The 54,646-nt window shown below is 36.8% G+C and carries 47 protein-coding genes, 1 rRNA gene, 2 riboswitches and 1 other annotated feature; of the genes, 20 read left to right on the plus strand and 28 right to left on the minus strand.

What is annotated here, in order from left to right; all coding sequences use genetic code 11:
- A 16S ribosomal RNA gene (locus tag HLX49_RS06710) occupies positions 1–102 on the minus strand; the annotation flags it as partial.
- A 378-nt stretch (positions 103–480) separates the two neighbouring features.
- Positions 481–783 carry a rhodanese-like domain-containing protein gene (locus HLX49_RS06715; protein ID WP_296361063.1) on the minus strand — a complete coding sequence of 101 codons (303 nt, stop codon included), beginning with the start codon at positions 781–783 and terminating at the stop codon, positions 481–483.
- Between the two features lie 157 nt (positions 784–940).
- Here HLX49_RS06715 and HLX49_RS06720 point away from each other — a divergent pair, with 157 nt between their 5' ends.
- Complete coding sequence (locus HLX49_RS06720; RefSeq protein ID WP_077703230.1) at positions 941–1,693, plus strand: hypothetical protein; 753 nt, start codon at positions 941–943, stop codon at positions 1,691–1,693.
- Positions 1,694–1,905: 212 nt separating this feature from the next.
- Here HLX49_RS06720 and leuS read toward each other — a convergent pair whose 3' ends face one another.
- Positions 1,906–4,320, minus strand: coding sequence for a leucine--tRNA ligase (leuS, locus tag HLX49_RS06725; RefSeq protein ID WP_077703229.1), 2,415 nt, complete (start codon positions 4,318–4,320; stop codon positions 1,906–1,908).
- A gap of 127 nt (positions 4,321–4,447) precedes the next feature.
- Positions 4,448–4,667, minus strand: a binding site (T-box leader).
- Between the two features lie 102 nt (positions 4,668–4,769).
- On the opposite strand from leuS, the gene mnmM reads away from it, so the two are divergent.
- Together mnmM and adhE are read left to right on the plus strand one after the other, a co-directional pair.
- A complete protein-coding gene (gene mnmM, locus HLX49_RS06730) occupies positions 4,770–5,366 on the plus strand; it encodes a tRNA 5-(aminomethyl)-2-thiouridylate-methyltransferase MnmM (protein ID WP_296361064.1) in 597 nt (198 codons plus the stop codon).
- Between the two features lie 566 nt (positions 5,367–5,932).
- Positions 5,933–8,530 (plus strand): bifunctional acetaldehyde-CoA/alcohol dehydrogenase, encoded by a 2,598-nt coding sequence (adhE, locus tag HLX49_RS06735; protein ID WP_296361065.1) that lies wholly within the window; start codon positions 5,933–5,935, stop codon positions 8,528–8,530.
- An 81-nt stretch (positions 8,531–8,611) separates the two neighbouring features.
- On the opposite strand, the gene HLX49_RS06740 is transcribed toward adhE, so the two are convergent.
- Positions 8,612–9,703 carry a tetraprenyl-beta-curcumene synthase family protein gene (locus HLX49_RS06740; RefSeq protein ID WP_335726847.1) on the minus strand — a complete coding sequence of 364 codons (1,092 nt, stop codon included), beginning with the start codon at positions 9,701–9,703 and terminating at the stop codon, positions 8,612–8,614.
- A gap of 84 nt (positions 9,704–9,787) precedes the next feature.
- Here HLX49_RS06740 and HLX49_RS06745 point away from each other — a divergent pair, with 84 nt between their 5' ends.
- Positions 9,788–10,300 carry a gamma carbonic anhydrase gene (locus tag HLX49_RS06745; RefSeq protein WP_077703227.1) on the plus strand — a complete coding sequence of 171 codons (513 nt, stop codon included), beginning with the start codon at positions 9,788–9,790 and terminating at the stop codon, positions 10,298–10,300.
- Between the two features lie 454 nt (positions 10,301–10,754).
- Complete coding sequence (locus HLX49_RS06750; RefSeq protein ID WP_237342721.1) at positions 10,755–11,612, plus strand: C39 family peptidase; 858 nt, start codon at positions 10,755–10,757, stop codon at positions 11,610–11,612.
- Positions 11,613–11,845: 233 nt separating this feature from the next.
- Here the strand turns inward: HLX49_RS06750 and asnB are convergent, their stop codons facing one another.
- Together asnB and metK are read right to left on the minus strand one after the other, a co-directional pair.
- Positions 11,846–13,744: an asparagine synthase (glutamine-hydrolyzing) gene (gene asnB, locus HLX49_RS06755; RefSeq protein ID WP_296361066.1), complete on the minus strand. Its 1,899-nt coding sequence runs from the start codon at positions 13,742–13,744 to the stop codon at positions 11,846–11,848.
- A gap of 573 nt (positions 13,745–14,317) precedes the next feature.
- A complete protein-coding gene (gene metK / locus HLX49_RS06760; RefSeq protein WP_296361067.1) occupies positions 14,318–15,523 on the minus strand; it encodes a methionine adenosyltransferase in 1,206 nt (401 codons plus the stop codon).
- A gap of 335 nt (positions 15,524–15,858) precedes the next feature.
- A riboswitch (SAM riboswitch) is annotated at positions 15,859–15,971 on the minus strand.
- A 326-nt stretch (positions 15,972–16,297) separates the two neighbouring features.
- Here metK and pckA point away from each other — a divergent pair.
- The 4 genes from pckA (at position 16,298) to HLX49_RS06780 (ending at position 20,904) form a co-directional block, all read left to right on the plus strand.
- Entirely contained in the window at positions 16,298–17,884 is a 1,587-nt protein-coding gene (gene pckA / locus HLX49_RS06765; RefSeq protein ID WP_296361068.1) for a phosphoenolpyruvate carboxykinase (ATP), read from the plus strand.
- A gap of 422 nt (positions 17,885–18,306) precedes the next feature.
- Positions 18,307–19,296: an ABC transporter substrate-binding protein gene (locus tag HLX49_RS06770; RefSeq protein WP_077703222.1), complete on the plus strand. Its 990-nt coding sequence runs from the start codon at positions 18,307–18,309 to the stop codon at positions 19,294–19,296.
- Positions 19,297–19,308: 12 nt separating this feature from the next.
- Positions 19,309–20,100 carry an ABC transporter ATP-binding protein gene (locus HLX49_RS06775; RefSeq protein WP_296361069.1) on the plus strand — a complete coding sequence of 264 codons (792 nt, stop codon included), beginning with the start codon at positions 19,309–19,311 and terminating at the stop codon, positions 20,098–20,100.
- A gap of 3 nt (positions 20,101–20,103) precedes the next feature.
- The gene (locus tag HLX49_RS06780; RefSeq protein WP_077703220.1) at positions 20,104–20,904 is read left to right on the plus strand and encodes an ABC transporter permease; all 801 of its coding nucleotides are present in this window, start codon (positions 20,104–20,106) and stop codon (positions 20,902–20,904) included.
- Positions 20,905–21,122: 218 nt separating this feature from the next.
- Here the strand turns inward: HLX49_RS06780 and ytkD are convergent, their stop codons facing one another.
- From ytkD to HLX49_RS06840, 12 genes are all read right to left on the minus strand, one after another.
- Positions 21,123–21,590, minus strand: a complete 468-nt coding sequence (gene ytkD / locus HLX49_RS06785) for an RNA deprotection pyrophosphohydrolase (protein ID WP_077703219.1) — start codon at positions 21,588–21,590, stop codon at positions 21,123–21,125.
- Positions 21,591–21,833: 243 nt separating this feature from the next.
- Positions 21,834–22,364, minus strand: coding sequence for a hypothetical protein (locus tag HLX49_RS06790; RefSeq protein WP_101933743.1), 531 nt, complete (start codon positions 22,362–22,364; stop codon positions 21,834–21,836).
- A gap of 135 nt (positions 22,365–22,499) precedes the next feature.
- The gene (locus tag HLX49_RS06795) at positions 22,500–22,811 is read right to left on the minus strand and encodes a hydrolase (RefSeq protein ID WP_077703217.1); all 312 of its coding nucleotides are present in this window, start codon (positions 22,809–22,811) and stop codon (positions 22,500–22,502) included.
- Between the two features lie 257 nt (positions 22,812–23,068).
- Entirely contained in the window at positions 23,069–24,418 is a 1,350-nt protein-coding gene (locus HLX49_RS06800; protein ID WP_077703216.1) for an MATE family efflux transporter, read from the minus strand.
- 418 nt (positions 24,419–24,836) lie between these two features.
- On the minus strand, positions 24,837–25,304 hold the full coding sequence (locus HLX49_RS06805; protein WP_101933742.1) for a hypothetical protein: 468 nt from the start codon (positions 25,302–25,304) through the stop codon (positions 24,837–24,839).
- Complete coding sequence (locus HLX49_RS06810) at positions 25,305–25,499, minus strand: helix-turn-helix transcriptional regulator (protein ID WP_077703214.1); 195 nt, start codon at positions 25,497–25,499, stop codon at positions 25,305–25,307.
- Between the two features lie 285 nt (positions 25,500–25,784).
- Complete coding sequence (locus HLX49_RS06815) at positions 25,785–26,225, minus strand: OsmC family protein (protein WP_101933740.1); 441 nt, start codon at positions 26,223–26,225, stop codon at positions 25,785–25,787.
- A gap of 314 nt (positions 26,226–26,539) precedes the next feature.
- Positions 26,540–27,988 (minus strand): o-succinylbenzoate--CoA ligase, encoded by a 1,449-nt coding sequence (locus tag HLX49_RS06820; RefSeq protein ID WP_296361070.1) that lies wholly within the window; start codon positions 27,986–27,988, stop codon positions 26,540–26,542.
- A gap of 400 nt (positions 27,989–28,388) precedes the next feature.
- Positions 28,389–29,243, minus strand: coding sequence for a 1,4-dihydroxy-2-naphthoyl-CoA synthase (gene menB / locus HLX49_RS06825; protein ID WP_296361071.1), 855 nt, complete (start codon positions 29,241–29,243; stop codon positions 28,389–28,391).
- A gap of 1 nt (position 29,244) precedes the next feature.
- Positions 29,245–30,045 (minus strand): 2-succinyl-6-hydroxy-2,4-cyclohexadiene-1-carboxylate synthase, encoded by an 801-nt coding sequence (menH, locus tag HLX49_RS06830; RefSeq protein WP_077703210.1) that lies wholly within the window; start codon positions 30,043–30,045, stop codon positions 29,245–29,247.
- Entirely contained in the window at positions 30,045–31,793 is a 1,749-nt protein-coding gene (menD, locus tag HLX49_RS06835; protein WP_101933739.1) for a 2-succinyl-5-enolpyruvyl-6-hydroxy-3-cyclohexene-1-carboxylic-acid synthase, read from the minus strand. Before menD ends, menH begins: the two co-directional genes overlap by 1 nt.
- Positions 31,790–33,184, minus strand: coding sequence for an isochorismate synthase (locus HLX49_RS06840; protein ID WP_077703208.1), 1,395 nt, complete (start codon positions 33,182–33,184; stop codon positions 31,790–31,792). Before HLX49_RS06840 ends, menD begins: the two co-directional genes overlap by 4 nt.
- 217 nt (positions 33,185–33,401) lie before the next feature.
- Between HLX49_RS06840 and HLX49_RS06845 the strand changes: the two genes are divergently transcribed.
- Genes HLX49_RS06845 through HLX49_RS06855 form a run of 3 tightly spaced genes read left to right on the plus strand, consistent with a single transcriptional unit; the run spans position 33,402 to position 35,121 of the window.
- Positions 33,402–34,340 carry a 1,4-dihydroxy-2-naphthoate polyprenyltransferase gene (locus tag HLX49_RS06845; RefSeq protein WP_077703207.1) on the plus strand — a complete coding sequence of 313 codons (939 nt, stop codon included), beginning with the start codon at positions 33,402–33,404 and terminating at the stop codon, positions 34,338–34,340.
- A 15-nt stretch (positions 34,341–34,355) separates the two neighbouring features.
- A complete protein-coding gene (locus HLX49_RS06850; RefSeq protein WP_101933738.1) occupies positions 34,356–34,742 on the plus strand; it encodes a hotdog fold thioesterase in 387 nt (128 codons plus the stop codon).
- A 25-nt stretch (positions 34,743–34,767) separates the two neighbouring features.
- Positions 34,768–35,121, plus strand: coding sequence for a TraR/DksA C4-type zinc finger protein (locus tag HLX49_RS06855; protein WP_077703205.1), 354 nt, complete (start codon positions 34,768–34,770; stop codon positions 35,119–35,121).
- A gap of 182 nt (positions 35,122–35,303) precedes the next feature.
- On the opposite strand, the gene HLX49_RS06860 is transcribed toward HLX49_RS06855, so the two are convergent.
- The 5 genes from HLX49_RS06860 to HLX49_RS06875 all read right to left on the minus strand — a co-directional run bounded on the left by HLX49_RS06860 (position 35,304) and on the right by HLX49_RS06875 (position 43,780).
- The gene (locus tag HLX49_RS06860) at positions 35,304–36,275 is read right to left on the minus strand and encodes a P1 family peptidase (protein WP_077703204.1); all 972 of its coding nucleotides are present in this window, start codon (positions 36,273–36,275) and stop codon (positions 35,304–35,306) included.
- Between the two features lie 317 nt (positions 36,276–36,592).
- A complete protein-coding gene (locus tag HLX49_RS06865; RefSeq protein WP_483372446.1) occupies positions 36,593–37,189 on the minus strand; it encodes an ECF transporter S component in 597 nt (198 codons plus the stop codon).
- A gap of 166 nt (positions 37,190–37,355) precedes the next feature.
- A riboswitch (FMN riboswitch) is annotated at positions 37,356–37,496 on the minus strand.
- 113 nt (positions 37,497–37,609) lie between these two features.
- Complete coding sequence (locus HLX49_RS17075) at positions 37,610–38,161, minus strand: hypothetical protein (RefSeq protein WP_367112726.1); 552 nt, start codon at positions 38,159–38,161, stop codon at positions 37,610–37,612.
- A gap of 105 nt (positions 38,162–38,266) precedes the next feature.
- Positions 38,267–41,941 carry a S8 family serine peptidase gene (locus tag HLX49_RS06870; protein ID WP_367112725.1) on the minus strand — a complete coding sequence of 1,225 codons (3,675 nt, stop codon included), beginning with the start codon at positions 41,939–41,941 and terminating at the stop codon, positions 38,267–38,269.
- 780 nt (positions 41,942–42,721) lie between these two features.
- The gene (locus tag HLX49_RS06875; RefSeq protein WP_077703202.1) at positions 42,722–43,780 is read right to left on the minus strand and encodes a M20/M25/M40 family metallo-hydrolase; all 1,059 of its coding nucleotides are present in this window, start codon (positions 43,778–43,780) and stop codon (positions 42,722–42,724) included.
- 282 nt (positions 43,781–44,062) lie between these two features.
- Here HLX49_RS06875 and HLX49_RS06880 point away from each other — a divergent pair, with 282 nt between their 5' ends.
- From HLX49_RS06880 to HLX49_RS06890, 3 genes are all read left to right on the plus strand, one after another.
- Positions 44,063–44,194 (plus strand): hypothetical protein, encoded by a 132-nt coding sequence (locus HLX49_RS06880; RefSeq protein ID WP_296361073.1) that lies wholly within the window; start codon positions 44,063–44,065, stop codon positions 44,192–44,194.
- Positions 44,195–44,348: 154 nt separating this feature from the next.
- Positions 44,349–44,906: a thioredoxin family protein gene (locus tag HLX49_RS06885; protein WP_296361074.1), complete on the plus strand. Its 558-nt coding sequence runs from the start codon at positions 44,349–44,351 to the stop codon at positions 44,904–44,906.
- Between the two features lie 339 nt (positions 44,907–45,245).
- Positions 45,246–46,259 (plus strand): potassium channel family protein, encoded by a 1,014-nt coding sequence (locus HLX49_RS06890; protein ID WP_296361075.1) that lies wholly within the window; start codon positions 45,246–45,248, stop codon positions 46,257–46,259.
- Here HLX49_RS06890 and HLX49_RS06895 read toward each other — a convergent pair.
- Positions 46,230–46,649 carry a YugN family protein gene (locus tag HLX49_RS06895; protein WP_077703198.1) on the minus strand — a complete coding sequence of 140 codons (420 nt, stop codon included), beginning with the start codon at positions 46,647–46,649 and terminating at the stop codon, positions 46,230–46,232. The genes HLX49_RS06890 and HLX49_RS06895 overlap by 30 nt on opposite strands.
- Positions 46,650–46,832: 183 nt before the next feature.
- Between HLX49_RS06895 and yugI the strand changes: the two genes are divergently transcribed.
- The gene (gene yugI / locus HLX49_RS06900) at positions 46,833–47,198 is read left to right on the plus strand and encodes a S1 domain-containing post-transcriptional regulator GSP13 (protein WP_077703197.1); all 366 of its coding nucleotides are present in this window, start codon (positions 46,833–46,835) and stop codon (positions 47,196–47,198) included.
- A 38-nt stretch (positions 47,199–47,236) separates the two neighbouring features.
- Here the strand turns inward: yugI and HLX49_RS06905 are convergent, their stop codons facing one another.
- On the minus strand, positions 47,237–47,476 hold the full coding sequence (locus tag HLX49_RS06905) for a DUF378 domain-containing protein (RefSeq protein ID WP_077703196.1): 240 nt from the start codon (positions 47,474–47,476) through the stop codon (positions 47,237–47,239).
- Between the two features lie 145 nt (positions 47,477–47,621).
- Between HLX49_RS06905 and HLX49_RS06910 the strand changes: the two genes are divergently transcribed.
- On the plus strand, positions 47,622–48,968 hold the full coding sequence (locus tag HLX49_RS06910) for a glucose-6-phosphate isomerase (RefSeq protein ID WP_296361076.1): 1,347 nt from the start codon (positions 47,622–47,624) through the stop codon (positions 48,966–48,968).
- A gap of 549 nt (positions 48,969–49,517) precedes the next feature.
- Positions 49,518–50,687, plus strand: coding sequence for a MalY/PatB family protein (locus HLX49_RS06915; RefSeq protein WP_296361077.1), 1,170 nt, complete (start codon positions 49,518–49,520; stop codon positions 50,685–50,687).
- 109 nt (positions 50,688–50,796) lie between these two features.
- Here HLX49_RS06915 and HLX49_RS06920 read toward each other — a convergent pair whose 3' ends face one another.
- Positions 50,797–51,366 carry a superoxide dismutase family protein gene (locus tag HLX49_RS06920; protein ID WP_077703193.1) on the minus strand — a complete coding sequence of 190 codons (570 nt, stop codon included), beginning with the start codon at positions 51,364–51,366 and terminating at the stop codon, positions 50,797–50,799.
- Positions 51,367–51,624: 258 nt separating this feature from the next.
- Positions 51,625–51,804, minus strand: a complete 180-nt coding sequence (locus tag HLX49_RS06925) for a hypothetical protein (protein ID WP_073011010.1) — start codon at positions 51,802–51,804, stop codon at positions 51,625–51,627.
- Positions 51,805–52,028: 224 nt separating this feature from the next.
- Here HLX49_RS06925 and kapB point away from each other — a divergent pair, with 224 nt between their 5' ends.
- Positions 52,029–52,406: a kinase-associated lipoprotein KapB gene (kapB, locus tag HLX49_RS06930; protein WP_077703192.1), complete on the plus strand. Its 378-nt coding sequence runs from the start codon at positions 52,029–52,031 to the stop codon at positions 52,404–52,406.
- A 117-nt stretch (positions 52,407–52,523) separates the two neighbouring features.
- Here kapB and HLX49_RS06935 read toward each other — a convergent pair whose 3' ends face one another.
- Complete coding sequence (locus HLX49_RS06935) at positions 52,524–52,787, minus strand: phosphocarrier protein HPr (RefSeq protein WP_077703191.1); 264 nt, start codon at positions 52,785–52,787, stop codon at positions 52,524–52,526.
- Positions 52,788–53,302: 515 nt separating this feature from the next.
- On the opposite strand from HLX49_RS06935, the gene deoD reads away from it, so the two are divergent.
- Entirely contained in the window at positions 53,303–54,010 is a 708-nt protein-coding gene (gene deoD / locus HLX49_RS06940; protein ID WP_077703190.1) for a purine-nucleoside phosphorylase, read from the plus strand.
- Positions 54,011–54,646 lie beyond the last annotated feature (636 nt).

Below are 54,646 nucleotides of genomic sequence, written 5' to 3' on the forward strand. Positions count from 1 at the left end.
GCGTCACTCCCGAAGGAGATCTGCTTGCTTCCCGCGCTCGACTTGCATGTATTAGGCACGCCGCCAGCGTTCGTCCTGAGCCAAGATCAAACTCTCCATAAAAGTTTGTGATGATGAACACCGTTCTCCATCATTCTTAGCTTCTTCTGAGATTTCTCTCAGTTTATTTCTTAAGAAAAACAGGGTTTGTTTTTCCTTGACATACTGGTTGTTTTGTTCAGTTTTCAAAGAGCAAATAATGTAATGTTTTTTCAGCAACTTAACAAGTATAACCTGTCTCATTATATTTGTCAACTACATAACCAAAATGATCGTCACACCAAACCAAAATGTGTTTAGTGCGGATTATAAGTATATCATGTAAAGCAATCATAGTCAACACATTGCTGTCTAATAATGAAATAGAACTGCTTGTTTTTGACAGCAAAAATAATGATAAAGGATTATAGGAGAAAAGTCAAGCCCTTCTCCTATATATTTTTAGTTCATGATTTCTCCACGCCATTCTAGCATGCCACCAACCATATTTGCTACATCAAATCCTTGTTTCTGTAAATAGGCAGCTGCTCTTTCACTCCTTCTCCCCGACCTACAAACCATAATATATTGCTTAGACTTATCTAGTTTTTCTGCTTTCTCAGGTATCTGCTCTAAAGGAATATGCGTTATGTAAGGGATTTTACCTTGCGCTACCTCTTCTTCTTCACGTACATCAATAAGTTCTAACATATCATCGTTATTTTCTAACTTCTTCTCCACTTGTTTTGGGGTTAACTCTTTCACTTTATCACCTCAAGCCTTTCCAATTTAAAATGTTATTTAACAACCATAATATCAAAATCACTTCAACTGTGGATAATTACATAATAATTTTTCAATGGATAACTTTCAAGTTTGCAACACAATCTAAAGCTAACAACGTAGAAGGGTGAGTGTAATCATGAAAGGCAAGCATACTTTTTTTATTCTATGTAGTGTGTTGCTTCTTGTTTTTGTTTCTAGTTCAATTATTGCAGAAGAGGCAAAGCCATCTTTAATTAAGACATATCGCGCTGATGTAACTGGCGATAATCATCCAGAAACAATTAAATTAATGGGTACGTTTTTTTCTGCGGATTCAACATATTATCGTGAAATATGGGCAGAGATTTCTAATAATAATAATCAATGGAAAATCTCTTACAATGGCGGTTATGACCCTTATTTACAGTTTGTCGATTTGAATCACGATGGAATAAAAGATATATTTTATCAAAGTGCCACTGGGGGAAGTGGCGGGCTTTATAATTACCAACTAAATACCATCATTCACACCCAAATGGAAAAAATACCATTACCTAAGCAAACATATTTAAGCGGTAATTTCCAACCTGATTTTAAAGTTAATATAACATTAACCGCTACGAGTAAACCAATCACAATAGATGTTAAAAATCGTGCACAAGATTATATTCGACTTGGTATTTATAATAAAGACGGCAGCTTACATTCGCAAAATCAATCTGTTATGATTGATCCAATCGCCTTTTTTGAAGTCTTTAAAATAAGCGATAGTAAAGGATATGGTCTAAAAAGTTATCAACAAATTAGTGGCGCATACCATGCCGACCAATTAGGAACTGTAGAGACTATATGGTATTTCGAAGACGGTAATTGGATTATTTTAAAAACTAAATGGGTTCCATCTAAATGAAGGCCCATTAAAATAGATTTTTCTTTACGTTCGACATATAGTTGTGCCACACAGCCCCCCCCTCTTTCTCACTTCTTGCAAACGACTGTGGAAGTTAGAGTTCTGCAGCACTTTATTTCTAAGCAAAAGGAGCTGTTGCACAATCAGTTATCTGATCGCGCAACAGCCCCGCTACTTTTAGAAGTATCCTTGGTAATGACAGCAACATTTGATTAATTGGCAACGATATTAACTAGTTTCCCTGGTACAACAACGACTTTTCGAATTGTTTTATCTGTAATTAAATCTTTAATCTTTTCATTTTCTAAAGCTATTTTTTCTAATTCTTCTTTTGAAGCATCTTTAGAAACATTTACTTTAGCACGAACTTTCCCCATCACTTGCAAAACAATTTCCACTTCATTTTCTATCAGCTTTTCTTCATCATATACAGGCCAAGGTTCATAGGTGATCGTATCCGAATGACCTAACTTTAGCCATATCTCCTCTGCAATATGTGGCGCAATTGGGGAGAGCATTTTTATAAATCCTTCCACATACTTTTTAGGAATATATTCCGCTTTATTACATTCATTCACAAACACCATCATTTGAGAGATAGCTGTATTAAAATGCAAATTATTAAAATCCTCCGTCACTTTCTTTACTGTTTCATGGTATGTTTTATCTAAAGTGCCATCATTTTCTTCAATAATTTTTCTAGAAAGTTGCCCATCATCCTCAATAGTTAAGCGCCAAACACGATCGAGGAAGCGGCGTGAGCCATCCAGCCCATTTTCTGACCAAGCAACAGAAGCATCTAGCGGACCCATGAACATTTCATAAAGTCGTAAAGTATCTGCACCATGAGATTCTATAACATCGTCAGGATTGACGACATTACCTTTAGATTTACTCATTTTCTCATTTCCTTCTCCCAAGATCATTCCTTGATTGAACAACTTTGTAAACGGCTCTTTCGTAGGAACAACCCCAATATCGTATAAAAATTTATGCCAAAAACGTGCATATAGAAGATGAAGAACAGCATGCTCAGCACCACCAATATATAGATCAACAGGCAGCCATTGCTGAAGTGCCTCAGGGGCAGCTAACTGCTTAGAATTTACCGGGTCGATATAGCGTAAGAAATACCAGCAACTTCCTGCCCACTGCGGCATAGTGTTCGTTTCTCTCCTTCCTTTCATACCCGTTTTAGGATCAATGACATTTACCCATTCCTCGGCATTTGCTAGTGGCGATTCTCCCGTCCCTGATGGTTGAATATTATTCATAGACGGTAATTCTAATGGCAATTCTTCTTCTGGGACAGTTGTCATCGTTCCGTCTTCCCAATGAATTATAGGAATAGGCTCACCCCAATAACGTTGTCTAGCGAACAACCAATCGCGAAGACGGTAGGTGATTTTTTTTGCACCTTTTCCGTGTTCCTCTAACCACGCAATCATTTTCCTAATCGCTTCGTCTTTACCTAAACCATTTAAAAATCCAGAATTAATATGCTTGCCTTCCCCGGTATAAGCTCCTTTTGTAATGTCTCCGCCTGCAACAACCTCAACAATAGGGAGTTCAAATTTAGTAGCAAATTCGTAGTCTCTTTCATCATGTGCTGGAACAGCCATAATTGCACCTGAACCGTAACTCATTAATACATAATCCGCAATCCAGATTGGCATTTTCTCTCCATTCACAGGATTAATAGCATATGACCCTGTAAAAACACCTGTTTTTTCTTTCGATAATTCTGTTCTTTCTAAGTCTGACTTCGTTGCGATCTCATGAATATACTTTTCAACATTATCTTTTTGCTTGTCTGTTACAATTTTCTTTACCAAAGGGTGCTCAGGTGCTAAAACAGCATAGGTTGCGCCAAATAGTGTATCTGGTCTAGTTGTAAAAACAGTAAACGCTTCATTCAATGACTCAATTTCAAAGCTAACTTCAGCACCTTCTGATCTGCCGATCCAATTTCGTTGCATATCCTTTAAACTCTCTGGCCAATCCAATTCTTCCAAATCTTCTAAAAGACGATCTGCATAGGCAGTGATTCGTAGCATCCATTGTTTCATTGGCTTACGAATAACAGGGTGCCCTCCACGCTCGCTTTTTCCATCAATTACTTCTTCATTCGCTAATACCGTGCCTAAAGCAGGGCACCAATTTACAGGTACTTCATCCATATATGCTAACCCGTGTTCATACATTTTTATAAATATCCATTGTGTCCACTTATAATAGTTAGGATCTGTAGTATTAACTTCCCGATCCCAATCATAAGAAAAGCCGAGAGCTTGAATTTGTCGCTTAAATATATTTATATTTTTATCCGTAAATGCTGCCGGGCTATTTCCCGTATCAATTGCATACTGTTCAGCAGGGAGTCCAAACGCATCCCACCCCATTGGATGCAACACCTCATAACCTTGCATTCGCTTCATTCTCGATATAATATCTGTAGCTGTGTATCCTTCTGGATGCCCCACATGTAAGCCAGCCCCAGATGGATACGGGAACATATCCAACGCGTAAAACTTTTCTTTTTCTGAAAACGTATTTGTTTTAAATGTTTTATTTTCCAACCAGTATGTTTGCCATTTTTTCTCCATTTGCTGATGATGGTAACTCATGTTTTTTCCTCCTATTATTTTAAAATATCTAGATACATTACATTTCAGCTTAAACTGAACATAGCCATTTCAAAAGGTACTATTTATATAAAAATAAAAAAAGCATCACGTTCCCTCCTAATTTTATAGAAGGGACGAGATGCTTTCACCCGCGGTACCACCCATTTTAATGCTCATCAGCATTCACTTGAAATCCGTAACGAGGACATACGTCAGAAACTACTCTGCAATTTTCGCTCCTGCAACAGCTCAAGGTGAGTTCATAAATAAACCAGGGACAATTTCCACCTACCATTGCCTCTCTATTCCTGAAGTGATTTACTACTATTCCTTGGCATTGTCATTATCTTATTATATCGAATTGTAATGAATTATTTTATCTTTGTCAAGACAACATGTAACTTCATCTGCTAAAATAAATAGTAATAATTTTGGCAAAGGAGATAATCATGTTACACGGAATTTTGCACTATGCGCATTATTTATTAGAATCCACTATTGAAAAAAACGAAACTGTCATTGACGCAACTTGCGGAAACGGTCAAGATACGCTGTTTTTAAGTAATGTCGTTGGTAAAAATGGCCGCGTTTTAGCATTTGATATTCAAGAGCAAGCAATTCAAACAACTAGACAGTTAATGCAAGAGAATCAAAAACAGAATGTATCTATTATTCATGATAGCCATGAACATTTAGAAAAATACTTACCTACAAAAGAAATGTTAGTTGGAGGAGCAGTATTTAACCTTGGTTACCTGCCTAGAAGCGATAAAACCATTATCACCAATGCTAATTCCACCATTATGGCCATCAACAAAATATTACATTTTCTAAAACCAAACGGCTTGATTGTCATCGTTGTCTATTACGGTCATGAAGGAGGACATGAAGAAAAAGAAGCTGTTTTAAAACATGTAATGCAGTTGAGCCAACGCTCCTATCATGTGTTGCAATATCGGTTTATTAATCAAAGAAATAATCCACCATTTATTATCGCTATCGAAAAAAAAGGGAATGGCTTCACTAAAAGAAAATTGTCATTTTAGTTTGCTTATTTAAAAGAAAATAAAAACTTGGGTTATTGTCAAGTCATTATGGAGAATCAATCCTTCATTTTGCTTATTTTAAACTTTAAAACTCTATGCTTTCCTATAATATAAAAATACACCTGTAAACCCCATTTAGGTTTGAAATATATAACGAAAACGAATGGCTGTAAGACTCCTACTTCAAATTTTGAAAGCCAAATTAGAAAAAAGTTTGAAGCGGGAGACACAGCCCCCCTAACTCGCAAGAGCCTTTAGGTACAAACAAGTCTTTGGAATAAAAGAACTCGCTAATAAGATTTACTTTGATATTAGATTAAATGAAGTCTCCTCTTATTGAAAATATCAACACTTTTAATTGCACAATAAAAAGCCCTCTGTTCACAAAAAATACATAATACTAACAAACCAACCTTGTAATCGTTTACTTGTTATAGTACAACGTTTCCAACAAAAAAAAGTTTGCTCATCATTTCACAAAAGGTATGGAAATTTATAAAAAACCGTTATATAATGAAGGTGTAAAAAGATTGCTCAGTATTTCACAAACTAAGGAGGGTCCTATTATGACTGAGAAAACAAAAGGAACTGTAGAGCTAGTTTCCACTAAAATTAATCAACTAATCTCCCAAGCAGAAGAGTCCTTGGAAGGTTTAAAACAGCTAGATCAAGAAGCGATTAATACGATTGTAAAAGAAATGGCGTTAGCAGGTCTTGATCAGCATATGCCTTTAGCTAAACTGGCCATTGAAGAAACAGGTCGTGGCGTCTTTGAAGATAAAGCTATTAAAAACATCTTTGCAACAGAATATATTTATCATAACATTAAATACGATAAAACTGTTGGAATTATTCATGAGGATGAGCAAGAAGGAATGGTTGAAATTGCTGAACCAGCTGGGGTAATCTGTGGTATAACACCAGTTACAAACCCAACATCAACAACCATGTTTAAATCACTTATTTCCATTAAAACGAGAAACCCAATTATTTTCGCTTTCCACCCTTCCGCTCAAAAATGTAGCAGTCAGGCAGCAAAAGTATTACTTGATGCCGCGGTAAAAGCAGGTGCACCTAAAAACTGTATTCAGTGGATAGAAACACCTTCTGTTGAAGCAACGAAAACATTAATGAATCATGACGGCGTATCACTTATACTTGCTACTGGTGGTTCAGGAATGGTGAAATCAGCGTATAGTTCTGGAAAGCCAGCCCTTGGTGTTGGTCCAGGAAATGTACCATGTTATATAGAAAAAACCGCACAAATAAAGCGCGCTGTCAATGATCTCATTTTATCCAAAACATTTGATAACGGAATGATCTGTGCCTCTGAACAAGCGGTTATTATTGATAAAGAAATATATGACACGGTAAAACATGAAATGGTAGCTAATAATTGTCATTTCCTAACAGAAGCAGAAAGAAAAAAAGTGGAAAAACTGGTTATAAATCCTACAACTTGTGCAGTAAATGCGGATATTGTTGGTAAACCAGCATATGAAATTGCTAAGATGGCAGGAGTAAATGTGGCCAAAAACACTAAAATTTTACTTGCTGAAATTGAAGGCGTTGGACCAGAATATCCGTTATCTCGAGAAAAATTAAGTCCTGTATTAGCTTGTTATAAAGTAAATAGCACAGAAGAAGGGTTTAAGCGTGCTGATGAAATGCTACACTTTGGGGGTCTAGGACATTCAGCAGTCATTCATTCTACTGACCAAGAGGTTATAGAAGCCTTTTCTCTAAAGATGAAAGCAGGGAGACTAATTGTAAATTCACCATCTTCTCAAGGGGGAATCGGCGATATTTATAACAACCATATGCCTTCCCTTACATTAGGATGTGGAACTTATGGCGGAAACTCCGTATCAACAAACGTCGGAACAATCAATTTAATGAATATTAAAAAAGTGGCTCGGAGGAGAAATAATATGCAATGGTTTAAACTACCTCCTAAAATCTATTTTGAAAAAAATGCAATTCAATATTTAGAAAAAATGCCTGACATCTCTAAAGCATTTATTGTAACTGATCCGATGATGGTAGAATTAGGTTATGTAGATAAAGCTCTCTACTATTTACGTAAACGTGCTGATTATGTCCATTGTGAAATTTTTTCAGATGTCGAAGCTGATCCATCTATTGAAACCATTCGCAAAGGTACTGCGTTAATGCAAAAGTTTGAACCAGATGTTATTATCGCTATTGGTGGTGGATCTCCAATGGATGCTGCTAAAGCCATGTGGTTATTCTACGAGCATCCAGATGCTGATTTTAACGCTCTAAAACAGAAATTCATGGACATTCGTAAACGTATCGTAAAATACCCGAAATTAGGAAGACTAGCTCAATTGGTATGTGTGCCAACAACGTCAGGAACAGGTTCTGAAGTAACATCATTTACAGTGGTTACCGATAAAAAATCAGATACAAAATACCCGCTAGCAGATTATGAAATGACACCAAATGTTGCTATAGTTGATCCACAATTTGTCATGTCTGTGCCAAAACAAGTAACAGCTGATACTGGTATGGACGTATTAACACACGCCATTGAAGCTTATGTGTCCAATTTGGCAAACGATTATACTGACGCGCTTGCAATTAAAGCAGTTCAATTAGTTTTTGAATACTTGCCAAAAGCATATCATAACGGAAATGATGAGTTAGCTAGAGAAAAAATGCATAATGCTTCAACAATTGCTGGAATGGCATTCTCCAATGCGTTCTTAGGCATTAATCACTCTTTAGCTCATAAACTAGGTGCAGCGTTCAACATTGCACATGGTAGAGCTAATACGATATTACTACCACATGTTATCCGTTACAATGCTAAAAAACCAGAAAAATTTGCTACGTTCCCTAAATACGCATACTTTATAGCAGATGAGCGTTATGCAGAAATCGCAAAAGCGCTAGGGCTTCCAGCAAGAACGGTGGAAGAAGGAGTAGAAAGTTTAGTACAAGCTATTATTAAACTTGCTAAAGAACTAAATATCCCAATGAGCATTAAAGACACTGGTGTAAACAAACAAGCATTTGAAGCAAAAGTAGATAAACTTGCTGAATTAGCTTTTGAAGACCAATGTACAACAGCAAACTCGAAATTGCCTTTAATTACTGAACTGGCAACTATATACCGTGACGCATATAAAGGAATATAAAAACCTTATAACATGATTTCCGTTTATATTGATTTACTGTTCTACCCTACCCAAGATCAGTAAAACTGTACAGGACCGTTGTTACTTATGTGTAACAGCGGTTCTTTGTAGTTTAAACAGTTTAAGAAAATAATACATTCTTGTATTGCGATGAAAAAAAATAGCAGGATATCCAGCCGTTTGAAAAAGTAGTCGCTTCAAACGTTTGGAATTAGGGATATGCCCCACTTTATTGTCCCCTAAGTATAATCCGATTAATCCTTGTACAACCATTACATGGAATTTCGAGTTAGGTATAGTAACTGCATATAATTTTGCTTGCTCACAAAAGTATTTGAATCGTTCATGCATGATTGACTCGTTTTTGTAATATGAACAGAAATTTAAATCAGCTTCCTCTTTATCTTCCTGCTGATCAATATAATAATCCAATAAAATGTGTAATCCTTGAATATAAGGAAAGTAAGCTGTTACAATTTCATCAGCCAACTTTCGATACAACCTGCCTGCTAAACTGTACGCCATTAAACAAAAAACGCCTAAAGTGGATCCAGCTGCAGCGGAAAATTCATACCAAGCTAGCGGATAGACATTTTTCACATTAGACCATTTTGTTAAACGCGGCACTCTTTCCTCATGAATAACGTGTTTATGTACTTGTAAATCGCTATATAAACCTGCCAGCTTTATTGCTTGTTCTTGATATGTTGGAATATCATCCAATTTTCTAACGATATCATTACAGGTTTTTACGAGCTGTTGCAAATAACCATTGTCTTGCTTATGCTCAAATAACGCATAATAATCTTTCGGTAATGACTTAGGACAATGCGCATCTATCATGGAAGTATGTAACAACGCGAAAGATTTAGCGTCTAGCGATGTACTTCGATCACATAAATTATCTAAATAATCACTTATTGTTTGATAAGCTACAATAAAACGTACACAATCTCTCCATCTTTTCCCTGCTAATAGCGCATACACTGCTCCACCTTGACAATGAAATTCTTTTTCAGACATACTTGCAAGTGCTTGATAACGTAATTCTTGATCAGGGATTTCATTCGCTCGCTGTTTCCAAAAAGCAAGTTCCTCTCTTACTGCTGGAAAGATCTTACGATAAACTGTTATCATTAAAGGAATAGGTGTACTTGGGACTTCAATACTCAACGTCTTGCCTCCGTTCCAATTTCAAACACTTTTACCTTGTTTATTTCTATTACTATTATCAGCATATTTTTTAGGAGGTTTCAAATGATACATCCTTATAAAGGAATATTTCCAAGTATTCATGACTCTGTATTTATAGCAAATGATGCAAGCATCATCGGTGATGTCACAATTGGTGCACAATCAAGTATCTGGTTTAAAACAGTCATACGCGGTGATGTTGCACCTGTCAATATAGGAGAACGCACTAGTATTCAGGACTTATCCGTTCTACACCAAAGCCCAGGTATGCCATTAACGATCGAAAGTGATGTTACTGTCGGTCATCAAACTACGCTGCACTCTACAACGATACAAAAACATGCTCTAATTGGTATGGGTTCTATTTTACTTGATGGCTCAGAAATAGGAGAATACGCATTTATAGGAGCAGGAAGTCTTGTCCCACCTAATAAAAAGATTCCGCCTTTTACATTAGCACTAGGCAGACCAGCAAAAGTCGTTCGGGAACTAACAGAAACTGATTATGCAGAAATGCAACGTATTTGCCAATCCTATGTTGAAAAGGGAGCTATTTACAAACAACAAAACAGGTAATATATACATTTTTAGTTTAACTTTCATTACAACCAACCGATATATAGGGAGAATACGCTTTGCCATTTTATCTCTTAATTAAATAAGGAGAGATAGCAACATTGTCCAATCTTTCTAGAAAACTTGGCTTGTGGCGGAAACTGTATTTTTTCTTATACTATAAACCAAAAAATTTTATACTTTTCTATAGCACAAAAAATACTGCTTTATTTAGTATATGCGATGAAAGAAAACAAAACAAACCATTTAATCATTCACTTTATTGCAATAGTTCCTTCGTCATTGGGTAAGTGTGAAAAGAAAATGAAGTTTAATCAAGCTTTCTTTTAGCATAAAAGTGGCAACAAGCCCTCTCATTTTGACGAGTGCTTTGTGATGTCAACTATTCAACTAAGGTGACATTACATTTTCACAGCATAGCAGTTAGGACTTATTCTACGGGGAGATTGTAAAAATGAACATTATTTTATTTAGTGTTTGTTGTATGCTAGCTACCTTCTTATTTTATGTTAGTTCTAAGCAAAAAATTACCTGGGTGAAAAAATCGTTTATCCTATACGGTTTTATTTTTTCTATAACGGCTATTTCTCTTTTATCTATGTTTTTTATGCAACATAAAACAACATTTAAACAATTAATAGAAAGTACTATCCCGGTGCATGAAGACAATCACTATTCTCCTGAGGACAGTAAATTATCAAAGCACAAGATAAAAAAAGCGGTCAATATTAAAGCTCCAATGATAGAGCAACTTCCTGAGCTACCAAGAGGTTGTGAAGTCACAACCTTATCCATGCTGCTAAACCATTATGATATACGTGTTGATAAAATGAAATTAGCTGAACAAGTGAAAAAAGACCCTACGCCATACAGAAAAAAAGATGGCAAAATCCACTTTGGTAACCCTTATAATGGGTTTGTTGGCGATATGTACTCTTTTGAAACCCCAGGGATGGGCGTATACCATAAACCAATTGCTGAATTAGCAAAACAATACGTAGGTGATGTCGTAAATGATTTAACAGGAAATGACTTCCAAGCAGTTATTGAAGAATTGAATCACAAACGGCCAGTATGGGTCATTATAAACACAACTTATGATAAACTACCAAAAGATAAATTTACTACATGGCACACAAAAGACGGTCAGATTGACATTACGATGAAGCAACACTCTGTTTTAATTACTGGATATGATGAAAACTACATTTACTTTAACGACCCATTAAACAAAGCGGATAAGGCTCCTATTGAAGAGTTCAAAGCTGCTTGGATACAAATGGGAAAACAGGCGATCACCATTGCAAAATAAATGGAAGATCGCCTGTTTTTTAAATATATAATTTTAATCTCGCATTAGAATAACCTCATCTTTGGAAGATAATGTTAGGAATACTTGGTTTATCTCTTTAAGGCGAAAGCCGCTCCCTCTACTACACCACCTAAATATTACATAATTAGAAAAACTCGGCTTGACGCCAATCTTTATAGCGGAAGCCAAGTTTTACTTAACTATAAACCTTTAAACTTTTATATTTAATAGTGCTAAGAAAAGATTAATTCTCCTGTGTTTTCATTCAATGTTGATACATCAAACTTTTTCTCAACAAAGTTTTTATGCCAAAGCATAAACATAAGCACGGTCCAAATTTTTCTACTGTAATCCCCTTTTCCTTGACAATGAGCGTCTAGAAGTTGAAGGATATAGTTTTTGTGTAATAAATGGTCGGTTTCACTTTCATGAATGAGTTGTTTTGCCCAGCCATTTAACTCATTTTTCAACCAATGACGAATAGGAACAGGAAACCCTAATTTTTTACGATCTAATACATGGTCCGGGACAATGCCTCTGGAAGCTTCACGCAACAAGCTTTTCGTAGTACCATTGGCAATTTTTAAATCAACTGGAATCTCATTCGCTATGCGAAATACTTCTTTATCTAAAAATGGAACTCGTAATTCAAGAGAGTGCGCCATTGTTACTCGGTCTGCTTTTAATAAAATATCTCCACGCATCCAAGTATGGATGTCCACATACTGCATCTGATTTACATATGGATAATCTTTTACTTGATCAAATAACTTACCAGTTACTTGTTGATAAGATAACTGTTCATCATATGTTTTTAATAGCTCCCTCTTCTCTTCTTCTTCAAACATTTTTGCGTTTCCAATATAACGTTCACGCAATGGGGTTGTTCCACGGTCGAGAAAACTTTTACCTTTCACTCCTTCAGGTAGTACAGCAGAAACTCGTTTCAGCAACCCTTTCATGAAAGAAGGCATTTTATCAAAATACTTTAATGAATCCGGTTCACGATAAATATTGTAGCCGCCAAAGAGTTCATCAGAGCCTTCTCCAGATAAAACCACTGTTACATGCTTTCTAGCTTCTCTAGAAACAAAATATAACGGTACACAAGATGGATCAGCCAATGGATCGTCCATATGCCACATAATCTTTGGTAAATGATCTACATATTCTTGAGGGGAAATCATGTAGGAAATGTTCTCTACATTTAATTTATCTGCTGTTTCTTTGGCCACATCAACTTCAGAATATCCATCGCGTTCAAAACCGACAGAAAATGTTTTTATTGCTGGATTAAATTCTTTTGCAATGGAGACAATTAACGTTGAATCGATTCCTCCAGATAAAAATGAACCTACTGGAACATCACTGCGCATATGCACATTTACTGAATCATACATGACGTCTTGAATTTTTTTAATCCAGTCCTGCTTTTCACGAAGTACAGGATGGAAAGTTGCATGCCAATAACGCGTAAATTGGATAGGCTGTCCAGGTTTTTTAATAAAATAATGCCCTGGTTCTACTTTTTTTATGCCAGCAGTCATCGTCATTGGTTCAGGTACGTATTGAAAGCTCAAATAATGCTGTAGCGCATCTTTGTCTACTTTTTCTTGTTCCATCATAAGTGTGATGCTTTTTTTCTCAGAAGCAAATGTGGTCCCGAAGGAATTTTCATAATAAAAGAGCGGCTTAATTCCAAAAGGATCACGAGCTCCATACAATTGCTCCGTCTCTTTATCCCACACAAGAATGGAGAACATGCCTCTTAAATGCTGAAAAGCCTCCTCTTTATGTTTTGCAAATAAAGCTGCAATTACTTCTGTATCTGAATCCGTTTGAAATGCATAACCTTCTGCAAGTAATTGTTTACGCAATTCAATATAATTATAAATTTCACCATTAAAAACTAACCATATTTGTTCATCATTATAACTTAATGGCTGGGAGCCACTTTCAATATCTATAATACTCAAACGTCGGAACCCCAAGGAAATATAAGAATCGAAATAGTATCCTTCATCATCTGGTCCTCGATGAGTGATCAAATTATTTTGCTGTTTAAATAGTTCTACTTCTTGTTCTGTTCGTTCTACAGGATTATCAAATAACATTCCGATAAAACCACACATAGCTGTCTACCTTCTCTCATTAAATATAGTAACGTATGGTACGAATCATTTTTTCATTACTATCATACCACACCAAACGTTCGTTAAAAACTTTTAGAAAAACTTGGTATGTGTCAAATTTTTCTCGACATAATTATAACCTCTATCTTTCCAGCACTCTATTTATGTACACTTTTAGTGACCGCTACGAAAAAACACTACGCTTTCCTTGGGCTGGCGCTCAGCCTCCTAAAAAGATTGCTTTTTTTCTATGGGGGCTTCCCGCTGCGCTTTCCCACAGGACAAGGAAAGTTACGTCAGCGAAACATTGCAATCATTTTCGAGGAGTCTCCCGTGTTATCCTCCGCTAGCTTAACAGCATCAACTATCATTCCCCAAACTTCCACTTAACGGGATGGAAAATCTTACAACTACCCCACTATCGCTTGCTGGTCTGCTCATTTCTGTCACCTTTTACAAACCAAGAACCTGAGAATAAAGCAGGGTATTATCGAAAACTCTTTCTTACCTTTCCTTACAGTAAAACAAAAACATGACCTCTCCAGCGACCGAAAAGTCATGCCCTTGCTCACTCTACTGCTGTTCTTTTACTAATGCAATTAATTCTTCTACTTTGTCCGTTTTTTCCCAAGGAAATACAACATCTGTACGCCCAAAGTGACCATATGCAGCTGTATTTCTAAATATTGGCTTTTGTAAATCAAGCATATGAATAATCCCAGCAGGACGAAGGTCGAACAACTTCCTCACAGCTTGAACCAATACTTCTTCACGAACGATTCCTGTTCCGAACGTATCAATAGCAATTGACACCGGTTCTGCTACACCAATCGCATAAGCAAGTTGAACTTCACAACTCTTAGCTAATTTTGCAGCGACAATGTTTTTTGCAACATACCTTGCTGCATAAGCGGCAGAACGATCTACTTTCGTTGCATCCTTACCACTAAATGCCCCCCCGCCATGTCGTGCATAACCACCATACGTATCCACAATAATTTTTCTTCCAGTTAAACCTGCATCACCTTGTGGGCCACCTATTACAAATCGCCCAGTTGGATTGATAAAGTATTTTGTTGTTTCATCTAACAAATGTGCTGGGACTACTGGAAAAATAACATGCTTTAATAAATCTTTTTCAATTTGTTCCACAGTTGCATCTTGATGGTGTTGCGTGGAAATAACGATGGTATCAACTCGAATAGGCTGCCCTTCTTCTCCATATTCTACGGTTACTTGTGTTTTTCCATCTGGTCTCAAGTAATCCAAGATACGCCTTTTACGGACATCTGACAATCGTTTAGCTAACTTATGTGCTAAAGAAATCGGTAGTGGCATTAATTCTTCCGTTTGATCGCAAGCAAATCCAAACATTAAACCTTGGTCACCAGCTCCAATAGCATCAATTTCTTCCTCGCTCATTCGTCCCTGTCTTGCTTCCAATGCCTTATTTACGCCTCCAGCAATGTCTGGAGATTGCTCATCTATTGCCGTTAATACAGCACAAGTTTTAGCATCAAAACCAAACTTTGCTCGCGTATAACCTATCTCCTCAACCGTTTTTCGTACGACTGCTGGGATGTCAACATAAGTAGTCGTAGATATTTCACCTGCCACTAATACAAGACCTGTCGTAACGGTTGTCTCGCATGCAACACGAGCATAAGGGTCCGATTGTAATATTTCATCTAAGATAGCATCAGAAATTTGATCTGATATTTTATCAGGATGACCTTCTGTTACAGATTCAGAAGTAAATAAACGTCGATTCGTAGCCATTTTGCTACTTCCTCCTTTAAAATCAGATACGGAACTCTATATAACGTGAAAATTTACTTAACTGGATGTTTTCTCTGACACACGATAAACAAAAGAAATCTAAAATGATCATTATTATAAGATATGCATATATAATGACAAGAACAAACACTTCTAGTTATCCTGCGCTAGATTACCTGTATACATTTAACAATAGAAAAGCTTGGCTTAAACGCCAAGTTCCTATGGCGAAAGCGGTAGTCTTCCTTATACTATAAGCCCTAATTTTATACTTTTCTACAGTATAAAAAATCCCTTCCTGCTTATCATGAGGAAAGGGAATAGCGATCCTTTCGCTCTTATTGTTCAAGGTTTCGTATGACCTTGCATCAGGTTAGCACCTTTTCACAAATGTGTGATGGTTGCTGGGTTTCTTAGGGACTGTCCCTCCACCAACTCTGAATAAGAGATCCGTTCGCAATTCAGCTTACCTAAATAGTAGGTTCCTGTCAATTAATTTGGGTGTATTTTCAATCACTTTACCCACATACTATTAGAAAAACTTAGCTCGTCACCCAGTCTTATGAAGAAAGCCTTTGTTTTCTTTTATTATATAAACCCTAAAAATTTATACTTTCCTATAGTATAAGAAACACCAGAGAGGCATACTAATTCTTCTTTAATTTTTTATATTTTATCATATTTAGTATGGACTATTTGAATAAATGTGTTATACTATTTACAGATTAAACACATGAACATGAATAAATTTGAGTTAAAAGGCAGGTATTTTTAATGAAAACGGTAGAAAAATCATTTGTAACCGAATTATATGCACATCCTTATTTGTTGTCGAATTTATCTGTACCACAACTTGTAGAAAAAATTTTAGCTAGAAAAGAAGGAAAGTTATCAGCAACTGGAGCTGTTCAATCTGAAACAGGAGCTTATACTGGTCGCTCTCCTAAAGATAAATTTATTGTAAAAGATGAAATGAGCGAAAAGTATGTTGATTGGGGAACGGTAAATCGTTCTGTTAGCGAAGAGACTTTCAATAAGCTTTATCAAAAAGTCGTTGCCTATTTAAAAAACAAGTCGGAAATCTTTCATTTTAAAGGATATGCTGGAGCAGACCATGAATACCGTCTTCCTTTGCAAGTGATTAATGAATATGCATGGCACAATCTCTTTGCCAGACAATTATTTATCACACCTACGAAGGAAGAACTAGAAAAGCATCAGCCAGAATTTACTGTTATATCTGCACCAACATTTAAAGCTAACCCAAAAGTAGACGGTACAAATTCAGAAGCATTTATTCTTGTATCATTTAAACAACGTATTGTATTAATAGGCGGAACCGAGTATGCTGGTGAAATTAAAAAATCTATTTTTTCCGTTATGAACTATTTATTGCCACAACGTAATGTATTATCGATGCATTGCTCTGCTAACGTAGGTAATGAAGGTGACGTTGCCTTATTTTTTGGTTTGTCAGGAACAGGAAAAACTACGTTATCCGCTGACCCATATCGTCGTCTAATTGGTGATGATGAGCACGGTTGGGGGCCTAATGGTGTATTTAATATAGAGGGCGGATGTTACGCTAAATGTATCAATCTATCGCAGGAAAAGGAACCACAAATTTATGATGCCATTAAATTTGGTACAGTATTAGAAAACGTCGTATTGGATGAACAATCTAGAATTCCTGATTATGATAACACAATCTTAACAGAAAACACACGCGCAGCATATCCGTTAGAGAACATGGATAATATTGCAATTCCTAGTATGGCAGGACACCCAAATACAATTATTTTTCTAACTGCAGATGCGTCCGGAACATTGCCTCCAATTAGTAAATTAACAAAAGAACAGGCTATGTATCACTTTCTAAGTGGCTATACGAGTAAACTAGCAGGTACAGAAAGAGGTGTAACAGAACCACAGGCGACCTTTTCAGCTTGTTTCGGTTCTCCGTTCCTCCCGTTAGCACCATCTAAATATGCCGCTATGCTGGGGGAGAAAATTGACGCCTATCAATCAAATGTCTTCCTCGTTAATACTGGTTGGACAGGAGGATCCTACGGTGTAGGAAAGCGTATGAAGCTATCTTATACACGGGCTATGATTCATGCTGCTCTAGAAGGAGAATTACATGGCGTAGAAACAACAAAAGATCAAGTTTTCGGATTGGTAATTCCAATGCATGTGCCTGGAGTCCCTGATGAAGTATTAATTCCGAAAAACACGTGGCAAGATAAAGCCGCTTATGACCAAACAGCAAAACAGCTTGCAATGAAATTTCATGAGAATTTCAAACAATTTACGGAAGCTCGTGAAGATATTGCTAATGCTGGCCCTATTTTTAAGGGTTAACTCATGTTTCCTCATCCCAAAAGGAATTTTATATAAAGTATTACCTAGCAGTTACTGCTGCATATCGACCTCAATAGGAGGTCGATTTTTTATTGTATAGAAATTTATAAAATGAGGTGTTGTGGATAATGAAAAAACCGAATAGTCTCGTCTGCTCCATCATCTAGCAATTAGGCGACTTCACTCCATTGATCGATAAGTCATCATCGAATCATCCCCTCACCGTAATTCCTTTATGTCCGTTAATTTTTTCCATTCGCTACGTTGCTAAACGGGCGCTTGCTCCTTATAGGAAAAACAAAGGCTTTCGCCATAAAACTTGGCGACAAGCCAAGTTTTTCTAATTAACTAGGCATTCACACATTTTTCTATCCAATCATAAACTGTTTTGACGAATGAAATTATAGAAAGGAGCAAATAGGATGAAAAAAATTCTATTTTTCCTGCTCTTCAGCAGCATACTCTTGTTTTTAACAAGTTGTAATAATGAAAACTCCAATAAGAAAATTCAATTAGCTGAAGTTACTCGTTCCATTTTTTATGCACCGCAATATGTCGCTTTAGAAAAAGGATTTTTTAAAGATGAGGGGTTAGATGTAGAATTGCAAACCACATGGGGTGGTGATAAAACGATGACTTCCCTATTATCAGATGGATCGGATATCGCTTTAGTTGGAGCGGAAACGTCTATTTACGTCTATGCTCAAGATTCAAAAGATATTGCTATTAACTTTGCTCAACTAACGCAAACAGACGGAACTTTTTTAGTAGCAAAAGAAGAAAAATCAAATTTCAGTTGGGATGAATTAAAGGGAACATCATTTTTAGGACAACGTAAAGGCGGCATGCCACAAATGGTTGGAGAATACGTACTTAAACAGCAAGGAATTGATCCACATGAGGACTTAAACTTACAACAAAATATTGAGTTTGCTCATATTCCTAGTGCATTTGTGTCTGGAGATGCTGAATATGTACAATTATTTGAACCAACTGCGAGTGCATTTGAAAAAGAAGGAAAAGGCCATATTATTGCTTCTTTCGGAGAAGAATCAGGAATTGTTCCATATACCGTTTATATGGCAAAACAAACCTATATGGATGAACACGAAACAGAGATGAAGGGTTTCACGAAGGCTATTTACCGCGCACAACAATGGGTTGCAGAGCAGCCTGCAGAAGAAATTGCTCAAACGATTCAACCTTATTTTGAAGATACAGAGTTAGAAATGCTAACCTCATCTATAGAACGCTATAAAAGTCAAGGTTCCTTTGCAACGGAGCCATTATTACAAAAAGATCCATGGAATAACTTGAAAAACATTATGGAAGAAGCGGGAGAATTACCAGAAGATGTAGCTTATGAAGAACTCGTCAATACAACATTTGCAAAGGATGTATTACAAGATTAAGGGGAGTGTGTGATGACACTTTTAACATTAGAAAATATTACTCATTACTACTTTTCTAAGCAAGGAGCTACAAAAGCATTAAAGGATATTTCTATATCTATTCAAGAAGGGGAGTTTATTTCATTATTAGGACCAAGTGGTTGTGGGAAATCGACGATTCTTTCTATTATGGCAGGTATTATCCAGCCTACAGAAGGAAATGCTAGCTTAAAAGAAAAAGCAATCCAATCCCCTTCTTCAGAAATAGGCTATATGCTGCAACAAGACTATTTATTTCCATGGAAAAGCATATTAGATAATATCCTTTTAGGGCCGAAAATAAATCAGACAGCTACGAATAAAATAAAAGAAAAAGGTATGGAGCTATTACAAGAAGTGGGAATAGAGCATGTAGCTGCTGCATATCCTGATGCATTATCAGGAGGGATGCGGCAACGAGCAGCCCTCGTACGAACTTTGATCAATGACCCGATGATTTTACTGTTTGATGAACCTTTCTCTGCTTTAGACTACCAAACAAAGTTAAAGTTAGAGGATTTAGTCGCAATACTGTTAAAAACATACCGTAAAACAACCGTACTTGTTACTCATGATATTGGCGAGGCCATTGCTATGAGTGACCGTATCTTTGTCATGGATACAAACCCTGGAACCATATCAAAAGTATTTGACGTACCTATCGAGCTACGTAATGAACAACCATTTCTAGCAAGAAGGCATCCTAAATATCAGCTATTATTTGTTAAGGTATGGGATGAATTGGATAATCGCAAAAATATCGACTTCTTAGGAGGAGGTAAATAAGGGATGGCTCAAAGCAATGCCGAAGAACAATTATTTCAACAATATTTATCCTCTGTCCAAAAAGAAAAAAAGCATGTGCTTATTTGGCAACTTTTAATCCTAATCAGTTTTGTATTCCTTTGGGAGATCGCTAGTCGATTTTACTGGATCGACCCACTATTGTTTAGCTCTCCTTCTACGATATATCAAGTCATTGTAGATAAGATGAAAGATGGGTCACTTCTTGCACATATGCAAGTCACTTTATTAGAAACAGTCGCTGGATTTTTGATTGGAACTATTGTAGGTATTTTCCTTGCCACCTCCCTATGGTTTTCCAAGCGTTTATCTAACATATTAGATCCTTATCTTGTTATCTTAAATGCTATGCCTAAAGTAGCATTAGGTCCGATAATCATTGTTGCATTAGGGCCGGGATATGTATCCATTATTGCAATGGGAGCCATTATATCCGTAATCATTACAACACTTGTCGTCTATTCAGCATTTAATGAAGTAGACCCTAATTACGCAAAAGTACTGCAAAGTTTTGGAGCAACTAAACGGCAAATTTTTCAGCACGCCATTTTCCCTGCCACATTACCAACGATGATTTCTACACTAAAAGTAAATGTTGGGCTTTCCTGGGTTGGCGTCATTGTGGGTGAATTTCTTGTTTCAAAACAAGGGTTAGGTTATTTAATTATTTATGGCTTTCAAGTGTTTGACTTCTCGCTTGTTATGATGAGTTTAGTATTAATAGCTATTTTTGCAGCTATCATGTATAAGCTTGTAGAAAAAATAGAAAGCTGGTTAATCAAATAAAACAGGCTTGAAATGCAGCATCGACTTGTAACCCCGTAAAAGCTGTGGTTTCTCGTACACTAGATACTATTAAAGATCTATACGGCAGAAATTACTGCCGTATAGATCTTTAATAGAAAAGGCAATTGCATGTTTGGAAAACCTCACCAAAACAACGATGGACTATAAAACCATATATGGCTATACAGCGAGCTCCTAGTGCGTTTAACATACTTATTTCACAACTGTAAGTTCAAATGTGATAAACAATACGTTAACACACCGTCTTTCATCATAAAACTGTACTCTTCACGTTGCTTCACATCTACAGGGATGTGTTCTAGTAGAACAGGTCCACAAGTTTCATAATATGTCTTTTGTTTCTCCAATGAACAAATTGTTGCGAAATAGACATTTTTAATGACATTTTCAAACTTACCAGAAACAAAATATTGACCAACATAGCTTATTTTTTCAACAATGCCTCCAGTTTCTTCTTTAATTTCTCTAATAGCTGCTTCTTTTGCACTTTCCCCTCTTTCTACTTTCCCTCCTGGAAATTCCAATCCCCTTTCTTTATGCTTCGTCAACAGCCATTTATCTTTATATACGCATATGACCCAAACATGAAGCGGAGAATTAGAATAGGGTTGATCTGCAAAGGATAATTTTACTTCATTATGGTAATAATCTTTAAATGTATACATTTTTTCAACGCCTTCTCTAGTACTTCATTACCTTTAAATGAATTTCATTTTCGTGTTTCATCACAAACACTATTTATCTGACAACCCATTCCGGTAAAATCCCTAACATTTCTATAAAAACTGTAAGCTGTAGTAGACAAGCCTCTATCCCTAGTCTTATATGGATGAAATGTCCCCATATAAAAATATGCCTATACAGTTACTACAATATTGGTCCATTTTACCATTTTGATGGCATAAGATTCATTTAGGATATTCAATATTTGTTATTTTCCATTGTTTATCAAAGGAAAATGCGAATTTTATTGTGTAATCTCCATAAAAAGTTGTTTCGTTTGTTTGTGTTACAATAACTTGATTATCACTTTGCTCAGTGATTTCATAAGGCTCCCCTTTTAAAAACCAAGCCGGCTTACTCGTTGGACGAAGGTACAGACCACCACTCTTTTCCCTATAATAATACTCTACAAAAGGTTTAGCAACTGAATATGTAGCAACGGAGCTAAACTCTTCATACAGATCTTGTTTAGAACCTAATTTCTTCACACGATAATTTCTATGAATAGGTTGCAGTAAAATATCCATAAATTGTTCTGTTATGTTCGTTATTTTTTCTTCCGTTAACGGGTTGACTTCTGCATTAACAGTAGCTTGCGCTGTTTCTTTTAGCGCATCTCCTGAAGCAGTTGGCGTTTGTATATGCAATACTACAAGCGATAATAACATGATAATGATAAGCAGGGTCGTGCTATAAACGATGCGTCGTTTATTCATCTCCAATATACCTCCTTGTGTGAGCAAGATTCATTTCCCTGACTATTCTATTCCTGTCTATACCAATAGATAAACCTTCACTCACACAAATGGCATAATAAATTAAATTTTAACGGTTCTTCTTTTGTCTTGTAATTACGTATCTAAAATGCCCATTTCTTGAATATGCGCTCTCGTTTTTTCATCTCCTAAATCATGTACAAGTTTGAACGCCTTGATCATATCACTGTCATACTCATCATTTGCTGCATCATTATGGTAAGGAACTGCTGGAATATGTGCCCGAAAGAATGAACGTATTCCAGAAGCATTTGCTTCATCAAAGGCTTCACGTAATTGTATAATTTCTTGCTCCGTTGCGTAAATAACAAATTCATCATTATTGTGATACTTCACCCTTGATATTTCTCCTGATCCCATTTGAACGTAATATTTTTGCTTTTCCATTTCAAACACCTCCTATCGTATAGTGTTTCTTTTTCATTAAAAAGCATGTATGGAAAACCAATACGATACGTACATATCATTTGCCAATCTTAATCGTTAATAGCGCCTTTTTAGACAACTTATTACCTATTTAAGAAGTTAAAAACTTGGTTGATCGACAAAACAAGCTGTTGTTTACACCAAAATTCATCCTTTCCTAGAGCGTAAAAAAACTCGCTATAATTAGCGAGTAAATAATGTTGATCAATCTTCATCTATTAAAAGCCTCTTATCTCTAATTGATTATGCATAACTCCTTTTCTGGCTACCAATAAAAGTACAAGAGCAACGATCGTCTCCGACACTGGTAGTGCAAGCCAGACACCTGTAGTTCCTAATAACATTGGCAAGATAAGAAGCATAGCAATTAATAAAATAAATCCTCGGAACAGCGTTATGCCCACTGATGGACGAACGTAGCCAATAGATTGATAGTATGTCATATAAATAAAATTCACTCCCATAAACAAGTACCCTAAGAAAAACAATTTAATCCCTCTTACAGCCAGGTCTTTAATTTCATTGGAATCGACCCCAAAAATAGATACAAGCAAATCCGCACCTAAGTAACCAATAACTAGAAATAAACCACCAAGCAGAAAACCGGTTATTTCTGCAATTTTCACTGTTTCTTTAATAGAAGTAAATTTTTTGGCCCCATAATAATAACTAATCATAGGTTGAATGGATGAACCTATACCGATAAATGCGAGTAACATAAAAGTATGCAAATAGTTAATTACTGAAAAAGCTGCCAGCCCATTTGTACCAGCATAATAAGCAATGGCAATATTGTACCCCATTACAAAAACACCAATACCTGCTTCGGATAAAAAGCTAGGTAGACCAATGGCGCTTATTTGTTTCAAATCGGCCTTCTTCCAGACTATTTTTGTCAATTTTAGACCAGAGCCTTTTTTAAAGAAATGCAACGAATAAATGATTAAACCAATAAGTGTTGCCACTGAAGTAGCAATCGCAGCTCCAGTAACTTCCCATTCAAGGATAAATATCATTACGTAGTTTAAAATAACATTAACAATGGCTGCCACAATTAAACCGATCATCGCTAATTGTGGGTCACCATCATTTCGCACGAAAATACTTAAACATACTTCCAAAGCTAAGACTAATGAAAACAGAAACAAAATACGCATATAGTCTAAAGCATAGGGCAATGTTTCAGCATTTGCTCCAAAGAGCCTTGCTAAAGGCTCCATAAATAGGAGCCCAAAAACACTAATACATAGGCTTATTATCGTTACAAGCACGATAGAAATGGTGTATAAACGCTTTGCTCTCTCTTTATCGCCAGACCCAACTGCAATGGAGTATAACGTCCCACCACCAACACCAATTAATAAAGAAATGGAAATAATAATTGAAAAAACAGGAACTGCTATATTTACACTTGCTAAAGCAAGGGAGCCTACACCATTACCAACAAATATACCATCAATGACGATATTTACGGACATAAGCATCATACCTAGAATAGTAGGGAGAAAATACTGAAAAAAGCTCTTTTTAACAGGCTGACTCCCTAATTTTTGTTCAACTATGCTCATTACATCACCCCAATTCAAAGCTACTACTCTTATTCTAATTTCGTATTCATAAAAAGTCCATTTTAAATGACTGATTAAAAAAGAAGCACATTTGAGAGAACAAACGATCGGAACGCCCGTTTAACAACGTGGCGACTAGGAAGCATCAACTAAAGATTTAGGAATCCTCCCACTAAAACAGGGGTATGCCGATGTCGGGCGGTAAGCCCCTGTTTATTCGACCTTCCTCTTAGGCACGGATTGAAGTCTTAGCTTAGGGCGATGGAGTGAAGTTGCCTAGTTGCTGCAGCGGACGTAGTTAATCAGTTATTTTCTTATCCCGAAGCTATCTCCTATAGTACAAAAAAGCGACGTTTATTTATGTCACTTTTTAATTAAGTCATTCTATTCATTAATTGGTTTACACATATACATTGGATTAATCCAATAAGTCTTTATTTTTCTTGTATGATTTTTTTAATGAAAGACGATCAAAAATAAAGTAAAAAATTGTAGCAAGTATCGATGGACCTATGATATCTAAAACACCTATCCAATTATTTGGAATACCTCTTGTAACAAACATTACTATACTGAAAATAATTCCAAAACGAATCGATTGACTATACACTTTCCTTTTAGCTTTGTTGTAATTAATCTCACCTGCTATCTCTGCATATTCCATACCTGACAGAATATAGCGTACATAAGTGTAAAATAAAATAAAACCAAAGATAAAAAATGCGGTCAAATATCCACCCATATGCCAATTGAACCAGCTACCGGCGAATAAACATAGCATCAGTAGGGCTGAGACAATAACAGCTACTTCAGCTAAAATGGTTACTATTCGCATCTGCTTATATTCATCTTCCGGTAAAAAAACATGTATAAAAGAACGTTTCATTTATGATTCCTCCCAAAATAAATCATCTAATGACTTTCCTAACTCCTTCGCTATTGCAATACATAAGTTTAAACTTGGGTTATATTTACTTTTTTCAATAAGGCCTATCGTTTGTCTTGTCGCATGAACTCTTTTGGCAAGTTGAGCCTGTGTTAACCCTTTCTCAACTCGTGCCAATTTTATTTTATTTGCCATGATCCACCACCAAAAGTAATATATATATAACTTAATGCAATTTATATATTACATTAATAACCCATGTAAGTCAACTTCTTTGTGAAAACTAATTGTTCTATTGTAGTTACTCTAATATTTACAATTAAACGAACTAAGATTACAAAAAGGGCAATATCATTTTTTTTAGCTAATATACACTTTTCAATAAAAACATGTTCGTTCTAAAGCGAAAAACGTGCGATTGTCAAAAACATAAAAGCAAGGATAGGGAGCATCCCCTATCCTTGCTGAAGTAAAACAGCATTATTCGATAACAATGTTATTTAACTTTGTATTAACTGGATTTGCCAATGTATCCCCTACTGGGCAAGTATCTTCAATAAATGCAACAAACTCTTTTACTTTTTCTTGAGGTGCGTCGGTTTTTATATGCACGTTGTAACGGATTTCCGAATAACCTTTTCTCACATCCGCTTTGTGCATAAAACCATCTGGATCTAAGTCACCTTCCAATTCAATCCAAAAGTCACTAAATTCAATATTAAATTTTTTAGCAAAAACTCGTGCAACAATTGCTTGACAAGCTCCAAGAGCACCAAGCACTAATTCCACTGGGTTCATTCCCGTATCTGTACCACCTAAGTTCTTAGGTTCATCGACTGTAATTTCAAAATTTCTTGATTTAACTTTAACTTGAACACCATCCTGCAGTTGAGCAGTGGCTCGAAATGTAGATTTAGCCATAATAATAACCACCTTTTCTAGATATTATTTACTAGGATAGATTAATTATACAACGTAATCTTCAAATATTCTATAGATTAATTGTGAAATAATGAACATATTTATAGGTAAATTCGGCTCTTTTTGAGCTAAAATATTGACAATATATTTTTATTAAGATCCTTTGTTGAACTAAAGCTTCATTAGGTATAAAGAAAAAGTCTACACGATGTTCTAAATGATAGAAAAACCACCACTCTTATTAATTTTAAAAAATAGGAGCTGATCTAATTTACCTGCTAGATCGCTCCCATCTATTTAAACAGAGTAATAATTCACTTTATTAATTTCTTCAACTCTAGACGAACTAGCTTATTAGAAGCATTACGTGGTAAGTAATCTACCTCATGTATTTCTTTGGGGCGTTTATAAGCAGCTAAATGTTCGGTTAAAAAACATTGTAGTTCCCCATGGTTGTAGGTTTGATCCGTTACAATAAAAGCAACTGGAACCTCCCCCCATTTCGGGTCAGCTTTACCTGTCACACCAACTTCTTTGATACCCGGAAAACGTGCCATTGTGCTTTCTACTTCGGAAGGATATACATTTTCTCCACCAGAAATAATTAAATCACTCCGCCTGTCAACCACATATAAGTAACCTTCCTTATCCAAATAACCTAAATCCCCTGTAGCTAGCCAACCATTGTGAATGGCATTTACTGTTGCAGATTCATTATTATAATAGCCGTTTGTAACCATCGGTCCCTTAACAAATATTTCACCAACTCCGTTTTCATCCGGTGTATTAATTTTTAATTGCGCCGGAAATAAAGGTTTTCCCGCAGAACCAATTTTCTTTAAAGCATCTTTAGCACTTAATGTAACAATCTGTGAAGCCGTTTCAGTCATCCCAAAAGATTGGAAAACTGGTACGTTTTTTTCTTTCGCTTGTTCCAACAAAGGTTTTGGAGCTGGCCCTCCGCCTAATAACATACAGCGTAAATATGCAGGATATGAATCTTCCCCTAACTCGTCTAACAATTGCTGCAGCATAACGGTTACTACGGAAATCATTGTTATTTTTTTTGTTAAAATCACATGATGCACCTTTTTTCTGTTAAACTTTTCTAATAAATAGACAGTCATCCCATAGATAACACTACGTATCAGAATGGACAGACCACTAACATGGAATAAAGGCAATACAGCTAACCACTTATCTTCTTTTTGAATTCCTAGATTTAGTGCACTCCCTACCGCACTCCACCAATGATTTCCATATGTATGTACCACTCCTTTAGGAAAACCTGTTGTGCCAGATGTATACATCATCGTAAACGGCGTCTGCAAATTTATTTCTGTTGCTAATTTCACATCTTTTGGCTGTAAATGATTAACAGCAGTAAAACATAGGCTTTGTGAGAAAGGTATTTCTTCGGACAGAGGAGCTAATGATCCATCATAAAGTAAGAATGACACTTCAGCGTCTTTCAATTGATAAGTCAATTCCTCACTTGTTAATCTACTATTTAGTAAAACAACTACTGCCTGCAAATAACTTAATGCATGAATGGCAACTACCATCTCCTGTTTATTCGTTGAAAGCACCGCAACATGAGTTCCGCTTGACACGCCTAAAGCAGCCAATTTTCTAGCATAATTCTGACTACTTTCCTTTAGCTGTTGAAATGTAAGTGTACTTCCATTACCATTTTGAATTGCTATTTGCTCAGGTGATATCTCCGCCTGCTTAGTAAGCCAATGCGGTATTACTGTTTGCATATTTAACACCTCTTTTCATTTTGCATTAGAGAAACGGCTACAAAATTATTATTCAAATAGATAGTTACTTTCATAGTAACTGGTTCATATCTGTAAGCCATAACCAGTTTCCTGATAGTACAAAAAGCCTTTGCTTAGGATTGGAGCAAAGACTTTTTGTATAGCAGTAGAAAACGAACCTACCTTCGGTAATTCCGACCATTACTTCATGCTATTGAATACCGCAAGAGTTAATTAAAAACTTTTTGTGCGCTCTGTTAGCTCCTACTTAAAGTGTTATATAAATCTTGTTATCTATTCTAAAAGTAGAGCCTTACAGCACATTTTACATGGCGAACATATGTAAGAAGCTTAGAATTATACATTTACTTCAGCTACTTCCTTTAAAACAGTTTTTAAATTAAGGAAAGCGAGGAAACTTTTTAAAGTTTGGCTGCCTTTTTTCTTTAAAAGCATCTCTTCCTTCTTTTGCTTCTTCTGTTGTGTAGTAAAGCAGCGTTGCATCGCCGCCCATTTGTTGGAGTCCAGCTAGCCCATCTGTATCTGCATTAAAGGAAGCTTTTAGGAAACGCAATGCAGTTGGAGATTTGGATAACATTTCCTCACACCATTGAATCGTCTCTTCTTCTAATTTTTCCAATGATACAACTGTATTAACTAAACCCATCTCATAAGCTTCCTCAGCATTGTATTGACGGCATAAGTACCAAATTTCTCGTGCACGCTTATGACCGACCATTCTAGCAAGCAAGCCAGCGCCATAACCAGCGTCAAAACGACCTACTTTCGGACCAGTTTGTCCAAAAATAGCATTGTCTGCAGCAATCGTTAAATCACACACGACGTGCAAGACATGTCCACCGCCAATAGCATACCCAGACACCATAGCAACTACCGGTTTTGGAATTGTACGAATTAAGCGTTGCAAGTCTAATACATTCAATCTTGGCACTTGGTCACTACCTACATAACCACCATGCCCACGTACTGATTGGTCACCACCTGAACAAAACGCCTTGTCCCCTTCTCCTGCTAAAATAATTGCACCAATGTCAGAATCATCTCTCGCATCCGCAAATGCATCAATCATTTCATTTACAGTTAATGGAGTAAACGCATTTCGCTTTTCAGGGCGATTGATCGTTACCTTAGCGATGCCATTATATTTTTCATAAAAAATTTCTTCATAATCTCTTACTTTTTCCCATTGTACTGCCACGATACTTCCTCCTTTAAAATGTATGTAAGCAGACATTTTATGTTAAACTTTCTAAATGTCTACTTACTATTTTACCAAAAATATTCGGTTTCTCCACGTGAATTGCATGTCCAGCATCAGGAACCATATGATGCACTGCATTTGGCAAGATGCGAGACATTTTCTCCATAATAACACAATACTTTTGATCTAACTCACCAGTTATTAGAAAAGCAGGCTTATCCATGGAAGCTAATTCATTCCAATAGGACCGCTGTGTACCTGTCCCCATAAAGCGGAGGGAATCAGCAAGACCAACAGCAGATTGACGCATGCGTTCTTTTCGAATTCTGGTTTGATTATTGGTGGACATTTTTTGTTGCGTAGAAAATAGGGGGATGTTTTCCCAATAGGAAACAAACCATGCTAGACCTTTTTGTTCTATTTTCTTTGCTAATTCATCATCTGCTTGTTTTCGTTTTTGCCGCTCTAGTAAATCTTCAAGACCTGGAGAAGTACTTTCTAATATAATACCATTGACCCATTCAGGATAACTTATTGCAAATGCAATGGCTGTTCTTCCGCCCATAGAATAACCAAGCAGATGAACAGGTTCAAGCTGTAAATATTGCAATAGTGAAGCAATATCTCTACAGCATGCTTCCATGGATTTATGTTTCGCGTTCGTCTTTCCATGTCCTGGAAGGTCAATCGTGATAACTTGCCATTCTTGCTTCCATTTCGTTATAAATGGTTGCCACGTTTCACTACTACCCGTAAATCCATGTAATAAAACAAGGGGATATCCTTCGCCATCTATTTCATACCAATACGTAGCATCATTTGTGGAAAAGTACACTATCTATTCCTCTCCTCCAAAATTTCCTGTTCAATGGCCTGCCATTTCGTTTTGTGCCAGTTGGCATTCATGTCTCTATTTGTTTTCACTTCAATTACGGACAGACCTTCTCTGTTGTAACTTTCAATGAGTTTCTGCTTCACATCCGCTTCTGTTTTTGCATGCACATAATAACCTCCATACATATGAACAACATACTTGAAATCGATATGTAAAGGTGTACCGAATAAAGCTTCAAAATGTTTTTTATCATCAGCCTGCGATAAAAAGGAAAATATTCCACCACCATTATTATTAATTAATAAAATAGTCAATGGCAATTGGTAATGCATCGCCGCATGCAGCCCATTCATATCATGAAAAAAAGATAAATCGCCTAATACAAGCGTAACTCTTACCCCAGCCGCACAAGCGCCTAAACCAGAAGATACAACACCATCAATACCATTTGCCCCTCGATTGGCAAGCACTTCTATTTGTTTATCTGTTTTCCAAAAGAACGAATCTAAATCACGAATTGCCATACTGTTGCCTACAAAAATTGTGCTCTGGTTTGGAGTTGAATCCATGACAGCACGAATCGCTTCCCCTTCTCTAATTTCAATATCTGATTGGTCATTTAAATGCATCTTCGCAATGTCGTTAAATTGCTTCCACAATTGCAACCATTCTTTTGATGTAGTTTCAGTCCCTGCATCTGCTAAAGCCTCACAATAAGTAGTTGGTTCTGCAAAAATAAACGTCGTCGGATTATTGGTTGGTTCGCGGAAACCTTCATCATTTTCAACGACCATTTGAAGTGCATCCTGGTGTTGCTTCACATAGAAAGAATAGGCTTTCGAAACAGGCATGGCTCCAAAACGAATAATAAAATCAGGCTTTAGTTTTTCCCGAATGGTTTTATTACGCAGTAGCGCATCATATCCTTCAATAATTACATCAGAAACATGAGCCCCAGATCGAACTTGCGATAAAGGGTCAGCTAAAATAGGAAGTCCCCACTTCTCAGCAAGCTTCGTAACCGCAACTGGAAAATGCAAATCTGTTTGCGGTCCGCATACAATAACCCCTCTTTGTTTACCTGCTAATTGACGCAAAATTTCTTCCACTTGCTGTTTAGACAAATGCTTTTTCCCTTCAAACGTCGGTAATATGGGACTTGTACAGGAAATATCATTTATTTCCCATACATCATTAAGACTAAAATCCACCATTAATGGTTCACGAAAAGGAAAATTCAAGTGAACAACTCCCTGATTTCCTTCCTTCGCGATATGGTAAGCGCTTGCCGCTTTATTTCGCACATAATGTAGCATGGCAGTTCCTGCTTCTGGAAGTGCCATTTCGTGAAACCATTTCACAAAATCTCCATACATTTTTATTTGATCAATTGCTTGAGGCGCGCCTATTCCTCTTAATTCATGTGGCCTGTCAGCAGTTAACACGATGAGTGGAACTCGACTATGATAGGCTTCCACAATTGCAGGATAATAATTGGCTGTCGCTGTTCCAGAAGTACAAACAAGTACAACAGGACGTTTCGTTTTTTTCGCAAGTCCTAACGCAAAAAAAGCAGCCGACCTTTCATCAATAATAACCCAATCCTTTATTTCTTTATGCTCAGCCAGTGTTAGCGCTAATGGCGTGGATCTAGATCCAGGAGAAATAACAGCGTCTGTCAAACCATTAACAACTAATTCATCGACAAAATTCGTCACGTATCGCGTCAAAACTTCTGTATGGTTCATGCTTGTCCTCCTAAAACAGTCAGCATTGGTGAAAATTTTATTTCAGTTTCCGCAAATTCTTCTTCTGGATCTGAGTCCTTCACGATTCCACAGCCAGCAAATAAAGAAGCTTCATCATCTTGGATTAATGCTGAACGAATAGCTACAGCAAATTCCCCATATTCATTACTGTCTAACCAACCGACTGGTGCGCCATACCAACCACGATCTAACCGCTCATTATTTCGGATAAAAGTCATAGACAAATCTCTGGGAACTCCCCCTAATGCAGGAGTGGGGTGCAATTCTTTAATGACATTAAAAATAGTATAACCATCTTTAAGTATTCCCGTAACAGGTGTATATAAGTGCTGTAAATTTTTTAATGGATAAACTACTGGTATATCTGGTATTTGCACATCTGTACAATACTTATTAATGCCTTGCTTTATCATCTGCACAACAAAGTCATGTTCTTCTCTATTTTTAGGATCGTGGAAAAGCGTAGCAGCAATTCGTTGATCTTCCTCCACTGTAGCGCCTCTTGGAGCAGTTCCTGCTAAACAGGTGGATAACAACTCCTTTTTCTCTATCCTTACAAGTCGTTCGGGAGTAGCGCCTACAAAGCAACTTTTATCACTTTGTTCAAAAGCAAAAATATAACTATTAGATTGTTTATCAATTAAATCACTTAGCATTTGACTAATATCAACTTGCTTACTAAACGTAAGTCGCATTTCTCTTGCAAGTACAATTTTATCCATTTGCTTTTGTTGAATCTCTTGCTTCGCTCTTTGAACCGTTTTTTTCCATTGTTCTGGAGCAATCACCTTTTTATGAATAATTTTGGGTAAGTCAAGCTGCTCTTTTACAGTTTGAAACAACTTTGTCTCCACAGCTTCTATCGCTTTCAATAGCTGAATCGGATGATCGTCTTTACATACTTTTATGTTTATCGTTAAATAGAAATCACTATTATTTTTCGTCAATATATATTCTGGGATTTTAAATTGAAGTCTTGGAAAATCATTCCACAGATCCGTTCTAGGTTTCTTTGGGTCAAAGTCTAGCCCACCTAGAGTCACTAACCCTGTTCCTGGAGCTTTAAATGGATTATAAACCCATACATCATCTAATAATTTTTTCCATGTTTCTTCTATATATTGAAAACGATCTTCGTTCGCATTTATTTCAAACACATTTCCAACACCGACAATGGAAAATGCATCCTTTGTACTCATCCAAAAACAACGCTCTTTATTTAACTTTGCAGCAGATGCAAAGAAGAGAACGGGATCTTGTGCTTCTACTCGTTTCGTAATACTTACAAGTTGTGTCCTTTGCTTTAATCCCATCTGGTTAATAGCCTCACGCAAAAGTTCTTCAACTTGCTGACCCTGTACTTCTATCATTTCAATTAACCTCCGTTACACTCACAATGACAAACTTTCTACTTCATTTTATTCTCTTTTTCGGTTATTCTCAAGGAAATCAATCGCAAGCGTTGACACTATATCGTAATTTCCATAGAATTAATATGATTCATGTTCCAGGCGTCTTAACAAAACGAGTGTTAGGTCTATGATACTACCAATATATTGCATCAAATAAAGGGAGGGGGAAAAATATATGCATGCATCTAATAAAGTAACCGTAAAACAAGCGCTCAATGAAAGGGATGGTTTACAAATATGGTGGAGGTTATTACGTCCTCACACATTAACTGCTTCATTCGTACCAGTATTTGTTGGCTCAATGCTTGCTTTTCATGAAGGGCATATGAATCTACTACTTTTCTTCGCCATGCTAATTGCTTCTATGCTTATTCAAGCGGCGACAAACATGTTTAATGAGTATTATGACTTTGTAAAAGGTCTTGATAATGAAGGTTCCGTTGGTATTGGGGGTACAATCGTACGAGATGGTATTAAACCGAGAACAGTACTAAGCTTGGCATTAACCTTTTTTGGAATGGCAATGCTACTTGGTCTTTATATTAGTGCAACTTCAAGCTGGTGGATTGCAGTTATTGGTTTAATATGTATGCTTTTCGGATATTTATATACAGGAGGTCCTTTACCCATTGCCTATACTCCATTAGGTGAATTATTTTCAGGATTCTTGATGGGAACTGTGATTATCGGAATTAGTTATTACATTCAAACAAAAACCATTACTGCAGAAGTGTTGTTTGCTTCCATTCCAATTGCGATTTTCATCGGCGCTATCTTACTTTCTAACAACATTAGAGACCTAGAAAATGATAAGGAAAACGGACGCAAAACATTAGCAATTTTATTAGGGAGAAAGAATGCTATCGTGTTTCTAGGAATGATGTTTATAGTTGCCTTCGTAATAACCGCATGGCTTATTATCGAAAACATTTTTCCAATATGGTCATTGATTACCTTTATTGGGGCAATTAAAGCTGTAGATGTTATCCTAAAATTTAAAGGTAAAACGCAACCACTTGAAATGATGCCAGCAATGGCTGCAACGGGTAAAACTAATTCCATTTATGGGATTTTATTAGGAATTTCATTATTTATCAGTACGTTTGTGAATTAGGAGGTACTAAAATACATGGCTTACCCGAATACACTAATGGAAGCACTTGGAATTGAGACAGTAACAATGACGAAGGAAAAAGTACAGCTTACCATGCCAGTCGATAAGCGAACACGCCAACCATTTGGATATTTACACGGAGGTGCCTCCGTTGCATTAGCAGAATCAGCTGCTAGTATTGGGGCGAGTTTGCATGCTGACCTCCAAACGCAAGCCGTTTTCGGAATAGAAATTAACGCTAACCATATTCGAAGCATTAAAAATGGGAAGGTTACAGCTACAGCACTTCCGATACACATTGGCAAGTCAACGATGGTCTGGGAAATAAAAATTACCGATGCAGAAAATTGGCTCTTATGCGTTTCTCGATGCACCATTGGTGTTATTACCAAAGAAAAATAATCCAAGGCTTGAAAGGGGTTCGCCAATGAAAACACATCTTACTGAAGACAAGTTATTTGAGTTTAAAGAACGACTCTTAAAGTTGAAAAAAGAAACAGAAGAAGCAATAGAAGCCAAAGTTACGAAAGTACCAAATGAATCTTTGGAGAAGCTGGCAGATTACGATAATCACCCAGCAGATATGAGTTCGGAACAATTTGAACAGGAAAAACAAGCAGGAATACAACAAATGCTAGAAAAACAATTACAAGATATTGATGATGCGCTACAGAAAATCGAAATGGGTACATTTGGTTTAAGTGAAAAGTCTGGAAAACCAATCTCAATTGAACGTCTAGAAGCACAACCGACAGCACGTTTTTTAGTAGGAGAAAAATGAAGTTAACTCTCATTTTTCTAGTGGGCACTAACAATCCGTGTGGGCTTCTTTTACACACGAATTGCTAGTGCCCTAACTCTATTCTCTTGAAAAATTTTAACACATGAAGAATAGTGAACCTACAATCAGTGGGTTTTTTTATTCCCCACTGATTATTAGTAGCCCAAGTTATTTGGAGTAGCCTACCTATTTCTCAGCTTATATGTTTGATAAGCAGGAATACCTCCAACGGACTCTGCTGCTAGAATTGCTTGGACAATGGATTCTTCCAATGTTTCTACAGCCATAGCTCCTATTAAATCAATGGATTGTTTTCGTTGCCCTGTACTTAAAGTAAAGATCGTATCACCGTCCATTTGCGTATGTGCAGGATAGATTGTCTTTGCCAAAGCATTATGAGCTATTTGTGAAATCTTGGTAGCCTCTGCTTTCGTAAGCAAAGCGTTCGTAGCTATCACACCAATTGTCGTGTTCATACCAGCAGACTTTTGACTTTGGTGTTTTTGCATATAAGTAATACTGTCCATCATTTCTTGGGTGTCCAAATCTATTGGTCCTGCTAATATTTCTCCTGTGTCTGGGTGTCTAATATCTCCAACTGCATTTACAGCTACGAATGCTCCGACAACTATGCCATTATCAAGTTCTACTGACGCACTTCCTAATCCTCCCTTCATACAATGTTTGAAGCCCGCTACTTTTCCGACCGTTGCACCACATCCTGCACCAACATTCCCAAAAGAAAAATATCCTTTTTTAGCTTGTTTGGCTGCTTGGTAACCCATTTCTTTATCTGGACGAACCTTGCTATCACCAACAGCTAAATCAAATAAAATTGCTGCAGGAACAATCGGGACCTTAGCAACACGAACATCTAAACCTATTCCTTGCTCTTCTAAATAGCGCATTACTCCATCAGCTGTGGCTAAGCCAAACGCGCTACCACCAGAAAGCGTAATTGCATGTACTTGATTCACAGTATTTACAGGATCTAATAATGCTGTTTCTCTTGTTCCTGGCGCTGATCCTCGAACATCTACACCACAAACCGCACCATTTTCTGCCACAACGACAGAGCACCCTGTTATCGCTTCCATATTTTCAACATTTCCTACCTTTATCCCTGGTACATCCGTTATGTTCCCATAAGCCACCTAAAACACCTCTGTTTCTATTATTTTTATTAGAAAAACCTGGCTTCTTGTCGCCAAGTCTTATTGGGAAAGCTGTAGTTTTTCTTCTACTTTAAACCTTTAAACTTTTATATAGTATAAAACATTATTTACTAGATAACGTATACGAAGCAAAAAATTCGCTTTATTTCGTGAATTGTAGAACATTTTTAAAGCCGGCTCTTTGGCACATAGCAACTCTTGCGCTAGTTCCATATAAGGAAAGAAAGAAGCAGTGCGAGCCATTCAAAATAATAGACTGCACTGCTCCTGTTATTTTAATTTCCAATAGAATTGGATTACGAGGATGCAAAATTAGCTTGCTTTTCTTCTACCCAAGCGCGTAGCTTTACATACAATGGGACAAATAACAAGCCAACAATTATTCCTTTTATAATATTAAATGGTAGTATCCCCGCAGAGACTATCCCCCATTTAATTGCAGTATTTGACATGTCTTCCCACCCCATAAACCATGCATATGCTGGTAAGAAAACAAAATAATTTAAAACACTCATTCCAACTGCCATTACGATTGTTCCCGTAACTAAACCAGAAACTATACTTTTCACACCTTTAAATTTGTGATAGAGCATAGACACTGGTACAACAAACATCATTCCAGCTATAAAATTAGCAAGTACACCAATTGGGTCAGCGGCACCAGATACAGCTAAATATAAGAGGTTTTTAATTGCGACCACAAGGACCCCAGCAACTGGTGAAAAGATGAATGATGCCATTAAAGCCGGAACATCACTGAAGTCAATTTTCAAAAAAGCTGGTAATAACGGCAGAGGAAAGTTTAAGAAAAATAATAATAATGAAATTGTACCTAATAAAGCTAAGACAATGACTTTCATCAGTTTGGATGATTGTTTATTCATCGGTTGCATTTTCTATTTCTCCCTTCATCATGTATCGATTCCAATCTCGTGATGAAGGTTTAGAGCCAGTTTGCTTCCTACATAAAAACCCCTAAAGCGCCTAATCGGGGCTTTAGGGGAAACGTAAACAAACATAGGAAAAAACCAGGCACATATATGTACCTAAAATTTGGCTCGACATCTTCTCCCATCCAGACTGTAACTGTCGGTTCTGGACTTGCACCAGATCAACCACAATAAAAATTGCGGGTCACGGACTTAAGCACACATGCTTTTTACCGTCGGTCGGGAATTTCACCCTGCCCCGAAGATGGAATCGATATTTTATTGTTACGATTATTTTACATGAGATTTTTTAGTTTTGCAAGAAAATAATATTTCAAATTAAAACCTCGCATTCCAATAAAATGCGAGGTTTTATAATGGCAATTACTTCTCAGCGTTAATCCATAACTTTCCTGTTGCTTGCTTACGTGTCTTATTGCCATAATTATCTTCTACCTTTACCTCAATAACGGCACCTTCTGCAACGACACTGCTTGTTGCTGTCCAATAGCCGACGTAATGGCCTTCTGATGTTTCCATCATTGGTAGTTCTGTAGCATTCGTAGCTGTATTCGTTAGTGGCATATGAATAGCATAGGTTGCATTTAGCCCTGGTTCACTTTCAAACTCAATTTTGATGGACTCACCAGCTGCTAGTGTAGCATCTTCTTCTGGGGTTAAATTCTCAACCTTAGGCGCTGTGAAATCGACATCCACTGTAATTTTTTCCTTCGTTTTATTTCCTGCTGCATCTTGAGCTACCACTTTAATTTCATTTTCACCATTGTCTAACAAAATTCGTTTGGAATATTTGCCATCTTGTACTTTTGCTTTCTTACCGTTCACTTTTACGGTGTCCAAATTATTATCAGAGACAGAACCTGCTACAGTAACAGTCTCTCGATTCAGTTTTTCCTCATTTTTTGGTGAATCGATGGTTAGCTCAGGTTTTTCGGTATCTAGTGTTAATTTAACGGGCTCTGAATCGCCTGTTGGATTTCCATCTAGCTGTGAGACTGCTGTTAGTTCATTTTCCCCTTCTTATAGTTCCGCTGGAATAGCAAACGTACCATCCTCCCCTATTTCAGCCGAGCCAATTTCTTCTCCATTGTTCATTATTTGGATCGTAGTCGTTGGTGAAGCAGTTCCTTCTACAGTAATCTTTTGCTTATTCGTAATAGCGCCATCTTTTGGCGAGGTAATTTCAGGTTCCTCTACTTCGTAATTAACGTGAGCGCGAATCATATAGTTTCCTTCTTCTGCTGGTGATTTAGACCAAGATCCACCAACTAGTTGATAACTTCTATCTTCATTTGGACTGCTTTCATCTGTAGCAAGTCCAGGTGCTTCTGTATTTGGCGCTGTTTGCACATACACCACATAAAATTCTTCTTCTACCACAATGCCATGTTCTTCTAAATCGACGACTGTCCATTCATTTTCATCGCGAATGGCTTCAGCATCAACTGGGCCTGCTATCTTTTCACCTGGTGTACCATCTGGTCCATTTGCATCCCAAACCTCCACTTGAAATGCAGTACCACCTGGTTGTGGAAACTCTTCATTCCAAAATTTAAAGACAGCGGCATCAACAACACCAGTTTCCTTTCCTTCTGGTAATGTCATCTTTACGCCCCAACCATTTCCAGCATCATAGAATGCGCGAGCATTTTCTGGTGTTCCATCATCATAAGCAATTTCTCCACCAGGCACCGTGTAGAATGGCTCTAATTCCACATTTTGAGTACTATCGTTATCCTCTAGATTAATTTTCATTTCTGCACCATGATAACCGCTCGCAAGTACTTTTAACGTATATGCCCCCTGATAAGCGGTGAGTGAATAATTACCTTCCTCATCTGTCGTTACTGGTTCAATATTGGCATCCTCCACTACTAAAATCGTTGCATCTGGTATAGGTTTGCCTGTTTGTTCATCCGTAATGGTTCCGCTTATCGTGTATTGATCCACTTCTTCTAACGTAAAATCAGCCTTCGAAGTACCATCCGGATCAACGGTTACAGACTGCTCTTGTGATTGAAAGCCATATGCTTCAGCTTTTACCGTAAAATCTCCCGCTGCATGTAATAATGAGTAGCTACCTGTAGCAGGGTCTGTAGTTACCGTACGTCCACTTTCTATGACACTTACTTGCGCTTGCATTGGTAATAATGTCGGATTCACTGTATCTTGTTTTGGTTTTGATTTTTCCTTTGGTTGAATAGGTTTTATTTTTTCCGGGTCTACTTTTTCCTTTTTGGCTGATTGTTTATCTTGTTTGTCTTTGGAAGCCAAACTTACCGTATCAATAAATCCTAATAAACCAGGGTTTGACACTTCTGCTGTTAAAGAAACATTTTCTGTACTTGGTGTATCTGTTAAAGCAACGTCATCAATATACCAGCCATCACGTGTAACACTACCGTCTGTATCTAAATTAAAGCCTATATAAACTCGCTGGCCGAGATAGTCGGATAAATCAACTGTCATATTTCCCCATCCGTCAGATACATTGGAAATTTCCTCAAGCTGTGTCCAATCCTCTTGGTCCGTGGAAATAAACACATGACCATAGTCGTAATTGTTTTCTAAGTTATACCATTGATTAAATTGTAAAAAAGCGTCCCCCTCTTTCGGAAGATCAATTGGCGGCATCACAAGTGTCGTATTTGAATCACTCTCATACGCACCAGCTAAATTAGTAGCATATACATTCTCTCCAGAAGCAGCAGTTTCAGGTCCGGAAGTTGGCACTCCACGCTCCCAACTATTGTTTTCTCCAAATACCGTCCAACCAGCCGATGCTGCTTCAAAATCTTCCTCATAACCGACCGTAATTCCCGGTCGTAAAGCTACCTCATACGTTTCACTTCTCGCTTCATTGTTGCCAAAATCGTTCATATACCATGTGTAAGATAAACTTTCCCCAGTTAATTGATCTCCAGGGATGGAAGCTATATAGCTTCCATCCTTATAATCACCAGAGACACGTTCTGCTTCAATTGTTTCTTCCTCCCCAGCTGCGTTCGTATACTGTAAATCAACTGAACTTACGCTAATATTATCAGACACTTGAATATTTAAATCTAAATCCATCCCCATATATGCTTCTGTTAATGGCTCATGCTCGAAAACAGGTGCTTCTTTATCTTCACCAGCTTTTGTTACTTGCCCTTCTAAAGTTCCTAAACCAGATACTAAAGAAGAAACAGCGTCATAAGCGTTAACTAGTCCATGCCCATATCCGTTATTCGGTGATTCAGGGTAGTCACTGTCTGTGAGCGGATTAGCAGTTGACATAGCGATTTCTTCCATTTCATTCACAGTAAGGCTTCCATCTGCTTGCTTCATTAATGCTAAAACCCCAGAAAGCGCTGGACTAGCCATGGATGTACCATTCCATCCTCCTTCATAACCGCTTCCCGGCACACTTGAACGAATATTAACACCAGGTGCTGTTACTTCTGGTTTTATTTCGTCATATGGCGAAGGTCCCAGTAAAGAGAAACTTCCTAACACATCGTTAACATCCGTTGCACCAATGGCAAAAGACTCTGGATAATTGGCTGGCACCGCTACTGAACCTGGCCCACCTGGATTAGTTAGAGTAGTATTACCAGCGGCAAATGCTGGGAAAATACCTGCTTCTCTCCATGCAGTTACTACATCTCGATACCATTCATCAAGCCCTGAGCCACCACCCCAGGAGTTATTTACAATATCCGGAGCCATGGAAGCGTCTCCATTTGGAGCTAGCATCCATTCTGCAGCTGATAATAACCAATTGTCATAGCCGACACCTGAGGCATTTAATCCTTTTGCTGCAATCCATTTTGCTCCGGGTGCTACCCCGATTTGATTGGAACCGTCAGCCTCTGCTCCAACCATTGTTCCCGTAACATGTGTACCGTGTGAGTGATCATCATAAGCTTCCTCTTCGCCAGCTGTTGCATCGAAGAAACTTGCAGCGTGATCTACTTCTCCAGTTTCAGAATTATATCCACGATACTGCTCCTGCAAAGCTGGATGATCCCATTGTACTCCGCTATCAATACTTGCTACTACAATACCCGAGCCGTCAAAGCCCATATCCCATACAGACGGAGCCCCCACACGTTCCACATTCCATTCTAGATTTTCGTTCTCAGCTTTTGATTGCTTTTCTTCTTTATCAACAGTTACTTCAAATAGTTTACGTTCCTCATTCGGTAATATTTTCTCTACTTCAGGATAAGAAGCAATTTTTTCAGCTATCTTTTTGGTAGCTGTTACCGACATCCCATTCACAATATGAAAAGATTGAAATGTCTCTACATTTCCTTTCTCTTTTTGCTTTTGAATATAATCTTTTACATTCGTTTGCGATTCTAAAGCTGTAGCCTTCAACTCTGAAATAACTGCAGAACGTTGAACATGTTCTACCTTTTGTGCTGTCAAGCTAGCTTTTTTTGCTGTTTTTTTTGCATTATCAGCCGCCTTTTTCACATCTGCCTTTTCAGCAAATTTAACAAGAAAAGTTACCTTATCATCATTTTTGAATTGCTTTGTTAATTTGCTACTTAGCTTATTTTCTACCTTACTAGAATCACTTACAGATTGATGCAATTTCTGCGTCTCTTGCGCACCAGCTATCCCAGGCGTGAATAAAGAAAATGCAATAAAACATGTTGCGGCAATGCTTAGCATTTTGGTTTGTCGCCTTCTTTTTCTTTTCAAAGCTATTCCTCCCTCCATTTTTTCAAAGCTGCTACAAGTAAAAGAACAACAGATGCATCTTCCCCCCCTTTCATTTTCTGCGTTCTTTTGTAGCTACTAGGTCACTCTTTGTTGTTAAACTAAGTATAGTAGAGTAATCATGAAGAAAGGTGTCGATATAAGTCGTTTTCCATCTCAATATTCTAAATTAATAAAATAGTCTCATTTTTTCTTGCTTTTATTCATCCTATTTGTAACCTATGCATGCTCATTCTCTTAGTAACACTTGGCTTATCGCCAAGCGTTTTTATGGCGAAAGCTTAAACTATAAACCAAAAAAATCTTATATCTTTCTGTAGTGCAAAAAAATAAGCTAGTTTCCTCCTACTCAGGAAAACTAGCTTCAAATATAGTTTTGTTACGGGGATGAAAATTAACCGTTAAGAAAATTTAAAATCACGCTTTTTGCTCTAAAAACTACTAACGTTTCTCTTTTATTTAGTATAAAAATGATTAAGTTTACCTACAACTCCAAAATTTAGTTTAAGCAATTTGCTTATATAAAGAAAACGAACGACCTTCTACCTAATTTTTCACTTGAAATTCAGGATAAAAACCTACCTACCTTTGCTCATAGCTTCTATTTACCTAGAAAAGGCTGATCCTGCTGTCATTAAAACTCAAAGATTCATTTTAAAAGAAAGTCTTGTCTATTTAGAAAGCCTTCGTTTTTTTCTACTATATAACCACCAAAAAAATCTTATACTCTTCCTAATAGTGTCAAAATTAAATTTTACACTATTATAAATCAAGTGGGTTTAAGCTTTCTTCTCCTGTTAACGCAGAGATCATTGCCACTAACAAATCAATTTCTTCGGCTATATCTTTGATACTTGCTGTTTCAACAGGAGAATGCATATATCTAAGCGGAAGGGACACGAGCGATACAGGAACTCCTTTTCCTGTCAGCCGCATTTTATCAGCATCAGTTCCAGTCATACGTGGCGTAAGCTCATACTGAATAGAAATATCTAAAGATTTTGCCGCCTTTTCAAGTAGTTGATTGATCTTGATATTGATAGGGGCGCCTTTTGCTAATACAGGGCCTTTTTCTAATCGAACATCACCATATTTATTTGTATTAACTCCAGGATAATCTGTCGCAAATGTAACGTCGCAAGCAATCGCCATATCCGGTGCTACACCTGCCGCTGCAAAATAAGCGCCGCCCATATTCGTTTCTTCATTTACTGTACTAGCTGCATAGACACCTACTTGACAGCCCGTCTCTTTCAATTTTCTTAGCACCTCTGCTACAATAAAAGCGCCTGTCCGATTGTCTAGACCGCGACCAGCAACATAACGGTCCGACAGAAATTCCGGTTCGGTCTTATATACCGCTAGATCACCAATATGTATTTGTTCCTCTGCCTCTTCTTTCGTTTTAAAACCGCAATCGATAAACAAATCTTCCAAACTAAAGTCATTCTTTAAGCCACCATGATGTTGAGCATTGACGCCAATAACACCTGTTAAACAATCATTTGCACCTAGCACCATCACCTTCATTCCAACCGCAGCTTTAGGATTAATGCCACCCATTTTATCAAAATGTAAGAAACCATGCTCGTCAATTCGATTAATAACTAGTGCTATTTCATCACAATGACCGGCTAACAACACTTTGAATGGTGCCTCAGGGTTTAAAACACCGATAGCATTTCCAGCATGATCTGTTCTTATTTCATCTACAAAAGGTTTGACATATTCCAACCACTTCTTTTGGATTTCCATTTCTAAACTGGATGGAGAAGGGGTTTGTAATAACTCTAACAAAAATTTTTGGTTTGCTAATTGCATCTTATTTCCTCCTAACGTTGATAAGTTCTATTGTTATCATAGCAAAAAATTACCGCACAAGCACTTTTGTTTACCAATCTTGCATATATAGGTAGACTAATTAAAAGTGCCTGTGACATGAATGAGAGTATACCGTATGACAATATACCATTTCTTTGGCGGTTATTCTGTGCCAAATAGGTAGGTATTTGTGTGAGAGAGGCTGAAATTAAAATTTGTGGTGGACTGATTTACGACTGCAGCAGTACCTTCGCAAAACAAAATGTAAATTACCGGAATTACATGAAGGATTTGAAAGTTATTTTAAGCTTTATTTATCTACGCTCCTTTGGGCGTGTAAAACAGGTAATCGGTCGCTTGGAATGCAAGGTGGCGACTCCTGCAGGAAAAGCATATGCTTGGCGTTTTTTGTGAGTGAGGAGGCTCAAGCAGCCCTGAGGAGTGTCCGCTTGTAGTGAAAAGCGACGGCTTCAAGAGGGTATACAATTTCAATCAGGAAAGCAAATAATAGGTTAGAAATAATAGGCGAATATGAACGCCTATATATACTATAAAAGGAGTTAAGCGAATGGACCTTCTACAATGGTATGAAAAAGGAATAGAACCAGATGTTTATATTGAATCAATGAAAAAGCATAAGGAGAACTTACTTGCCATTTATGATCACTTCCAACTGCCAGATAATTATACGCTTTATGCGCAAGTAAAAGAAAAACAATTAAAAGTGATTGTTTTGACAGAGGACTGGTGTGGTGATGCCATGCTCAATATTCCTATCTTGTTAAAACTTGCTGAAGCTACTAACATGGACGTGCGTATACTATATCGTGATCAAAATCTAGAACTAATGGATCAATATTTAACAAATGAAACATCTCGATCCATTCCTATTTTTATTTTTATTGATGCAAATGGAAATGAAAAAGCTACATGGGGACCACGAGCAAAGAGCATACAAGATTTTGTGGATAAAGCTCAAGCGAAATTACCAAATAAAGAGGAAGCCGATTATCAAGATAAATTTAAAGAAATGATATTATTTATGAATAAGAGCTTCCGGGATAACTCCCAGTTTTGGGAGCATGTATACAAAAGTATAGAACACACGTTAAAGCAAATTAGTTAGAGAAACTGCCTTGTTAAAGCCTCTATGGAATAACAAACGACAACCTGTTAGGACGCTAACACTCGCCTAAATTCATACTGGTATATTAAAATTACTCATAGCTACGGAGATCATCTTTCGTATAATCAAAAAACCCTGTGATTATAAAGACCATAACTTGTCTATACTATATGAAAAACATGTAGCGTTTTGAGCATACAGCAGCGTTAGTTGCTTATGCTCAAAATGGTGAATCTCTCATTTCTTCGTTATGCATAGAAAAGCCCGACTTAACAATGAAATAGCTATTGTTTTCTTATACTATAATCAAAAGAACATGTAAAAAAGCAAATGTAAAAGGTGAGTAATTTGAGTATTCGATTAATTAAACAAATTTATTTTAAACTGCCTTTATTATTCAAACTACTAATGAGCATTTTTTTATTTATGCTCGTTTTTGGATTTTTCATTCATTTAGCAGAACCTAACCAATTCCCTTCCATTTTTGATGGTATTTGGTGGGCATTCATTACTGGAGCAACTGTCGGTTACGGAGATTTTGTTCCTTTAACCCCAATCGGTAAATTAATAACCATATTGTTAATCTTAACAGGTGGCAGTTTAATTGCTTTCTACATAACCTCCTTAGCTGCTTCTACTTTTAGACAAGAACAAGCTATAGAGGAAGGAAGGGTAGCGTTTAAAGGAAGCAATCACCTTGTACTGATTGGTTGGAATGAAAGAAGCCGACAGCTAATCGAATCTATTGCTCAGTCTAATTCACATACTCGAATGGTACTTATCGATACGACGCTAGAACACGTCTCGTTTTCTGATTACCCTGTCCACTTTATTCAAGGTGACCCTACAGAAGACATGGTTTTAAAAAAAGCAAATATACACTTAGCCGATCGTGTATTAATTACTACAGATACAGCCAAAAATGAACGAGATGCTGACAATGTCACCATTCTCACAGCTGTAGCTATTCGAGGAAATAATGCAAACGTCCCCATTATTGCCGAGATTGTTTCACTCACACAAATCGAAAACGCACGTCGTGCAGGAGCTACCACCATCATACGCTCTAACGACTTTACAAGTATATTATTTTTCCATGAAATATTTCGTCATAAAGTATCGCAACCATTTGAAGATATCCTTCACTTATTAACGAAGCAACAATTTTACCATAAAGAAGTGGAGGGGGAGTTGGGAGATTTAACCTTTCAGGAAACGATTGTTTTATTAAGCAATAAACAGCAAATCCCTCTTGGTATTATTCGTAATGAGCGCTATTATGTGAACCCTTCACCCCAATTTCGTTTACAAAAAGGTGACCTGTTAATCATACTCTTGCCTTGGAATAAGTAACGCTTCCACTTCCTTTATATAATCTTTTCCCATATCAATATATTCTTTTGGTATATCCGTATCTGGATCTGTCGGCGTCTGGAATTGGTTAACTAGTCCTTGAACAGCACCATTTCGACTATCTATATCATTTCCAGACTCATATTGGTGCCCCAATACGAATGGTTGTTGTAGACGAACGATAACACCTGGGGAATCTAACGCCCCTGCAATAGCTTTAAACGGAATTCGTAAAAAATAATACGTACCTCGATCATCCAACTTAATATCTAAGTATCCATGATCATACTCCCAACTCGAACCTATAACAAATCCTATAGGTTTTAACACTTCCTCTAATTTAAATAAAGCATATGTTTCATCTTCCAAACTTGTTTGTATTGGTACCATTTACCTGTCTCCTCACATAATGATAATAATAGTGTTAAAATTATATTCGTACTTCCTATCTGAACCCGTTAAAAATATTCTTTTCATTTAAAATACTACCCGTATGTTTTGCTACCTAGAGATTATTATGCTAAAATATTTTATTGTGTAAAAAGAAACGAAAAGAAATAGGAGTTGTTCAGCATGACAAGCAATTTTGAGATTGGGCAAATTTTAGATGGTAAGGTTACTGGAATTCAACCATACGGTGCATTTGTTGCACTTGATGAAGAAACACAAGGACTCGTTCATATTTCCGAAGTTACTCATGGCTACGTTAAAGATATTAATGATCATTTAACAATTGGCGATGACGTAAAAGTAAAAGTATTGCAAATTGATGAAGAAAAAAACAAAGTTTCTTTATCTATCCGGGCTACACAAGAAACACCACAAGCTAAACCAAAACAAGTTAAGCCAAAGCAAGTAGAAGTAGAACCTTCTGGATTTAATACGTTAAAAGATAAACTAGAAGAGTGGATGAAACAATCTAACTACAATAAGAAATAATGATAAGGCAAACTCGCATTCGGAGTTTGCCTTATGATTTATCGATCTACACCTTCTGGTTCGTGCTGATCTGCAAAAGCTTCATCGGTTTTAAACAACAGTGGGATTAATACTAGCCCGCTAATCCCTACTACTGTGTAGATAATTCGAGCAAAAGCTGCACTCTGCTCACCGCCAAATATTGCAGCCACTAAGTCAAACTGAAATAAACCAATTAAGCCCCAATTCACTGCGCCAATAATTGTTAATGCTAAAGCTGTCCGTTGTATTCCATTCATTTTTACAACCTCCTTCCTTTCGTATCTAACATAGTTTTTGTAAAATGATAGAGATTATGCAGTTTCTTTCTTGATTTCCCTCCGTCTCTTGGGTAAAGTGAATAATGTAACAAACTTATTTCTAACTCTTTAAAGGAGGATACACATGACTCACGTAACATTCACGTATAAAAAAGCTCTTCCCTTTATGAATGAACAAGAATTAGATCATCTTGAAAATGCAGTAGAAACTGCCCATCACGCCCTACACAATCGAACAGGCGCTGGTAGTGATTTTCTTGATTGGATTGACTTACCCGAAAATTATGATAAAGAGGAATTTAATCGCATAAAAAAAGCAGCAGAAAAAATTCGCGATCATTCGGATGTGCTATTAGTTATCGGTATAGGGGGCTCTTATTTAGGTGCTAGAGCTGCATTGGAAATGCTTAACCACTCCTTCCAAGCTTATATAACAAAAGAAGAGCGAAAAGCTCCGCATATTATTTTTGTTGGACACCATATGAGTTCAAACTATATGCATGATTTAATGGACGTGTTAAAGGATAAAGATTTTTCCATTAACGTGATTTCTAAAAGCGGTACAACAACTGAGCCAGCAATTGCGTTCCGTATTTTCAAGCAAATGTTAGAAGACAGATATGGAGTAGAAGGTGCAAAAGAACGTATTTTTGCAACAACTGATAAAGAAAAAGGTGCATTAAAATCTTCTGCCGATCAAGCTGGTTATGAAACATTTGTAATTCCTGACGGTGTTGGGGGACGTTATTCTGTTTTGACAGCTGTAGGGTTGCTCCCAATTGCAGTAAGTGGCGCTTCCATCGATGAAATGATGCAAGGTGCACGCGATGCTATGAATGATTTTTCTGAACCTAGCTTAAAAAACAACGTAAGTTATCAATACGCTGCGGTTCGTAACATTCTTTACAATAAAGGGAAAACAACTGAACTGCTTATTAATTATGAACCAAGTTTACAGTATTTTGCAGAATGGTGGAAACAGTTATTTGGCGAAAGCGAAGGAAAAGATCATAAAGGCCTTTACCCTTCTTCAGCTAATTTTTCGACTGATTTACACTCATTAGGGCAATATATTCAAGAAGGGCGCCGTAACATTTTCGAAACTGTGCTTCGCGTTCAAGAGCCAAAGCGTCAATTAACTGTAAAAAGTGACCCTGTTGATGCAGACGGATTAAATTATTTGGCTGGCAAAACCATTCACGAAATAAACGATAAAGCCTTCCAAGGAACGCTTTTAGCTCATACAGATGGTGGCGTACCAAATCTTGTAGTAGAAGTACCTAAACTAGATGCTTATACTTTTGGCTACCTTGTTTACTTTTTTGAGAAAGCTTGTGCTGTGAGCGGTTATTTATTAGGTGTTAACCCGTTTGACCAACCAGGTGTTGAAGCATATAAAAAGAACATGTTTGCGCTTTTAGGTAAACCAGGCTTTGAAGATGCAAAAAAAGAATTAGAAGACAGGTTGTAATTTTTTTAGGGGAACCATCCCTCAATACCTCTTCATGCAGCGTAGCGATGAGCGTAAAATAATAAAAATGAAATGAGCATGTTTAAAATAATTCTCATTGGGTATACTAAGAAATGTAAGACTTTCTCGTATTCCCCCTGTAGGCAAAGCGCTAAAAACGCTTTGCTTTTTTCTTTTTAATAAACATCATTCTCTCGAGTCCAAACAATGAGGATTTTTTCATCCCCTAGCTCAAAGGTTTGACCAAAAGGATATTACAAATTAAGCGTTAGTACAGTAATCCACCACTTAGGCTTGATCTGCTCATATCTGCCATTTTTAAGTGGCAATCTCACTGCACTTTATATCCAGAGTAAAATTTAAGAAACTCATATAACGTAAAGCCTCTAAGCACAAGATCAAAAATTCTGCGCTTTCATTTCATATCATGTTATACTAAACATATGCGTTTGAGCACTGGTCGTAGGTAGACAGTTTCAATAACAAAGCTGGATGACAACTATGTCTCCAACAGAATATGTCAGAATGGTATTATTAAGGAGGCTATAAATGAATTTATTTGAAGAGCAACATAGCAGAAAAAATACGCGATCTGTAAAATGGGATATGTTAAAGCCTGTATTCCAAACAGACGATGTCTTACCAATGTGGGTAGCAGATATGGACTTTAGAGCTCCTGAACAGGTAAACGAAGCACTTATCGAGCGCGCTAAACACGGTATTTACGGCTATACAATGGTGGATGATGTAGTTAAAGATTCGGTTGTAAAGTGGATTCATCGTAGGCATAATTGGCACATTGATTCTAATTGGTTATCATTTAGTCCTGGTGTTGTCACTAGTTTACATATGGCAGTGCAAGCTTTAACAGAGCCTAATGATAAGATACTTATTCAAACACCCGTATATACCCCTTTTTACAATGTGATCGAAAGCCACGATCGACAAATTGTAAAAAATCCATTGCGCTATGAAGATAACTACTATCAAATTGATTTTGACGATTTTGAAGCTAAATTAAAGCAAGGCGTAAAGGCGTTCATTCTTTGCTCCCCACATAATCCAGTAGGACGTGTGTGGAAAAGGGAAGAACTAGAAAAAATAGCGAAATTATGCTTAGATTATAATGTAATTATTATTTCGGATGAAATTCATTGTGATTTAACGTTTCCCAATGAGCGACATATCCCTATCGCTTCTCTTTCTGAAGACATGAATGACCAAACAGTAACATGTATGGCTCCATCGAAAACATTTAATTTAGCTGGTTTACAGGCTTCCTATATCATTACTCCTAACCAAGAACGAAGAAAAAAAATTGAAGCACACTTATCAAAACAAGGCGTACATGGTTTAAACATAATGGGAAACACCGCTTTAGAGGCAGCTTATTTGCATGGAGACAGTTGGCTTGACGAACTTCGCGAAGTTTTGCTAAGTCATAAACAGTATGTTGAAGAAATGTTAGAAACGCATATTCCAGAAATAACTGTAACACATTCAGAGGGAACTTACTTACTTTGGATTGACTGCAGTGCTTTAAATATGGATCCAAAAGAATTACGTGAATTTATGATTCACAAGGCAAAAGTAGGTTTAAATACAGGGAAAGATTACGGAGAAGAAGGATCAACCTTTATGCGGATGAATATAGCTTGTCCAAAAGCAACATTGGAAGCGGGCGTAAGAAGAATCATCCAAGCAATTCAAAACAGATAATTTCATTCATAAAAGCAGGGTGGCATAAGCGTTACGTTTAGCCAGACCTGCTTTTTTTAATGCTTTAGCTACTTTACCATCCAAAGCGAACATTTCTAGTACATTCGGCCTACTTTTCATCTTCATTATTTTGTGTTGGGTCTGATGGTTGTTTTTCATTATCACCATTTGTTTTTGTTAACGTGCCACAAATTATTCTCTCTCCTGAATCTCCACCAGGTTGGCTTACTCCGTCATCTTTATTTTTAGTAACAATAACGGATGTTCCTTCACCCTTAATTAGCGAATTTTTTCCATCTAATAACGTCGTCTCTGGCATCATTAGTTCAGCGTTAATAACTCCGTTAGCATCCGCTTCTATGTTCGGCATGTCCCCTAAATGGTTTCCTTCTGGATGCATGAGACCATGTTCTGCACCAGTCGGGTTAAAATGATTGCCAGCTGATGTGAAATCAGGTGCTTCACATTTGGCGTATTCGTGTACATGTATTCCATGAAACCCTGGTTCCAGCCCTTCTAATTCCACTTTCACCTTTACCCCATCAGATTGTTCATGAAAACTGGCTGTACCAACCATATCACCTGATGAATTGTACATTTCAACTTCTTTTGTTTTTTCATCTTTTGGCTGGCAAGCTACAGCTATTAATAATAGAGAAATGACCATCACCATTCTCATAATTATACATCCACCCTTTTTTAAAAATTAGCTTGCCCATTAACTATACTGCTACTCGTTTATTTATAGAATACAATTATTATACAAAAAAGAAACCAAAAATTTTATCATTTAAAAACCCCTCCACCATGGAGGGGGATTCAATTGTGCGTTAACGTAGAAGCAAAGTATAGCATTCGGCTGTTACTTTCTCCCACTGAAATTTTATTACTTGGACTTCGCCTTTCACATAAAAACTTGGCTAGAAGCCAAGTTTTTCTAATCATGAGGTTCATGCAATTCCTTGTGGTATTGTTGCTTAAATTTTCGCTCATCCTTCTTCGATTTCTTATAAATAAAGTACATGGCCACCCCTGCAGCAATCATAAAAATAAGTAATGTTATAATGGCAGGGATATATTCCGATTTATCCTCTGGAAAATAAAGAAAAGGCATCATTTTTCCTCACATCCTCCCATGTTATTATAACAAACTTATCATTATTTGCTACAAGCATAAAGGAATTTGTTTATTTTCAGAAAACGTATTGTTTGGATTCTCTTTTAATGCATAGTGATACTTTTTTTAAAAGTATCACTATGCTACAACTATTTGCAGTTTCTTTTTTTCTTTGGCAAAATTGAACTAAGTGCATTTTTTTAACAGAAGGGAGGCTTATTATTATGGCGGACGTAGCTATAGGGCATATTGTAAAAGCACATTATCGATCAGGTACCTATATTGGAAAAGTGGTCGATGATAAGGGAGATCGTTACGTGGTTGAAGTGCTTGCAGTAAAAAAACACCCAATGCAAGGTGATTTACACAACCCCCAGCAGACAGAAGGCGTTTTCTTTCATGAACGAAAAGCTTTAGCTTTTGGTGAAAAAACTAACGTTAAAAAAGCAGCTGTACACCCTTTTAATGAAACGATTCCAAATTATAATAATTCATTAAAAGAAGCCATAGAATCATACCGGAATAAACTGTTACAAGAACATTCAGATTACAACCAAGCTGCACTTCAATGCTTAGCTAATTTGGAAAAAGATTATTACTAATGTGTACTATTTCCCCTCTTTCTGCGCAATGATACAATAAGGCGTACCCACATATTAGTATAGAGCCTAAAAATAAACAAGCTACCAGTATCGCAGACTGACAGCTTGTTTATTTATTTACTCACCAAGATGTTCTTTAATAACTTCTTCAATACCACTAATAGCTTCTGCTTCATCTGAACCATTAGCAGTAATTTTAATTTGTGCTCCTTTAGGAATACCTAACGACATAACACCCATAATGGACTTCAAGTTTACTGTTTTGTCATTGTAAGCAATTTCCACTTCAGATTCAAACTGACCTGCTTTGTTTACTAAAAGTGTAGCAGGACGAGCATGTACTCCAGTTTCTGCAGTAATTGTGAAAGTTTTTTCTGTCATTTTCCTTCATCCTTCCAAAGAAATAATCATGTAATGTAATTATAAAATGGCTCAGCAAGCATAGGATTTTCTTTATCTTTTTAAATCGATTACATTCTCCTCATCTTCCAAGCAAATCTCAATGAAGATAGCCCCTGCTCCCTTAACCTTGTTTTTTCCAACAGGACAAGCACAAGCTTTTTGTATAGGTATACACTTCATCCAAGTGAAAAACTGAGCTAAACCTATTATATACAAAAAAACGATATTTTGAAACAAAAAAGTGTTTTTTTAATAAAATGTTTTATTTTTCTATTTAAAAGTTACGAAACCCACGAAGTAAATAAGCTGTTCTATTAAGTAATCATCTAATTTTCTCTCTACTAGCACTAGCCATCATACTTATCCTTTTTATATAACTTGCATTTTTCGACCACATAATATTCATATTTATCCTTTCTTTGTAGTTGTTTTTCATTTTAGCCTATGATAACGTTATTTTGAAACCTACTCAATATTATAAGGAGGCTAACATGATGAGTGTACATATTGGTGCAAAATATGGAGAAATTGCTGATAAAATCTTATTACCTGGTGATCCTCTCCGCGCTAAATTTATCGCAGAAACATTTCTTGAAAATCCAAAACAGTATAACGAAGTAAGAGGGATGCTAGGATATACTGGAACATATAAAGGGGAAAAGGTTTCTGTTCAAGGAACAGGTATGGGAGTCCCTTCTATTTCTATTTATATCAATGAGTTAATGCAAAGCTATGATGTTCAAAAATTAATTCGTGTAGGTACATGTGGTGCAATTCAAAAGGATGTTCAGGTGAGAGATGTTATTCTCGCTCAAGGATCAACAACAGATTCTCAAATGAATCGAATGGTTTTTGGTGGTATTGATTATGCGCCAATTGCAGACTTCGATTTATTAAAGAACGCATACGATGCCGGTGTTGCGAAAGGGCTAAACCTAAAAGTCGGTAATGTATTTACAAGTGACACCTTTTACAGAGACAATGCAAAGGAAGTAAATGAAAAATTAGCTGCCTACAAAGTGTTAGCAGTAGAAATGGAAACAACTGCTCTTTATACATTAGCTGCAAAATTTGATCGTCAAGCATTATCCGTGCTAACCGTATCCGACCACATCTTAACTGGAGAAGAAACATCAGCTGAAGAAAGACAAACTACTTTCCATGAAATGATGGAAGTGGCCCTAGAAGCAGCTATTAAGTAAACTTTTACATTTAGGATTTCCCTACTAGATTATAGCTAAACCTACTATTTTAAAACTTTCAGTCAGTTAAAAAAGCGCATTCGCGTACCTATAATTGGTGCGCGAATTATATTTTTGCTCCCTTTTGTATTTAGTATTAAGGCTATAAGCCAACTTAGTAAATGCTATGCATAACACCTTAAACCTTAGAAAAACTTTGCTTACCATCAAGACCTTATGGCGATGAAACGCCGTCGTTTTGCTTATTCTATAAACCATTGAAATTTTATGCTTTCCTATATGAACAATATATAAAGAACAATATATAAAGAACAATATAAATGCCGTTTAAATCTTAATAATAGCATCCCTCTCCCTCATGCTATATCACTTAACAGATGCATGTTCTCTCTCCTCTAACAATCGTTAACTCATTAATATAAAGGTTGACAAACAGACTATTAATCGATACTATATTTCTATCATAATAAATATTCAATTAGTATAAACCATTATACACAGAGGGGGAAAAGTCTGAAATAAACCATTAATGTGTAGAACAGATACTTGAGCATGCCAAATAAGCCATCCTAGATGACTTTTCAAAAAATTGTTTGGTTTAAAGGCTATGTTACTGAAGTTTCTGGCATCATAATT

The organism is Virgibacillus sp., from assembly GCF_013393565.1.
Lineage (GTDB): Bacteria > Bacillota > Bacilli > Bacillales > Amphibacillaceae > Virgibacillus > Virgibacillus dokdonensis.

Coding starts and splice junctions, on each gene's coding strand:
- HLX49_RS06720 (WP_077703230.1), top strand. CDS start 941: ATGAAAGGCAAGCATACTTTTTTTATTCTATGTAGTGTGTTGCTTCTT.
- leuS (WP_077703229.1), bottom strand. CDS start 4,320: ATGAGTTACCATCATCAGCAAATGGAGAAAAAATGGCAAACATACTGG.
- mnmM (WP_296361064.1), top strand. CDS start 4,770: ATGTTACACGGAATTTTGCACTATGCGCATTATTTATTAGAATCCACT.
- adhE (WP_296361065.1), top strand. CDS start 5,933: ATGACTGAGAAAACAAAAGGAACTGTAGAGCTAGTTTCCACTAAAATT.
- HLX49_RS06745 (WP_077703227.1), top strand. CDS start 9,788: ATGATACATCCTTATAAAGGAATATTTCCAAGTATTCATGACTCTGTA.
- HLX49_RS06750 (WP_237342721.1), top strand. CDS start 10,755: ATGAACATTATTTTATTTAGTGTTTGTTGTATGCTAGCTACCTTCTTA.
- asnB (WP_296361066.1), bottom strand. CDS start 13,744: ATGTGTGGTTTTATCGGAATGTTATTTGATAATCCTGTAGAACGAACA.
- metK (WP_296361067.1), bottom strand. CDS start 15,523: ATGGCTACGAATCGACGTTTATTTACTTCTGAATCTGTAACAGAAGGT.
- pckA (WP_296361068.1), top strand. CDS start 16,298: ATGAAAACGGTAGAAAAATCATTTGTAACCGAATTATATGCACATCCT.
- HLX49_RS06770 (WP_077703222.1), top strand. CDS start 18,307: ATGAAAAAAATTCTATTTTTCCTGCTCTTCAGCAGCATACTCTTGTTT.
- HLX49_RS06775 (WP_296361069.1), top strand. CDS start 19,309: ATGACACTTTTAACATTAGAAAATATTACTCATTACTACTTTTCTAAG.
- HLX49_RS06780 (WP_077703220.1), top strand. CDS start 20,104: ATGGCTCAAAGCAATGCCGAAGAACAATTATTTCAACAATATTTATCC.
- ytkD (WP_077703219.1), bottom strand. CDS start 21,590: ATGTATACATTTAAAGATTATTACCATAATGAAGTAAAATTATCCTTT.
- HLX49_RS06790 (WP_101933743.1), bottom strand. CDS start 22,364: ATGAATAAACGACGCATCGTTTATAGCACGACCCTGCTTATCATTATC.
- HLX49_RS06795 (WP_077703217.1), bottom strand. CDS start 22,811: ATGGAAAAGCAAAAATATTACGTTCAAATGGGATCAGGAGAAATATCA.
- HLX49_RS06800 (WP_077703216.1), bottom strand. CDS start 24,418: ATGAGCATAGTTGAACAAAAATTAGGGAGTCAGCCTGTTAAAAAGAGC.
- HLX49_RS06805 (WP_101933742.1), bottom strand. CDS start 25,304: ATGAAACGTTCTTTTATACATGTTTTTTTACCGGAAGATGAATATAAG.
- HLX49_RS06810 (WP_077703214.1), bottom strand. CDS start 25,499: ATGGCAAATAAAATAAAATTGGCACGAGTTGAGAAAGGGTTAACACAG.
- HLX49_RS06815 (WP_101933740.1), bottom strand. CDS start 26,225: ATGGCTAAATCTACATTTCGAGCCACTGCTCAACTGCAGGATGGTGTT.
- HLX49_RS06820 (WP_296361070.1), bottom strand. CDS start 27,988: ATGCAAACAGTAATACCGCATTGGCTTACTAAGCAGGCGGAGATATCA.
- menB (WP_296361071.1), bottom strand. CDS start 29,243: ATGTCTGCTTACATACATTTTAAAGGAGGAAGTATCGTGGCAGTACAA.
- menD (WP_101933739.1), bottom strand. CDS start 31,793: ATGAACCATACAGAAGTTTTGACGCGATACGTGACGAATTTTGTCGAT.
- HLX49_RS06840 (WP_077703208.1), bottom strand. CDS start 33,184: ATGATAGAAGTACAGGGTCAGCAAGTTGAAGAACTTTTGCGTGAGGCT.
- HLX49_RS06845 (WP_077703207.1), top strand. CDS start 33,402: ATGCATGCATCTAATAAAGTAACCGTAAAACAAGCGCTCAATGAAAGG.
- HLX49_RS06850 (WP_101933738.1), top strand. CDS start 34,356: ATGGCTTACCCGAATACACTAATGGAAGCACTTGGAATTGAGACAGTA.
- HLX49_RS06855 (WP_077703205.1), top strand. CDS start 34,768: ATGAAAACACATCTTACTGAAGACAAGTTATTTGAGTTTAAAGAACGA.
- HLX49_RS06865 (WP_483372446.1), bottom strand. CDS start 37,189: ATGCAACCGATGAATAAACAATCATCCAAACTGATGAAAGTCATTGTC.
- HLX49_RS06875 (WP_077703202.1), bottom strand. CDS start 43,780: ATGCAATTAGCAAACCAAAAATTTTTGTTAGAGTTATTACAAACCCCT.
- HLX49_RS06880 (WP_296361073.1), top strand. CDS start 44,063: ATGAAGGATTTGAAAGTTATTTTAAGCTTTATTTATCTACGCTCCTTT.
- HLX49_RS06885 (WP_296361074.1), top strand. CDS start 44,349: ATGGACCTTCTACAATGGTATGAAAAAGGAATAGAACCAGATGTTTAT.
- HLX49_RS06895 (WP_077703198.1), bottom strand. CDS start 46,649: ATGGTACCAATACAAACAAGTTTGGAAGATGAAACATATGCTTTATTT.
- yugI (WP_077703197.1), top strand. CDS start 46,833: ATGACAAGCAATTTTGAGATTGGGCAAATTTTAGATGGTAAGGTTACT.
- HLX49_RS06905 (WP_077703196.1), bottom strand. CDS start 47,476: ATGAATGGAATACAACGGACAGCTTTAGCATTAACAATTATTGGCGCA.
- HLX49_RS06910 (WP_296361076.1), top strand. CDS start 47,622: ATGACTCACGTAACATTCACGTATAAAAAAGCTCTTCCCTTTATGAAT.
- HLX49_RS06915 (WP_296361077.1), top strand. CDS start 49,518: ATGAATTTATTTGAAGAGCAACATAGCAGAAAAAATACGCGATCTGTA.
- HLX49_RS06920 (WP_077703193.1), bottom strand. CDS start 51,366: ATGAGAATGGTGATGGTCATTTCTCTATTATTAATAGCTGTAGCTTGC.
- HLX49_RS06925 (WP_073011010.1), bottom strand. CDS start 51,804: ATGATGCCTTTTCTTTATTTTCCAGAGGATAAATCGGAATATATCCCT.
- kapB (WP_077703192.1), top strand. CDS start 52,029: ATGGCGGACGTAGCTATAGGGCATATTGTAAAAGCACATTATCGATCA.
- HLX49_RS06935 (WP_077703191.1), bottom strand. CDS start 52,787: ATGACAGAAAAAACTTTCACAATTACTGCAGAAACTGGAGTACATGCT.
- deoD (WP_077703190.1), top strand. CDS start 53,303: ATGAGTGTACATATTGGTGCAAAATATGGAGAAATTGCTGATAAAATC.